Raw genomic sequence first — 56,009 nt, 5'->3', positions numbered from 1 at the left:
CAGCGACCGCACATGGATGTCATCGAGATGAGGGCCAGGCCCGAGGTGCACCTGGGTCGACCCGCCGTAGAAGCTCGGCACGCCGAGGTTCCAGAGCAGGTTGTGCAGGTTCGTGTTGTCGCTGTAGCCCAGGAACGGCTTCGGGTTCGCCGCGAGCACCCCGGCGTCGATATGCGGGATGACGGTCACCTGATCGTCGCCGCCGATCGTGACCAGCACGGCGCGGATGCTCGGGTCTGCGAAAGCTTCGGTGACGTCGGCGGCACGGGCCTCCGCACTTGCGCCGAGTTGCCGGGTGGTTGGGTATTCGACCGGGATCAGTCCTGTCGCCTCGGTCAGCCGGCGCATTGCCTGCTCGTGCAGCGTGGGCGAGATCGCGGGAGCGGCGAATGCCGGCGAGATCACGGCGACCCGATCACCCGGCAGAGCCTTCGGAGCAGCTCTCAATGACTTTGCGACCATCACCTGATTAGACCAGAAGCCCGAACCGTGCCGCGCCGCGCCGCGAGCCGATCCCAAACAGATTGCGGCATCTAGCCCCGCTAGCGTTCAATCCTCGCCAAGACCCATGCACGCGGCCCGAAATCGATCGGCTAATGCGCCGTGACGATGGTGCCTTGGTGGAAGCGGAGTTGCGGCTTTCCGTCAGTCATGACCCACACGGATGATTGGCGACTGACGCGGTCCGCGCCGTGGACGGTGTATCCAACGAGAGCGACGCCGGGCACCAATTCACTGAACTCCCAGTCCGACGTGGCGACGGGGGCACGCTCGATCTCGACGGCCATCGCCGCAACGATCTCCTCTCGCGACCATCGCCTGCCCCAACGGCCGATCTCGATGAACTCGGGATGGAGAAGTTCGCGTACCCGATCCGGATCGCGCCGAGTCGCTGATGTGAGCAACTCCTCCTCAGCCACACGGAGGGCGGAACTGTCCATAACTCTTAGCTTGTCATCGCATGGCTAACGTGCGCTGACGGATCCGGCGCGAGCGGTGCTCGTTGACGGGTGAACGCTGAGCCCATGAATGAAGTACAGATCGGATATGCCAGGGTCTCGACTGCGGACCAGGACCTCACCGCCCAAAGGGACGCGCTTCTGCGCCTGGGAGTGGAGGACGCGAATACCTACGTGGATCACGGGATGACCGGTGCGAACCGCGCCAGACCAGGACTCCGCGAAGCGCTCGCGGCTGTACGCGCGGGCGACACCCTTGTCGTGACCAAGCTCGACCGGCTCGCGCGCTCGATGCGTGACGCGCGCGACATCGCCGACGAACTCACGACGAAGGGCGTTGCGCTCAGCCTCGGAGGAAGCAGATAAGGCCCGACTGATCCCGTAGGGCGGCTGCTGTTCAACGTGCTCGCCATGGTTGCCGAGTTCGAGCGCGACCTGATCAGCATGCGCACTCGCGAGGGGATGGCGGTTGCCCGTGCGAAGGGACGACTCAAGGGCAAGCAGCCCAAGCTGTCGACAAGCCAGCGCAAGCTTCTCTTCGAGGTTCAGGATCGGGGAGAGTACACGCAGACCGAGGTCGCCGAACTGTTCAGCGTCTCCCGCGCAACCGTGTATCGCGAACTGAAGCGTCGCCGCGAAGCATTCCTCGCGCCCTGCGAAGCGCACATCTTCTGACCCTCAAGCCGGGCGTCGCCCGGCGCCGTGAGCCTTTCTCGGGACGGGGTCGCGAACACGGCCCTGCGACTCCGTTGGTCGTCGCGCGTATGCGGACCGGCGTCCGCGCGGCTACTTGTCTTCATCCCGGCACCAGGTGGTGCCGAACAGATCCACGCCGAGCAAAGCAAGCTGCTGTGCGAGGGCAGTGGGGATCACGAATCCGCCTTGATGTGAGTCGGAGTACGCGCTCCACCAGATGCGTGCTTCGCAGTCCGATGGCAGGGAAGCAAAGCGTCCTGCAGCGACTTGGCACCGGTTGAGCAGCTCTCGAAGGGCTCGAGTTCCGCTCTGATCGTCTTCAGTGTTGTCCAGCTGTCCGACGTCGAGTGTCCACACGTGACGCTCACGCACGCGTCCAGAGCGCAGCGACGCGCCTTTGAGATGTGTCTCGCTGGGAACCAATCCGAGCAGTTGGGATACGTCATCGGGCGCAGTTTCTGTCGCGAGTACCACGAGAGACGCTTGTCCGGACTGAATCATGAAGCCACCATATGGGCGGCCGCTGGAGCGACGGTGTTCGCAGACCTCGACGCGCGTAGGCGGACCGGTCAATGCGGTATCACTTCGACGGCCGGCAACGTCCAGCGTCGAGTTGACGCTCCCCGTCACGCCCAGGACGTTGCCCGTCGTCGGGCGAGGGTGAGCGGTTAGCCGATCCGAATTTCAGTGACGTGGTCAGTACCACGCCAGGGAACCGGGAACGGCGTAAGCAAGGCACCATCCGGGTAGCCCGGGGCGACCGCCTCTTGATAGGCATACGCTTCATCCTCGTCATCGAAGACGCCGAGGATGTTGTTGTCGGGCGAACTGTCGTGGTAGACGATCCAGACCTGTTTCACCTACGTACCGTACATCGATCTTCAATGCCGATCGGGCGTCCGTTGAGCCACCGGCGTGCGTGCCATCGTCGTAGACTCGGCGCGTGCCGTCGGTCCACGCTGAGATCAACTTGCTGGAGACGCGTGCGGGCGGGCGAGAGCGCGGAATAGATGCCAGCGGGGGCTATCGACCGCATGTACGTGTTGATGGCGGCGAGTTGCTCGGGGTAGAAGTTGTGGGTGGGGATCGATGGATCGAACCCGGAGAATCCGCGGTGGTCGATCTAGAGCTGCTTTACGACGTCGACTATTCGTTGTTACGGCCAGGCACCACGTTCTCGATCGTCGAGGGTCCACGACGAGTCGGAACTGGGGTCGTCCTGTAGCCCCCGGTGGGGCTGTAACCACCAACCTCTGTACGGTCAGGGACCGGCGATCGCACCGTTCCACCTCGCCACACCGCTAGACGCTCGGTACCTCGATGATGGATGCTTGCGGCATGGCCGATCACGATCGCTCCCTGGTTTGGCGGGTAGCCGCAGTGATCGGTAACACGTTGGTGAAGGCGCTTGGCTTCTTCCTCTCGGTGATGAAACCTCCCGAGCAGATGAACGCGCAGACGATGCTTCCGCCGGAGCCCCTCCCGCCTCGAAGGGACGAATACCGACCCTAACTCCGACGAGGTGATTTCCGCTCGGTGAGGCACGGTCGTGCGGGCAGGTACGGCCCGGATGGAATGACGCGCGCCGCGTGCGCGGGGAATGCACACAGTGCACCGCCCGATCGCACGCTAGGTTGCACGGATGGACGACTTCCCCTTTAACGCGGAGTCCATCGCGCAGATGCGTTCGCCAGCGCTGTTCGAGACTCTTTCAGATCTGTCAATGATCTGGTCCGTCGGCACCGGCGCAATCCTCTACGACCGCCGTTTCGATCGCGACTCGAAGCTCTCCGAGAGCTTGCGCGCTGTCGCAATCGCTAGCTCGCTCGGGAGAAAGAGCATCGACTCCGTGCGGAGCGAATACGCCGACCACGAGTTCGATGACAACACGGACCCGGCGAGGATCAAGTATGTGGAGGCTTATCGGCATGCGCGAGCGTATGTCGACCGCTCGCTGAAGTCGCTGAAGACCGACCCGGATCACGAGCTAACTGTCGGAATGTACGCAGGGGCGGTTGCACTTCAGCGGCTTCAGTGGTCGATGTTCGCCGCTCACCTGCTCTACCAGCTCCGGCTAACATTCGAGGCGGACTCGGTTGCACGACACGTGCTTGAGCAGGTCGCCTGGGCGGTCGCCGTCGCAGAGCTAGATAAGGACGATGACATCGACGCGGTCCAGCCGCAGAAAACCATTGGCCGCTTACGATCACTTGTTCCCGAGGCTGGACCACTGTACGGCGAGTTGAGTCGCACTACCCACGCAGGAGTCGCTACTCACCTTTCGATCTTCGAAGTCAACGACGAAGATCAAGGGATCGTTCGTCACGGGGTCACCGACTGGTTCCGCTCAGCAACGGTGATGCTGGCTCTCGCGGACTTTTGGGTTATCGCCCACGAACATACTCAACGTGCGCACGTCCGAGAGATCGTGGCGTGCGAGCCGGCCAACGACTACCGGCCCGTCGAGGACCGTGCATTCCTGACGGAGCTCAGGACGGCGCTTCAACATATCCGGACGACAGAGCACGACCGACCGTCAGAGCGACGGGACACGCGCAAGCCGCGATAACGCCGCAGCCTCCGCGCGTGCGAAGGGGCGCACGCTTGCCGACCCTCAAGGAGCTGCACTGCCGCCATTACGGCCAGTCCCCTCAACTGCCGTACCAGCAACCAGACGCAACGCCAGCAAGTGAACCAAGAATGAACCACCAGCCGAGCGGGCACGACGTTGGCGACTACTCCCTGGCGTCGGTGTGGACTAGGTCGCCGTCAACTGACCATCTTTGGGATGCCGACAGCCGAGCGCCGCGTGATTCCCAGGGTGATGTCGCGGACGATCAGCCACGCAAACGGCACGGCAGCCATCTGGAATACCTCGCCTGCCAGGCTCAGAGACATTCCGAGCCGGAACAGTTCTAGGTCCTCGGCGACCGCGAAGATGCGGGTTGCTATCTGGAACAGGACGCTGCTGACGATCCAGCACGCCCACCACACAATCTGCCACGCGGGTCGAGAGCGGCCCGTTGCGCGCCAGAGGTCGGAAATGTTCTGGTACGGGAACCAGAGGCAGATGATCGGCACAACCCAGGAGCCGACATGCCAGCCGGGCGATCGCCGCGTCTGGCCGGCGGCGTGCTTGGCGGCGCGGTACTGCCAAAGCACCCACAGCACGCCAGTGGCGAGAATTGCGATCGCCGCCAGGATCGTGACGATCAGAGTGACGCGGTCGTAGGTGTTGATCAGATCGATAGCGGAGGTGTAGCCATCGAGGTAGGCGGTGGCCGAGGTGATCCCGAAGGTTTCGACTCCGATGGTGACAATAGACATGACACCGCAGACAATGAGGAGCACCTGGGTAGCGACCGCCAGCGTCATGAGGCGCTTGGCGGTGGGCGGTTGCGGGCTTGTCTGTTGTCCCGGCGAAGACCACGTGGCGCCGTCCCACCACCACGGTGACGATGATCCGTCAGGTGCTGGATACCACCCGGCGACAGATGACGTTGGGGCGATACTCACCGCGAGACCTCCTGGGACCGGATCCGACGCCGCGCCGTGCGACATGAACGCCTTCGCTGGCTGGATCGAGTGATCACTCTAGCGATCCGCGCAACGCGTCAGCGCCACCTGTTCAAACTCGGCGCGACGGGCGTGCCGCTCCGCAATACTTTCATCAGACAGCGGCACGCTTACTCGCTATGCCAGAGGCTGACGTGCCATCGCCTTCGCCCGTCGAGCGACCGGCCTGCGGGCCTCGCTTTTTCTGGCAGGCTTCAACCCGTGGATGAGTTCATGGTGGCGTTCGGGCTTGTCGCAAACGTCATCACCGTGGTCGCAGGGCTCGTCGCGATCTTCGGCGTTGTATGGGCAATACTCGGTCGCGCGAAGCTGACTGTGAACACCGACGTGAACCCGGGACTCACACCGAGCCTGGTCGTGAGGGTCTCCTCTACTGGGTCGAATCCCGTCCACGACGTCGAACTTGCAGTCGGCGCTCTCGATGACAACGGATTCGCCCTTTGGGGTGACGGTGCTGGCAGAAGATCCGCACTCAATCGTGGGGAAGCTCTCACGGTCACCGCCTTCGACGACGGGCCCACGTCGTTCGGCTTCCCGCCATTCGAGGGCGAGCATCGCCACCCAATGAAGCCCGGCGAAGGCTTCTACGTAACTGTGCAGTGGCGCTCGCCTCTGTTCCCATGGCGCCGCAAGTCGCGCACCTATGCCTGGCCACCCGCACTTCGCTTCGCGAGCCGGCAACCAAAGCTACTCAGGTGGCGAGCCGAATCGAGATTCTTCGAGCGAGCGCACGACCCCAGGAATTATTCTGCACGACCGGGGTTCACGCGGCCGAAGTGGGCTCCATCACCGGCCACTGTGGCAACCGATGCGACTTTCAACGCTCTCGTTGCGGAGCACAAGGGGCCCGTGCTGGTGGGGTTTGGGCCAGCATTGCAAGGACAGTTCTGGCTGGAGGTACAGCGGATGCTGCATGCCTTTGCCGCGAACTACGCCCCTCGCGTCAGGGTGCTCATCGTGACGATCGAAGACTGCCCGAGCGCAGCGTCCAAGTACACGACGGGGACGTTCCCTCACTTCAAAGTGTTCCGAAACGGACAGGTCCTAGCCTCACACGATGGCGCCGGCTCGATGCTGGACGTTGAAGCTGGACTCTCGCCGCACTTGAGTTAGCTTCGGAGCGTAGCCGCCCCCACGCTCTCGTCGGGGCTCAGCGGGCAGACATCCGGGCGGTCAACCACCGGCTTTCGCGGCAAGGGCTACTACTGGTTTGCGCTTTGCCAGCCGGAGTCGAGTTGCGCGAACTCGGACGCGTAGCACTGGCCCTCGACCCCCGACTGCACTGATGCGTCGCTGTTCACGTAGCGCACGACCTTCTGGGTGGTGTCGATCACATCGACCGGGTGGCCGCCGTCGCTCATGCACTTCGCGTAGCGCTCGAATCCGGCACGGTATTCGGCCTCCGTGACGGTGCCGTCGGCTATGGCGGCGCTCTGCTCCGAGGACGGTCCTGGTGGCAGCGCGGGTGCGGACCAGGAGGCCCACAGCATGTAGCTGCCGGAGCCGGAAACACTGAGGCTGTGAGGCCCAGGTCCGGTGACGGTCTCGCCGCCAGCTGATCCGCCGCCGGTGCCGTCGCAATAGCTCGTGCCGATAACGTCCCCGTCGATGCTGATGACCTCCACTCCCGCACCCAGGCACCGGAACGCGACGTAGAGTTCGGTAGCGCCCTCCGGGGCGACGCCGACATCCAGGGTCGTCGGCCCGACCGCCCGCTCGATGAAGAAGGGATCGCCGAGCAGTTGCGTGTCGCCAGGTACCGTCGCGGCGAGCTGCGCGGGCGAGGGTGGCACATGGGTGACGTTGGAACCGGCACGGGACTCCGCCGTCAATGCCACGGCAGCCGACGTCGCCGCGCCTGCCAGCACCCCCGAGACAGCAAAGACAGTCAGCGCAACGAGCGTGCGCGGTGCTCGACGGTTCAACGGTGCCGACTCAGCCAGAGCGACGAACATCCGCCGCTGCGCTTCATCTCGGGTTGTCATGACATCAGGCATTGGAAGCACCTTCCGATGGGAATCCGAGGGGGCGCAGATGGTGGGCCTCGTCCCGCAGGCGAGCCCGCGCTCGGGACAGCCGCGCACGTGCTGAGGAGGCGCGCACACCCAGCAGTCGGGCCGCGTCCTCGGTAGAGAGATCCTCGAGCAGGCAGAGCGTGATGATCTCCTGATCACGGAGCGACAAGCGTCGCATCACACGAAACACCTCACCGTCACCGACGACGTCGGCCGGGTCGGGCGACGGATCGGCGACCGGGATCCGGGCGAGGGCCGCGCGATAACGCCTCTCGGCCCGTGCAAGGTTCATGCACGTGTACGTAGCCGTGCGCAGGAGCCAGGGAAGCATCGACGCATCGACGAAGCGCACGCTCTCGCGCTTGCGCCACGCCTCCAGGAACGTGATCGATACAACGTCCTCCGCCTCCGTCGGCGACGGAGCCAGCCCCCGAGCGTGGCGCCGGACGCGGTCACGGTGACGGTCGAACACACGCCCAAACGCCTCACCCTCGCCGGCAACAGCGCGAGCCCAGTCTTGCTCGTCAGAAACGGTCACACTATGTAGTGTCCGCGACCACCCGAAGTGCTGCACAGTTCCCGGAATACATGACGTGACGCTGACATCGAGGTTTGGTTCGCCTCCGGCCGCCAGCGAGTCCGCGTACCGCCGGTCGTGAAGCCACTGCAAGATCGACGCAATGGCCCTGCTCCGTGGCTGCGGCCAGACCGGTGCGTCCAGGGACCGGCTTGCGGGCCGCCGACGAGGCGCACAGACATGCCCCGCACAGCAGACCGCACGTTGCGCAGCATCGGAGGCACCTCAATGGACAATGGAGCGATGCCAACTGATCCAGTACCGATGCAACGAGGCACCTTCGAGCGCACCCAGAACCATTGGTGGTGGCGGAAGGGATGGGGCCCAGGCACCCGCTACCTGACCTGGCATCTCACGTTCGAAGGTGCGACCGCTCTCCACGAGGCGGCGGAACGTGCCGGCGCGGCTCTTCGCACCGTACCTGGCATCGATGTTGTCCCCGTCGAGTGGTTACACCTCACAATGTCCGGCCTAGGACATTCAGACGAGTTCGATCCATCGACGCTGAAAAGGCACGTCGACTCTGTTCTCAGCGCCGCGTCCCGCACGTCCGTCATACCGCTGGTCTTCGATCGTCTCTTCATCTATCAAGAAGGCGTTTGCCTCTCAGCGACGTCACCAGGGTTGCAGGCGCTGAGAACGCTCCAAAGCGAACTCATCTCCGCGGTCGGTGGCCCTGGTCACGACCCGGACGAGGTCTTCCATCCTCACGTGAGTCTCGGCTACTTCTCTCGCGAGATCAGCGAAGAGGCCTTGAGCGACGCGCTGGACCTCGCGGACCTCGGTCCGGTCGTCGTTGCCTCCCCGCGCCTGTCGCTCATCGAGCTCAGTCGTGGCGATCGCGTCTACACCTGGCGGGTAGTGGCGCAGCAAGAGATCAATCGATGAACAGCTCAGCCAGGCGGGCATGGACTATCGCGCTGGCGGGCTTCTTCGGCGCTATTGCGCTCGGGCTCGCGGCCGCAGTTCTCTCAGCGATCGCGATCAACGCCAGTGAGCCTGCACAAGCCTCGGTGACGTCGAGCGACACGAGTTACCCATAGGTATCGCGCGAGATGCTCGCTCTCCTGAGAGACCGGCCCGCGTGCGCTCAAAGATCGCTCATCGTTCTGCTCGCGGTCAGCTAATGTTCGACTCATGCAGGAAGTAGCGACGCTTTCGACGATGGTTTCAGCCATGTGGCTCACGATGGCAATCCTCGCCGGAGGCTTGGCCCGCACCAGGAACCGCTCGCCTTGGTACTGGTTTCTGTTGACCCTTTTCCTCGGGCCCCTTGCTGCGTTCCTGCTGATTGTGTGGCCGCCGCTCCCCGCACGCGCGGCGGTCGATCCTGTACCTCAGCGTTGACTCCCGGACCCCGGCGCCCGCGCCCGTGGCTTGACTGATCGCGCCGCCGATGATGACACCGGGCCTAACGAAGATGGCACTATCGCCTCATGTCTGAGTCGCAACCCACGGTAGAAGTCCTCGAGTCGTTGAATGCCCAGGACACTCGCGCGCTCTCTCGTCTGCTGGCGCAACTGTCCGCGACGGCAACGTTCGACGAGGCAAGGATCCGAGCCGTTGTCGACAACGAAGCAACTGAAATCTTCGTCGCGCGAGTCGCTGGCGTGATCGTGGGCATGGCCACGCTCGTCGTGGTGCCTCTGCCGTCAGGTCGACGCGGCCATGTCGAGGACGTGGTCGTCGACGAGTCGATGCGTGGACGGGGCATCGCCAGGAACCTGTTGGAAACGATGACGACGATCGCGTCCAAACGCGGACTGCGAACGCTCGATCTCACTTCCCGTCCCACTAGGGAGTCGGCGCTTCGTCTGTACGAATCCGTTGGCTTCGTTCGCAGAGACACGGCCACGCTCCGCTTCGAGCCTTAGCGCTCGATAACCGACGCACGCACGAGCCCCCGCAGTGTGATTACGCCGTCGCGATGACCCGCCCAGACTTCCTCCATTGGCAGATGGCGGTGCGGGCGGCGGGGAAGCAACACGTGGAAGCGACGGCGTGATCTCCTCTGGCCGGAGCCTAAGCAGGGCGAGCCCGACTGGGTGACATCTTTGGCTCTACGATGGCTTGCTGATCGCGGGGGCAGTTGGCGTCGTCGTTTGGGCTACCAGACAGCCCGTTTCTCGCCATAGCTGGACAACCGCGCGACCATCGCTCCTAGCCTCGCGGCCCAACCCAGCACCGCCACTACCGGGCAAGTGGCCTCGTGCTGACATCGCACGAATGGGGACCGACTTGCGGACGGATCGGGGGGTCGTGGACCGAGGTTATCCACAGCAGTCGTCGCTGCTCTCGTGAGCGCAATACTGTGCCTTCATGGGCGCGTGGAGTGCAGAACCTTTCGGCAATGACACCGCGGCCGACTGGGCGTGGGGGCTCGCTGAGGCAGATAACTGGGACCTCGTTCTTGACGCGCTCATCGCAGTTCTAGGTGAGGATCCGGCAAACGTCGATGCCGACCTCGCGAGTCTTGCGATAGCGGCTGCGGAGGTGGTCGCGCACGCGTTCGGAAGGCCGACGCAGGTGGATGCCTACACGGAGGGTGTGAGCGAATTCATCGCGCGCGTGCCGAGCCCGCCCGACGGGATCGTCCCGGTCGCGTTGACCGCTCTGGGGATCGCAGCGTCCCCACGCGGCGAGCTCGCTGAACTTTGGCGCGAAAGCGGCGACGACGAGTGGGCTATCGCGACGGGTCGAGTCCGCGACAGCCTGCTGGCCGTCGATGGCGCTGTCGCTGTCGACCATGCCGCAGAGGTCGGTTCGGCGAGCGAAGGAGGCCTGCCGCCGCGCGGGGGCACTCTCGTCGTGCTGGCTGTCGTCCAGTTCTTCGTGGGCGGTCTGGTGCTGTTTGTCGCCGCTGTGATGCTGATCTTCGGTGCGGCGACGTATTACGACGGGATGCTCTCGCTGATCGGATGGGTCGTCGCGGCCGTCTTTGTCGCGGTTGTGTCGATGATCGGTGCATTCGTGATCGGCCTGCCTGTTCGGCTGGTTCCCGCCGTCAGATCGCGGTGGCTTGCGCACGGCGAGCTGACTGTCGCCGGCGTCGTCCTCGGATTTGTCGGGTGCGTCATCATCATCGCCGTCGCGCCGATGAGTACCGCTACCGATGAACTCGGCACCTACGAGGTGCGCGACACGAACGGTTGGGTGCTACTGGCAGCGTGGTCGCTGTTCGCGATCTCCGTCGCGCATTTCGTCTTGCCACTGCGCTGGACCCGGCGAGCTGCACGCTGACCTACCGCCCTGCGGTCGCGTGCGAGAGATGGCTCAGCCGCGAAGGACGGCGTCCTTTATCGAGACTCGGTCGCTGACCACCACCTGAAGCGAACCCTGCAAGTCTTCTGACCGTGAGCGGATTTGAAAGCCCCAGTCCCTGTAGTCCGGCCTCGTCGGAATGGCCGACACGGGACGTGTCGGCGCTGCCATGAATGTATCGAAAGAGTTGCCTGCGGACGCATCCGTCTCGCGCGACGACGTGCTGCAACCCCGCTGGCAGCGGACAATCCGACACGGTGCTGTGCCCGCTTCGCGACCGGTCCCCGCACAGGTCGCTTCCGTTTAGGAGGGTTCGCTGAGGGACTTCAGCAGGTGCGCGTTTCGCTGCGCGATCAACTGCCGCAGGTACGGGACCAGCACCAGTCGTTCGACGAGCCGACCGAACACCGGAGACCCGACCGTCAACGTATCGGTCATCCGGGTGCGGCCACCGACCTCCGCGAAGCGGTGCTCGTGACGAAACACTCGAAACGGACCATGGACCTGCTCGTCGACGAACCGCCGCGGCGCATCCGCTTCGGAGATCCGAGAGGTCATCGTGAACCAGATCCCGAAGTGGCGCGCTCTCCAGGTGACCGTCTCACCAAGACCGATGGCACCGCTCGTAACGCCGGCCACCGCCCCCTCACCAGAGTCAGCCATCGAGGCCAGATGAGCATCGATGTTGAGCGAGACATCAAACAGCTCGGCAGCAGAGTGGTCCGAGTACGTCACGATCGTGAATGTCGAGGCCACGCTCAATCATCCCAGCACGCGCACGTGCCCGATCACGGACCGGCTTGCGGACCGTGGCGCCGAGGTTTCTATGGCTTGCGAAGTCGCCTCTTCCGAAGGGCGACGACCGTGGCGACCACGACGGCAGCGCTCGATATTGTCCAGAGCCAGATATTCGTATCGATTCCTATGAGCGAGCGCTGGATTGAACCGCAGACCGACGCGCCTTCAATCGGCGCATCAGCACACCATCCACCGCTGATCACCGGCGCGAACAGGATGGAGATTCCGACCAATCCCGCCGCGCCGAGATACGCGATCGAGGCGGACGATCGCTCGCGGTGCTTCATGGCGCCATCCAAGCAGAAGGGGTGCCGCGGCGGCCGAGCCGAGACCGACTCGTGATCGAGATACCGCTTCAACGCGAACCGCACCTCATCTATCGCACCCGAGAAGACGCCCGCCGAGGGACCCTGTAAGAAACGCGACCAATGTCACCGCGGTGAAATCGAAGCTCATGTGCTCCAGCCACCGAAGCGTGGGGTGCTAGGACGCGTTCAGATTCACCAAGAACACGACGAGCACACCAGCAAAGGGCAGTAGCGCAACCACGATCGTGACAATCGGCAGCGCCTTCCGAGCGCCACGCACCAGATGCACGATCGACACCACGATGGCCGCAACAGCGATGACCAACCCCAAGATGAAGACCACCTGGAAGACGGCTGACCCGGAACCGCTCCCGTCGAGCGCGGCTCTGATGCCGAATACGAAGCTCACGGGTACGGCAATCGCTGAGGCGATCGCGGCGACGAGCGCCGGAACCCCGCGGACGGGACGTGAGGTGGTGCGGCTCCCGATCATGCCGCCACCGTAGCGGACCCGTCGATGACCATGTACCGAGGTGATGGGCGCAGACGTCACGGCCACCCGCTGACGGATCCAGATCCGTACCTATGCTCCCCGGGAGGACCCCCGCCATCACTCAGTAGTCGAGTATGAGCGGTTGTCTGTTTCCGCGTGCTTGGCGGGCGAGGTGGAGAAGGACGGCGAGTCCGAAAACACCGGCGGCGTCGATCGCGAATTCGAGCCCCGTCGCAGCGAGACAAACAAGCAGCCTAAGCATGAGCACTAGGAACTCCCCGCCGGATTCGGCGGGGACTGAGGGGCACATCCCACCGATCGGACGGTGGGGTCACCAATACTCGCGGGCTTAGGGGCGGTTTCCCACAGCGTCGGGCACTACTCGCGCCGCAACGCGCGGATCATCACCGCGGCCCGGTGGGCACGCCGATAAGCCGGCCCGGCGCCGTAAGCAAGGAATTTGCCCGCGCGCGGGCAGATCGACGACGCTGACCTGACCTGAGACCTGGCGACGCGAACCTTTCGCCCCTATCGTGACCATTGCGTCGGGCATCTGGACGCATCCCCGCCCTTCTGGAAGCGTCGCCCCTTGCCGCGGCGCCACGTGATTGGAAGCCCGTAAATGCCACAGACCACTCCCACAATCGTCTTCGTCCACGGCGCTTGGGCCGACTCCTCGAGTTGGAACGCCGTCATCCCCACGCTTCAGTCCGAGGGTTTCACGGTGTTCGCCCCGCCCAACCAACTCCGCGGGCTCACGAGCGACTCCGCATACATCGCGTCGTTCCTCGCGCAGCGCACATCAGGTGCCGTCGTGCTCGTCGGTCACTCCTATGGCGGGGCGGTCATCACGAACGCAGGCCTTGCGGGGGACGTCCGCGCGCTGGTCTATGTAGACGCCTTCATTCCGGACGAGGGAGAAACGGTGCTGGGTATCCTCGAGGGCTCAGGGTCGGCGCTCGCAGTGGCCGACCCGACCACAGTGCTCGACCTCGCGGGATACCCCGGCGCACCCGAGGGCGCGGCTGACGCCTGGCTCAAGCCAGATGTCGTCCACACCTCGTTCGCACAGGACTTGCCGGAGGCCGACCGGTGGCTGATTGCTGCGACACAGCGTCCGGCATCCATCGTCGCGAACGTCACACCCTCGGGCCCGGCGGCGTGGAAGTCGATCCCCAGCTGGGCGGTGCTCGGCACGGAAGACAAAGTCATCCCGATCGAGACGAAGCGGCGCATGGCAGCGCGCGCCGGTTCGACCGTGACCGAGGTCAACGCCTCGCACGTCTCGATGATCTCGAACCCGCAGGCAACGCTCGACGCGATCCACGCGGCTGTGTCAGCGGTGAGCTGACCGTCTCGAGACGAACACACTTTGAGCGCATCCTGACCGTCCTACGCACGGGCATCGTCCCCGCCGCCCAACGCGCCGGTCCAACCTCGACGGCGAAACGGGCGTCGCAATCGATCGCACCGAGGCTCTCCGCGGTGCCACGGATCCGAAATCATCATCGACCCATCGACCGGCCCCGTCATCGGAGAACGCGAGGTCACCACTCACGCGATCTGGGGAGTTGGCTGCAACGACACCTTCACCCACCCCACCATCGAAACGAGCGTGCCCGAAGCTTCACGGGCGTCGCCCAGCCGATCAGCCTCAGCCGGCGAGGATCGCGGCTCGTGCAGCCGCGCGTTCGGCGTCGGAGATCACCCCTCGCGCGTGCAGGTCGTCCACGTCAGCGAGCCGCTGCTCGATCGATTGTGCCGGCGCATCGTCGCGCACGGCGGTGCCGGGCCGAAGCAAGTCGCTGTTCAGGAACTTCGCCGCCATCGCTGCATCGACCGTGAGCGGGTCGTGCCCTGATCGCTTGATGATCATGTATTTCCGCACGCCGATGTAGAGCGAGAGGCCGACGCCGATGACCCCGACCAGGACCACGAGAGCGAAGAAACCCGAGAACGCACCGTTCATCCCGGTATCAGCGAATCCAGGATCGACAGGAGGCGGGAAATCAGTGCGAAGCATGGCCACACATTAGCCGTGGTGACGGCGTCCGCAGGGAACCCTGTGGATGGGAAGTGCAACTGAGCAACGTGGGGCCTCGACGCACTTGATGGAGCCGCTCGTCCGCCGCGATCGCCGCGATCGTCGCGACACGGGTCGCCCTGCGACTAGCCGCTCGCTCGGGCCCCTATGACGTTCGGTCGCTGAGCGCGGAGCGGCCGCGGCTCGGTCAGTATGAGATCCGGTCCCCGAGGTGAATGACAGTGCACTGACGGCATGGCCGCGGCCCAGTCCCGGGACGGGCCGTCTGCTGAGGACCCCCGATCGGGACACCCGGCGTCAGCGTGCTGTCGTACCGAGCCCGGCGGACTCGGGGTCACCGCCGACCTGTGCTGCCGGGATTGCGGTCTCGGCGCGGGGCAGCCATACCAGTGCGACCATGCCGGCGAGGAGGTAGAGACACCCCTGGAGTTCGAGCAGCGGCGTGACACCGATGGGGCCGTCGGCGAGGCCGCTAAGAAGAATGCCGGTGGCCTGGCCGAGGGCGCTGAGAAGGCCGACCGCGGCGAACACGGCGCCTCGCTGCCGTGGCGTGGTTTCATCCTGCAGCACGGTCATGAGCCCTGCGATCATGATCACCCCGGGGGCGCCGACTGCGGCGAACAGCATGAGGTAGAACCCGATCCCGGTGGTGAGGGCGGGCAGGTTCCAGGTGATGAGCGACAGGGCGCCGAAGGCGAAAAGGCTGGCGACGGCAAGGATGCGTGGTGTTGTGCCGCGCACGAAGATGCCGAGTGTGATGCCCGCCGCGATAGCCCCGATCGCCTGGACGCCGCGGAGGATTCCGACTTCGGCCTCGGTCGCGCCCAGCGGGCCGAGAACGAAGAGGACGAACAGCACGAGGAACATGCCCTGGGCGATGCTGGATACGAAGATGACTGTGTACGCGCCGCGGAGCCGGGGAATCCTGAGGGCCGCGAGCAGTCCTTCGGGCTTCTCCTCAGGGGACTTCTGCTGCGGCGAGCCGGGGGCCCGTTTCGTGGAGGCGGGTGCGGGTGCCGGCAGCGACGCGATGAGGATTGCTGACAGCAGATAGCTCGCGGCATCCACGACGACGACGAGTCCCAGATCCCCGGCCAGCAGCAGGATGCCGCCCAGTGGCCCTCCGATCAGTCGGCCCAGGCTCTGATTCAGACCGTTCAGCGCGTTGGCCGAGACCAGGCGCTCGGAGTCGACGAGTTCGGGGAGCAGGGTGTTCTTCGCGGGCTCGAACAACGTGCTCAGCGACGCGTGCGCGAGGATCACGGCGTACGCCAGCGGCAGCTCGCCGGCACCGTGCACGAAGAGCAACGGGAGGAGGGCGAGCGCCTGGCCGATGTTGACCACCACCATGAGCCATCGGCGGTCGAAGCGCCCCACAAGTGTGGCGGCAAGCGGGGCGAGTACCACTGCCGGGACGAGCTCGAGGAGGAACGCGAACGCGGTGCCGACCGCCGAGCCGGTGAGTTGGAACACGACCAGCGGGAGCGCGATGAAGAGCATCCAGTCGCCGGTGTCGGAGATCAGTCCCGCGCTCCACAGTCGACGGAACGCCGGGATCGCGAAGGCAGTGCGGGAAGTCATTTCGAGCCCTTCTCGAAGGTCGGCCGCGGGAAGGCGACCAGTGAGATGTTGGCCGCGGCGGCGTCGGCGGGCGCCTCGGTGCGGGTCGCAGCGATGTAGGGGCGGATGATCGCGTCGACGCGCTCGACGATGGAGCGGAGTTCGTCGGGCGTGACCTGGAGGCCGTATTGGGCATGCGCGTCAACATCGCGCCAAGGTCCCTCGATCCGGTCGCGGCGGCGGACATGCTCACGGGCAAGTTGGTAGTCCAGAAGGAGCGACGCTTCGAGCATCGCGGTCGCACTGGCAGCCGCGTCGGGGTCATCCCCGCCGAATTCGAGGCTCAGGCCAGTGATGGTGGCGCGCCAAGGCCGCTCCCGGCCGTCCTCCGAGGCGGTGTGCTCGACGAGACCATACTTCGCGAGCACGCGGAGGTGATAACTGCAGTTCGACGGGGCATCGTCGACCGCGCGTGCACACTCCGAGGCGGTCGCCGGGCCCCGCGACATCAGGAAGCTGAGCACGTCCAGCCGGACCGGGTGAGCGAGCGCCTCCAGCGCGCCGGCATCGGTGAGCGTGCGTCTGATCTCGGGCGTGTCCATAACAGTCCATTCTGAAAGAGGCTTTCAGATTAGATCCGCCTCGTGAGATTTGCAAGAGCCTTTCAGGTTTCCTGCGCGAGCGCGTGTCGATGTTGGTGGCTGAATCTCCGATCAGGGATCAGGACCGAGATCGAATACTCTGATGGCGCTGTCGCCGCCACGCGCACGATCGGCAACCAGAAAGCCCTCAGCCACAGCCCGCCGCAACCTTCGCTCGGCTTCTTCATCGGCGAAATGCGCCGACCCGAATTCGGCACTCGCCCAGGAGGTACACCGCCACGCCTGCGACGGAGTCGACCGCATCAAGTGCGATTCGATGACCCCCATACTCGAACTCCGGCGCATCCGCAGTTGAGAAACTCGTCACGCTCTCTAGCTTGGGTTGCCTGAGCTCAACGAATGTCGTTGTCCTGGTCTAGGAAGACTCCCACTCGGTCACCGTCGAGCACGAACTGCAGGGCGCTGCCCTTCGGGTAGCGGGCGCTGAGTTCTTCCGGTGCGTTGGCGTCGACAAGGAGCTCGATCGTCGCGGGGAAGTCGCCGACCCGGCAACCCGAGGAGACCAGGCCGGAAAGCGACCAGTTGTTCGGGTCACCCTCCTCTTCGTCGGGCACCTGCTCCGTAACAACGACGGTGAAGCAGTCGGTCCCTGGCCCGCTGAATCCCGTCGCGGTCTCGAAGAGGGTCAAGCCGTAATACTCGTAAACCACCGAGCTTGGCCCCGCACCGAACCAATTGCTCGGAACCTCGGCCGTCGCGGACGGCTCGAGGGTGGCGATCTGCACGGCACCGGAAGAGACCGATACCGGAGCCATCCATGTCAACGCGAACGTCGCCGCCGCTGCGAGTGCGGCTGCCGCCAGTACGGTCAACGCCCAGAGCCACTTCAGCCATCGGCTCAGTCTGCGGGGCACGGGCAGCCGCTCATCCAGCGCAAGCGGGTCAAGGTTTGCCTGCCGACGCTCGGCCTCCGGCGGCTGACCAGCCTCGAAGACTGGAGGTGGGTCGGAAGCGTGCTTGGACGGACCGGGCTCAGGCGTCCCGCGAACGCCGTCAGTGACATCCGCGCGAGCGGACATCGACGCCCTGTTCATCGAAACTTCCAGCTCATGAAGCCGCCGCAATGCATCGGGATCCTGATCGATGTCGGCCAAAGGGCCATACGCGCGCGCCCGAAGCGCCTGCAATTCGTCGAGAGCGGCCGTGTCCATCCGTTGCATCGTCTCACGGACCCCCAGGGCTGGTCATCCATGACCCGGGTCGCTCCCACCTTCGCGGTCACCTGCGACCTCACCGCGCGGGGACTCGGGCCGCTGTGCTATCCGACCGCCCTCAGGGCGGCTCGAGTGCGCGGCTGTCTGGCGCAGATCGCTCTCTGCTCGCTCTTGCTTGGCGACGCGCTCCCATCTGAGGTCTCGGCCGCCAGCGTGAGGCTGTGGCACAGTGACTGGGTGACCGAACCCGATCTGGCGACGCCTGCCGAGGCCGTCCGTGCTGCCGCAGAGGTCCGTGCGCGTCAGAGACGACTGTATGTCCAGCTTGAGACCACGGGGGCGCTCGTGGAGACGCGACGGGGCGAGCTGGCCGACCTACAGCGGGGGCTGCAGATGGAGCAGTCCGATGTCCGCCGGCTGGAGAAGCTGTCGCCGACGAAGATCTGGGCGACGCTGCGCGGAGACACGGCCGATCGCCTGGCCATCGAGCGCGCCGAGGCAGACGCTGCCCGGCTCGCCGTGGCCGGCGCACAGGCGCGACTCGACAGCGCCATCGCCGACGACGCCCGACTCCGCAGCGAACACGATGCCTTACGCGGAGCGGATCACGCGTACGGTCAGGCGCTGGCCGCCTACGAGGTCGCCCTGCACGCGGCCGGCGGTCGCGACGCGGCAGAACTGACGGAGATTGCAGACCAGTTAGGGGTGGCCGCGGCGCATCAACGCGAGATCACGGAGGCTCTCGATGCGTCGCGCGCCACGAGAGCAGCACTGGAGGAAGCACTCGTGAAGCTGGACAGCGCGGGCGGCTGGTCGACGTACGACACCTTCTTCGGGGGCGGCTTTGTCGCCGATATGGTCAAGCACTCGAACATCAGCGAGGCAACCGACGCTTTCGCCGGGGTCAACCGGGCGCTCGAGCGACTTTCCACCGAGCTCGCCGACCTCGGAGCCTCGGCTATCGATGGCGTCGAGATCTCCGACACTGTGGCGGTCTTCGATGTGCTGTTCGACAACATCCTCAGCGATTGGATGGTGATGGACCGCATCTCCGAAGCCCGGGCGAGCGCCGAGAAACTTGACGACCGCCTCACTCAGCTCGCAGAACAGCTCGCCACCAGCGCCATAGAGACCTCAACGCGGATCGGCACTCTGCTGGAGCGGCGCGAGGCGATCCTCACGGCAGCCTAGACACCTGGTCCAGAAGATCGCCTTGTCATTCGGGTTGGACCGGGGCGAAAGACACCGCATCGCCACACGGCCTGCGTGGTCAACGCCGATGCGTTGGCTTCAGGACCGCCTGCGGTACACGTTCGTTAGATTCGCCTGGTGGGTACTCTTCGTGGCTCGGTGTTGACGCTTGTCGCGCTCGTGCTGTCAGCCGCGCTGACCGGCTGTTCTGTCGATTCGGTGATCTGGGGGCAGGACGGCGCTCGCGTGATCCAGACAACCGAGGAACTGGTCGACGCCATGGCCGACGGCACTCCGACTGATCTCATCTGTGAGGACTCGGCAGCGGAGCTCGGAGAACCGAGCGATTGGCTCGGCCTGTCGGCGGGCGAGCCCGAGCGCTTCGTTGCAGAGTATTGGGAGGAGCAGGTCCCGCTCGATCCTCAGTGGAACATCAACCTCGAGGGCCTACCCGAGGGTCTGACACCCGGCTCCAGGTTCCCTGGTGACGTCTTCTACCGAGAGACGGACGAGGGCGTTTGCGTGATCGACATCGCATGGTCAACCCTCGTAGCGGAGGGCTGACTCTCCGTCCGTTGTCGCAATGTGAGAGCGCCTCCTTCGGAGCTCATGCTTATCGACCGGCGCGCCCGCTGATGGCCCCTCGTCCTAGCCACAGCGATGGACTCTTCGGATGGCCGGAAGGTCTCGCACATTGCCTGCGAGACCACGGCGTGCGGTTGCCGAACGGTTCGTTGCGCATGCACGTCCGGTCATCGAGCGGCTTGAACCAGCTCAGCGGAACGACTCGTGGTGGCGGGATCAATCCCCGGACTCATAGCGCCCGCGCTCAGAGAGACCGACAGCCGCGCGGGATCTCAGGCCTCCCATTTACGACGCGGCCAGAGCAGCAGTACGCCGGTTGCTGCTCCGATCGCAACGAGCACAGCGATCCAGAGCCCGAGGTGAGCTTGGAGGCCCACAAGCGTCTGCGCGGGTAAGTCGGTGCAGTAGGTCTGATCGGGCTCAGTTGAGTCGACGCACATGCCGGGAAAGACCATCGGCGCGAGAATCAGTGAGGCGATGAGCGCTAAGACCGCAGCGCACCCGACAACGAGAGCCGCCCGCCCAGCTTTGCGCTTCAGCACCACGGCGTCAGCATACGGCGGCAGGACCAGATCGAACGCGATCTAGGTGCGCTCGGCGACCCCTTTACGGCGGACGGAGGAGTCCGATGAACTGGGTGGATGCGCTCCGATGAACCGATGCCGAGCAACCCGTGGCCGCACGATATGACGCTCACTATCGAAGACCGTCCAAATCAGTTGCTCGAGATGCTCTGGGTACGTGAGGCTCACGAGCTGCAGCTCGACGGTGACGACCTCCCACCGATGCTGAGCCAGACTCCGGAACGCGCCGCCGCCGGCATGAGCAGAGAATCCCGCGTCGAGTGGGAGCGCGCTTGGCCCCGGATCTGGCGTGAGACCGTTGCGCATACTGGTCGGGAGCTCGAACCCTCGCGCTTCGCACAGCTCGAAGATCTGGCCCACGGTTCGGAAGAGCGCAAGGCTGCCCTCCACCAGATGCTCGGTCCGAACTGGAGCGACGAGTTCGGCCACCATGTCTTCCAGGATCCATCCTGGAAGAACTGGGAGCGCCACGGCATGGACGCGTTCATCGCGTCCATGCCCGACGCGCACCGGAACAGCCCGAAACGCCGGGATCTCGAGGCGCTGATTCCGGCGTGGCGCGCAGGGCTCACCAAGATCGTCACGATCCCCTGCCGTGGTGAGTACACCCGCAAGCTGGGCACGAATGCCCTGATCGTCACCGACGTCACGCGAGCGGACAGCGGGCTGTATCGAGCTGCGCTTGGTACGTTCCGGTTGTAAGGCGCCGCCCACGCTGCACGTGCGACGACCTGCAGCCGACGTGGACCGAGCGGCTCTCGACAGCCAGGGTGGCGCTATCCCTGTCCCGGTGCTCCGTAGGTCGCGCCGTCAGGGAGGGGTGGGCAGAATGCGGAATCCGTCTGAGCCGCGACCTCGGCTCTCACCGCAACCCCATCCCTGGTCTTTCCGACCGTGTAGACGATTCCTTCCTGAGAGTCCAGCTCAGGGATATATCCGACGATCGCAGAATCGATGGCCGGGTCGTCGGGTACAGGCGCAACGGCCGTCGTGATGAGGTCTGCGGTTGGGTGCTTCATGAGCCAATTGGCAGTGTCACGGACGGTCGCGCCGGGGATCGTCCAGAATGCTTCGATCTCCTCGACCGGCCCGCACGGCCACCCGGTGTATGAGTAGAAGCCGCCGATGCGCCTTTCCGAGCGGACGGCTCCCGGCGGGAGGGTGGCCGCCTCGAGCCACGCTTGGGCCTGCTCGCGCGCTGCGGCAACCTCGCTATCCGAAGCGGAGGTGGGCTCACTCGTCGCGGTGGGTTTGGTCACAACGGCAGGTGTCGCGATCTCCCCGCCGACCGCGGCAGTGGCGCAGCCTGTAAGCGATGTGGCGAGGAGGAACGAACTGACCACCAACGCTGATCGGCATCGCATACCAACCACCGTAGCGGCCGGACATGTGCCCACCCGGGGGCGACACAGGGACGTCCAACCGCCGCGCTTCGGCTGGCCACGGCGTTACAACGCCCCCAATCAACGCGGCTGCGCGGATGACCGCCTCCGCTCCCATATTGGCGATTCGCGAGGCGCGCCGCCGCACGCAAGCCGAGCCCTGCCGCCCGCCCACCCGCCGACCGCACACCAGTCCAGGGCGGCCTCAACCCGGAAGCTGGCCCGCTCCGGTCGAGCTGACGACCGTTTGGCTCGCTGGGCTCGCTCAACGACTGCCCAGGCTCCCGCGCAAGCAACGACCCATGAGACCGGCAACGAGCGGCATCCGGACACGCATTTCAGCATGTATGCCCTGATGGTTTGTGGGCGATATGGTTCGGGCGATGTCGCCGGCAACGAACAAAGGCCCCGAAACCCGCGTGATTACGCGGTTCTCAGGGCCTTGTTCCGTGACAGCGGGTGGTGGAGATGGGGGGAATCGAACCCCCGTCCATCGCTGGGATACTGCGTCTTCTCCGGGCGCAGTCTGTAGAGACGTTCTGCTCGGCTCCGACCTTTGTCACAGACACCTAAGTCGACGAGCCCAGCCTGGGAAGAGTCCCACGTGACGTCCAGACGCCATCACGCAGCAAGTCCCCTAGATGACGCGAGGGTCCGTAGCGGGAACGCCTACGGTCTCACGGAGTTCAGGCTCGCTTAGGCAGCGAGGGCGAACTCATTGCGATTTGCATCGGCAATTATGTTTTTGCAGAGGTCGTTTACGAGATAACCCTGCATCCTCGGCCCGCTTCCCGCAGATTCACAGGCGATGTCGAAACCGATCATCCCCATGAGCCTTCGTGCGAAGGGCCGCTGTCACGCTGTTGAGTTTCTGAACACTCGATGTGCCGAAGCATCCGAGCACACCAGAATACAACGGATGCTGCGCCCCCGCCATTCCTGTCACGCGAAGCCGAGTTCGCCCCGCACGATGGAGTCGCCCGAGTGGGCGGGATCGCCGTCCTCCGGCTCCTGCGAGATGTCCACCAGCACGTAGTCGGCCAGGTCGACGTCGTCGGGGATGGCGAAGACTCCCTCGCTCCCGTCGAGGACTCCGAGACTGACGAGCGCCGAGGCATCGGCGTTGATGAGCCACACCTCGCGGAACCCGGCATCGGTCTCTGACCCGTCGAGCTCGACCCTGACCTGTCGCTCGCCGTCGGCGGCCTGGACGACCACCGCCTCGCCGTGCGCGCCGGGATGATCCGGGAAGGCGTCGAGCGACGCGGACGCCACCTCCACCGGATCGGCTGGACGCACCAGCATCCAGGTGCCGAAGCCCGCCACGATCAGCGCGACGCTCGCCGCGAGCGCGAACAGCACGCGCGACACGCGGCCTCGGCGAGCAGGGGCGCTGTGCACCGAACGGACCGCCCCGAGCGATCCCGGGTCCGCCGCGGTGTGCGTGCCGGAAGAGGGTGACAGGCGCAGTTCGTCGGCGATGCGATCCCACACCCGGTCGGGGGGTGCTTCGACACCACCCAGCGCGACGGTCGAGCGTCCGACGGCGACGGTGTACTCCAGTTCGGCGAGCTCGAGCGAGCACTCGTCGCACTGCTCGAGGTGGGCGCGCTCCTCCGCGGTCGCGGGGTCGCCGATGGCGATCAGTGAGAGCCGCTCGGGATCAAGATGCGACATGACCCACCTCCAATCGGCTGCGCAGGCGGACGAGACTTCTCCTGATATGGCTCTTCACGGTACCCAGCGGCATCTGAAGACGGTCTGAGATCTGCTCGTGCGTGAGATCGTCGTAGAACGCGAGGCGGACGACCCGTCTGGCGTCCGGCTCGAGCTGATCGAGCTCGTTCGCCAGCAGCAGGCGGTCGCCCAGGTCGATCTCCGGGGTGGCGAGCTCCTCAGGGGTTACGAAGCGCTGGAGGTGCTCCTGCAAAGCGCGCACGCGCGTGCGCGCTTCAAGCGTGTCGGCGATCCGCCGGCGCGTGATGGCGACGAGCCAGGTCGAGATGCGGCCCTTGGCCGGGTCGTACGACGCGCGCGAGGTCCATGCCGACACGAACGCCTTCTGCGTCACGTCCTCGGCGTCCCCTCGGTCGCCCAGATAGCGCAGGGCCAGCGTGAAGACGATCGGGGACCAGCGACGGTAGATCTCCTCGAGCGCGCGCTCGTCGCCGCTCCGGAACCGCTCGCACAGATCGCGATCCTGTGTTTCGTCCACCGTCGTTCCTTCCCTGTCGGCCGGCACCATCGCCGGCTCATGACGTCGGGGTCGCGATGACAACCACGTTGTCGTCGTACCGGCCGGTGCCGGGGTCGAACCGTCCGCCACAGGTGATCAGCACCAGATTGCGAGTGCCCTCGCGGGCGAACAGCCCGGCGACCGGCAGGTCGGCCTTCGGGTAGTAGGTCACGCTCTCCGCGGCATAGCGATGCACCGCGGCCGCGGCATCCGTCACCTCGATCACTTCGCCCACCCGAACCTCGCGCAGCCTGCTGAAGGGGCCGATCGGGTAGTCCGGCGCATCGACGTGAGCCGAGATCACGGTGTTGCCGTCGTCGCTCGACGGGTCTGCGCCGAATCGATACCAGCCGGCGACGGCGGGGTCGACCGGCAGCTCCATGAATCCGCCCGATTCGACTCCGACGGGGATCACGGGGACATCCGCCCCGATGGACGCGGCGACCACCCGCACCGGTGGCGCAGACCGCCGCGCCGGCATCGGGGTGGCCGCCGCGATCGGCACCTCGACGGCGGGGGTCGGGCGTGCCGTCGCCGTCGGTGTCGGTGCCGGCACCGACGGGGAAGCCCCTGGGGGTGAGCTGCATCCCGTCAGCGCGACGACGACCGCGAGCACCGTCAGCGCGCCCGCGGTCGTCCTCGTCATGCTGTCCGTCCTCAGCGCTGCGCCCGTGCTCGCGCCACGACCACGACGGATGTCGCGACCGCGGCCGCGACGGCGATGCCACCGACGATGAACAAGACCTGCAGCATCAGATCGCGCTGGGCGAGCTGGCCGCCGGTGCCCGAGTTGACGCCGTCCGGTGCCGAGTGCAGGCCGGTGATCGTCTGGACGGCGATGTCGAGGTTCTCGTCCTCGAGGCTCCCCCACGCGTACACGATGGTGAGCACACCTTCCTGGACCTCTACCGGAGCCGGGCCGATGACGGGGTCGGTCGTGCCCGCGGCGGCGACGGACGCCTCGATCGTGCCGGCCGGCAGATCCAGCGACGACTCGTCGGGATTCGCCAGCCCCTCGATCACCGGCATTCCGCCGGCGAGGACGTCGACGGCCGGCGCCGCGGCATCGTGGCGCACGGTGAGCCGACCCTCGCCCGCCGCTGTAGACGACGTGTCGTTGACGTACGGAGTGACGGTCGGCCCCCCGGACTCGTCGAGATGCGCGACGGCGGTGTAGTTCGTGTCGGCCTCGAGCGTCAGGGTCACCGGGCCGAGCACCGGCGCGCTGTCGTCGGTCGCGTCCGGCGCGGTGAGAGCGACCTCGTAGTCGCCCGCCGGAAGGTCGAGCGGTCCGGCCAGGTCGCCGGGCTGGAAGTCGTCGAGCGTGAGTTCGCCGTTGACGTACACGTCGACCGGTGTGTCGGGGATGCCGTGCAGCACCGAGAGGACGGCGTTGCCGGCGGTGGCCGCACTGGCGGGGGTGAGCAGTCCGAGTGCGGCGATGGTGCCTACGGCTATGCCCGCGATGATCTTCGTTCGCACGGTGGTCCTCCTTCAAGGGGGCGACCCTTCGTCGCCCGTTGACAAGTCCTTCCGCGCTCGAGGACTGCTTGGATGCACCTGAATGGAAGTTTCCCTATGCCCGACATATTCGAGAACGATGTCGGCGTAGGCTCGCCCGCATGAGCGAAGTCGTCATCACCGTCCGTGGCGAGCACGAGACCCGCATCGCCCCAGAGCGCGCGGTCGCGCACCTCACGATCCGCGCCGAAGGGTCAGAGCGCGGCGCGGTCGTCGAGCGCATGGCCGCGTTCAGCGAGCCGGTGCGCGACGACCTGGCCTCCCGCAAGGCCGCCGGCACGGTGATCGAATGGACGAGCCAGCGCGTGTCGGTCTGGTCGGAGCGCCCGTGGAACCCCGATGGCAAGCGCCTCGCACCGGTGCATTACGCCACCGTCGACTTCAGCGCGACGTTCACCGACTTCGCGGTGCTGTCGTGGTGGGCCGGAGAGGTCGTCGAGCGCGAGGGGGTCCAGCTCGGCTGGATCGACTGGCAGCTCACTCCCGAGACGCGGGCCTCGACGGAGCGGGATGTCGCGGCCGGCGCCGTCGACGTGGCCGTCGCCCGCGCCACCGCCTACGCAGGCGCCATCGGACTGAGCACCGTCTCGCCGCTCGAGATCGCCGATCTCGGGCTGCTGACGCGCAACGACACCCCCGAGGCGGGTCCCGCGCCGCGCATGCTGATGGCCAAGGCCTCGTTCGCCGCCGACTCCGGCGGGAGCGGACCCTCGGTGCAGCTCCAGCCGGAGGACATCGTGATCACTGCGGCCGTCGAAGCGAGGTTCAGCGCGAGCTGAATCGGGGCTAGTCCCCCAGGCGGTTGCGCGAGCGCATGGCGCGCTCAGCCTCGCGCTTGTCTTCGCGCTCGCGGATCGTCTGGCGCTTCTCGTACTCGCGCTTGCCCTTCGCGACGGCGATCTCGACCTTGGCGCGGCCGTCCGAGAAGTAGAGCTTCAGCGGCACGAGCGTGTACCCGCCCGCTGAGACGGCATGCGAGAGCTTGATGATCTCGTCCTTGTGCAGGAGCAGCTTGCGGACGCGCTTCGAGGCGTGATTGGTCCAATGCCCCTGCGAGTACTCCGGAATGTGCACGGCGTCGAGGAACGCCTCTCCCCCGTTGATGTATGCGTAGCCGTCGGAGATGTTGGCGCGCCCCTCACGCAGGGACTTCACCTCGGTACCGGTGAGCACGAGGCCGGCCTCGTACGTCTTCTCGATCGTGTACTCGTGGCGTGCGCGACGATTGGTCGCGACGACCTTCTCCCCGCGTTCCCTGGGCATGCTGACTCCTCGATCGATCGCCGCGCGATCGCACGGCAGCCGTTCAGTCTACCCCCAGCCGGGGTCGACTCAGGTGCGGAGCCACCGCCGGATCGCGAAGCTTGCCGACAGCGCCGCCAGCACGACTCCGATGACGATCAGCACCGGCACCACCAGCCAGGCATCGGCCAGCCCGACCCACGTCGTCACGAACTCGACCCTGCCGCGGAGGTACTGATCGACGCCGAAGTGCACACCTGCGATGACGGCGGCACTGGCGAGGATCGACCCGATGAGCGCGGCGAACACGCCCTCCAGCACGAACGGCGTCTGGATGAACCGATTGGATGCCCCGACCAGCCGCATGATGCCGAGCTCGCGTCTTCGGGCATAGGCCGACAGCCGGATCGTCGTGGCGATCAGCAGCACGGCAGCGATCAGCATGAGTGCGGCGATGCCGACCGCGATGTAGGTCGCGACGGTGAGCGCCGAGAAGAGCGGCTCGAGGTACTGCAGCTGGTCCTGCACCTCCTCTACACCCTCGGTGCCGCGGAACGCCTCGAGGATCACGTCGGACTGCCGCTGGTCGACGAGGTTGATCCAGTACGTCTCGTTGAGCTGGTCGGGCGTGATGACGCTCGCGTAGTCCTCGCCGAGCAGGTCGAGGACGTTCTGGTACGCCTCTTCGCTGTCCTCGAACCGCACGTCACGGATCAAGGGAGCCAGCGCCGGCCCGTCGAGCTTCTCCTGCACGGCGGCGAGCTGCTCCTCGGTCGCGACGCCGCCCGTGCAGGTCGGCGCCTGCGAGATCGCGGTGCACATGTAGATCGCGACCTGGGCGCGGTCGACCCAGAAGTCCTTCATCGTGGCGATCTGCATCTGCATGAGGATCGCCGCGCCCACGAACGTGAGCGACACGAACGTGACGAGGACGACCGAGATGACCATCGAGGCGTTGCGGCGCAGGCCGGTGAACGCCTCGGAGAGGATGAGTCCGACCCTCACGACGTGGGCCCCACTTCGTCATCGGGGTCGCTCTCGCCGAGCCCGAGACGGTCGGCGAGACCGAGCTCCGCCACATCGATCTCGGGGATGTCGGCGACCGGGATCGGCTGCGTCTGCGGTGCCGCAGGCGCCTTTGTGACGGGAAGCTTCGGCTCCGCTTCCTCCACGGACTCGGCCGGTTCGGGCGCGGGCTCGGGCTCCACGGCGCGCTCCTCGAGGGTCGAGGGCTTCGCCGCCGTTTCGGGCTCACGGTGCGGCGTCGGTGCCGGTGGGGGCGCAGCATCCGCCGCCTCTTCCTCATCGAGGTCGGCGAGGGTCGGATCGAGACCGGCTTCGGCTGCTGCGGCCGCTTCGCGCTGCACCTCGAGCACCGCGGTGAGCGCGGCGACGGCGGCGGCGCCGCGCTCCTGCTCGGGTGCGAGGCTCGGGAGGCCGGACGTGTCGCCGTACCCGCCGTGCCTCTCGTCGCGCACCATCTCGCCGTAGGCGAGCTCGATCACGCGACGCTGCATCTGGTCGACGAAGCCGGCTTCATGGGTTGCCATGACGACCGTGGTGCCCCCGGCGTTGATGCGCGCCAGCAGCTGCATGATGTCGACGGATGTCGCGGGGTCGAGGTTTCCGGTCGGCTCGTCCGCGAGGAGAACCTGGGGGCGGTTGACCAATGCGCGCGCGATGGCGACGCGCTGCTGCTCACCGCCGGAGAGTTCGTGCGGGAACCGCTTCTCCTTGCCCTCGAGCCCGACGAGGGCGAGCACCTCGGGGACCGTCTGCTGGATGAATCCGCGCGACGACCCGATCACCTGCAGCGTGAACGCGACGTTCTGGAAGACCGTCTTGGTCGGCAGCAGGCGGAAGTCCTGGAAGACCGCGCCGATGTGGCGGCGGAAGTACGGCACCTTGCGGTTGGACAGGGTGCGGAGATCGCGGCCGAGCACGACCACACGGCCGTCGCTCGGTGTCTCCTCCCGCAGGATCATGCGCAGACACGACGACTTGCCCGAGCCGGAGGCGCCGACGAGGAACACGAACTCCCCCCGCAGCACCTCGAAATCGACGTTGTTCAGGGCCGGCTTCGACGTGCCCTTGTAGCGCTTCGTGACATTCTCGAACCGGATCATGGCCTAACGAGCCTAAGCGCGGCGGCCCGGGTGGGTCAGAGCGACACCCGGCGGGGGGCATCCGATCGTGCGCGCCGGGGCGCATCCGGGGCCACGGCGGGTCACGGGCGGGGCGGGCGACGCCGATGTCGTAGATATGTTCTAATGTCTGGGTATGGCAGCAGAGCAGGAGCGAGACCCGGATGCCGTGCCCGACCCGGGTGCGGAGTGGCTCGCCGACGTTCTCCACGCGCCCGACGATGTGAGCCTCGTCACCGAGGTCGCCGACATGATGTCGGTCTTCGCCGCGCAGCGACTGGTCCGCATCCATGCGATGCGCCGCAATGCGCTCGACGAGGCGCGGATGTACGGCGGCGCGGTCGCCGCGGTGGTCGAGCGCTCGGTGCGTCTCGAACTCGCCGCAGCTCTGCGGGTCACCGAGAATGCGGCCGCGGGGCTCGTGGCCATGGCCGAATCCCTCGTCCATCGCTACCCCGCCGCGCTCGAGTCGCTCGGGCGCGCGCGGATGACCGAGCGCCACGCCGAGATCCTCGTCGATGCCCTCGACCCGATCGAACCCGAGGTGCGCGCCCGCGTGACCGACCGTGCCATCGCGCTCGCGGAAGAGCTCGCGATCGGAGCTTTCCGACGGGCGCTGCGGGCGCTGATCGACGTCGAACGCTCTGCGACGCTCGCCGAGCGGCACGAGCGGGCTCTGGGGCAGCGGCGCGTGGTCGTCGAGCCCGCGGACGACGGGATGGCATGGATCCATGCGCTGCTTCCTGCCGTCGAGGCACGGGCGATCCACGGTCGGCTGACCGCGATCGCGAAGGCCCTCGGAGACGGTGACGACGACCGCACGCTCGACCAGCGGCGGGCGGACGTGTTCGGCGATCTCCTCGTCGACGGTGAGACGACCGCGCTGGCGCCCGAAGCGCGTGGCATCCGCGCGACCGTTGCGGTGACGGTTCCCGTCATGAGCCTGCTCGATCACGCCGGGGGCCCGGGAAGGTCTGCCGGAGGTGTCGACGCGTCGACGGCGTGCGGGCCGGCGGTCGTCGAGGGCGTCGGGCCCATCCCTGCCGCTCGTGCCCGCGAGCTGTGCGGCGGAGCGGACGGCTGGATGCGCATCCTCACCCACCCCGAGACGGGCGTGGTGCTCTCGGTCGGGCGTGATCAGTACCGACCACCGCCCCCGCTGCGTCGCCTGGTGCGATGGCGGGCCGACCGCTGTATGGCTCCGGGGTGCGGCATTCCGGCAGCGCGATGCGAGATCGACCATACGTTCGCGTGGGAGCACGGCGGTGAGACCTCGCTCGACAACCTCGCACCGCTCTGCAAGGGGCATCACACGATCAAGCACCATGGCGGCTGGCGTGTCTCGCAGATCGCGGGCTCAGGTGGCGCGCTGGAGTGGACGTCGCCATCCGGGCGCCGCTACCGGGTGGAGCCGGAGCGGCGAGTGCCGGTCTTCCGATCGTCGGACGATCTCGTGAGCGCACCGTTCTGAGCCCGCTCCCGCTTCCTGCCGCGATGCGGACCGCGGCATCCGCTGACGGGCACTGGACTCCGGCGCGCGTCTCGGGTCACGATGGAGGGATGACCGCTTCACCCATCCCCGCATCAGAGCTCCTGGTGGGCGCCTCGCGCACGATGCGCTTCGAGGGCCGGCAGCACGACTCGGGCGTCTCGTTCTTCTACGTCGACAACGACCCCGGCATGGGGCCGGGCCTGCACCGGCATCCCTATACCGAGACGTGGCTCGTTATCGAAGGAGAGGCGACCATCCGCATGGGCGACGACACCGTGGTCGCGCACGCCGGAGACACCGCGGTCGTCGCCGCCGACACGTGGCACGGCTTCACCAACACCGGTCAGGGACGCCTGCGGATCATGTGCATCCATGCGTCGCCCGTGATGATCCAGGAGAACCTGGACCAGGCCTGACCATCAGGTCAGGGCTGCGACGTCAGTCGTCGACGTCCTTGCGCTTGCGCCACCGGATGCCCGCCGAGATGAACCCGTCGAGGTCGCCGTCGAAGACGATGGCCGGGTTGCCGACCTCGTGCCCCGTGCGGAGGTCCTTGACGAGCTGCTGGCCGTAGAGGAAGTACGACCGCATCTGGTCGCCCCAGCTCGCGGTGATCACACCGGCGAGCTCCTTCTTCTTGGCAGCCTCCTTCTCCTTCTGCAGAAGGAGAAGGCGCGTCTGAAGCACGCGCATGGCCGCGGCGCGGTTCTGGATCTGCGACTTCTCGTTCTGCATGGAGACGACGAGCCCGGTCGGAAGGTGCGTCAGGCGCACGGCCGAGTCCGTCGTGTTGACCGACTGACCGCCCGGGCCGGACGAACGGAAGACGTCGACGCGGATGTCGCCCTCGGGGATGTCGACCTCGACGGCCTCCTCCATCACAGGGATGACCTCGACGGCGGCGAAGCTCGTCTGACGCTTGTCGGCCGAGCCGAACGGGCTGATGCGTGCGAGACGGTGCGTGCCCGCCTCGACCGAGAGCGTGCCGTACGCGTACGGCGCGTCGACCTCGAACGTCGCGGACTTGATCCCGGCGCCCTCGGCGTACGAGGTGTCCATGACCTTCACCGGGTACTTGTGGCGCTCGGCCCAGCGCAGGTACATGCGAAGCAGCATCTCGGCGAAGTCCGTGGCGTCGTCGCCCCCGGCGCCGGAGCGGATGGTCACGACGGCCGACCGGTCGTCGTACTCGCCGTCGAGGAGTGTCTGCACCTCGAGCTGGCCGACGATGTCCTCGAGCTCGGCGATCTCGCGACGCGCCTCTTCGGCCGAGTCCTCGTCGTCCATCTCGTTCGCGAGCTCGACGAGCACCTCGAGGTCGTCGAGACGCGACTCGACATCTGTGACGCGCTTGAGCTCGGACTGACGGTGGCTGAGGGCACTGGTGACCTTCTGCGCCTTCTCGACGTCGTCCCACAGGTCGGGTGCGCCGGCCTCCTCGCTCAGCCGCGCGATCTCTGCGGTGAGTCCCTCGACGTCGACCACGGACTTGATGTCGGAGAACGTGGAACGCAGGGCCTGGATATCGGCGGAGGGATCGAAGTCGAGCATGACAGTCCAGACTAACGTGGATGCCCGTGAGCGATCGCCCCGAACACGAACCCGTGCCCGCGCGGGACGTGCTCTGGCGGTTCGCTCCGATGATCTACGGCCCGACCGTCCTCTTCGCCCTGGGCGAGGGTGCCGTCATCCCGCTGATCCCGGTCATCGCCGCACAGCTGGGAGCGGATGTCGCGACCGCCGCGCTCGTCGCGTCGGCGCTGGTCGTCGGCCAGCTGTGCGGCAACATCCCCGCGGGCTGGGCCGTCGCCCGGATCGGCGAGCGTCTCACCATGGCCATCGCAGGCCTGCTCTCGCTCGGCGCGGTGGTGGGCCTCGCCCTCGCACCGTCGCTCGGGGTGTTCGCCCTCGCCATCTTCCTCATCGGGTTCTGCGCCGCCGCGTTCGGCCTCGCACGTCACTCGTTCATGACCACTCGGGTGCCGCTCGCCTTCCGAGCACGCGCGCTCTCGCTCCTCGGCGGCACGTTCCGTCTCGGCATGTTCATCGGCCCGTTCGTCGCGGCCGGTCTGCTGGTGCTCTTCGGCGACGAGCACGCCGCGATCTGGTTCTTCGCGGGATGCCTCGTCGCCACGGTGCTCCTCGTGCTCCTCGGGCCCGACCCGGAGAAGCAGCTCACGCCGTCGAAGGACGACTCGAGGCTGGCCGAGGACACCGGCGAGCCTGTGACCGGATCCATCCCCACCTCCGAGCGCGCCGGCGTGTTCCGCACGATGTGGCAGTACCGACGCGTGCTGTCGCGTCTCGGGCTGGCCGCGGCATCCCTCTCCGCCGTCCGCTCGGCACGGCAGGTCGTGCTCCCCCTGTGGGGCGTGTCGATCGGACTCGACGCGCAGACGATCGCGCTCGTGGTCGGCATCTCGGGTGCGATCGACTTCGCCCTCTTCTACGCGAGCGGCCAGGTGATGGACCGGTTCGGACGGCTCTGGGCCGCGCTCCCCGCCATGCTCCTCATGGGGCTCGGCTTCATCGCGCTGTCGTTCACGCACGACCTCGACCAGTCCGCGATGTGGTTCGCGATGTTCGCGGCCGTGCTCGGCGTCGGCAACGGCCTGTCGAGCGGCATCCTCCTCACCCTCGGCGCCGATGTCGCACCGCGGAGCGATCCTGCTCCCTTCCTGGGCTCGTGGCGGACGCTGACCGACGCGGGCGGCGCGGTCTCGCCGTTGGTCGTCTCGGCCATCGCCGCGGTGACGAGCCTCGCCGTCGCCACCGGAGCCGTCGGCCTCATCGGCCTCATCGGCGCTCTCGCCTTCGTGCGATGGGTGCCGCGATTCGTGCCGCGGGTCCGGCCGTGAGCGAGCCTCGTCGGGGGGACCGTTCGGCGACGGTCGGCTGACGCGGCCGGAAGGCCTCACCGCGAGATCAGACCCACGACCTCCGCACCGCTTCGGCCCCGAGCTGCATTCGGGTGGTGACCCCCGCGATCTCCATGAGCTCGGACACGCGACGCTGGACCGTGCGCAGGGAGATTCCGAGCTGCGCGGCGGCCGCGGCATCCGTCACCCCCAGCAGAAGCAGGCGGAGGAGATCACGGTCGACGTCCTCGGTGGTGGGCGTCGCGGCGAACGGGAGGAACTCGGTCGCCGAGCGCCAGTACTCCTCGAAGATCGACGTCACGAGGTCGAGCAGGCCGCTGGGGTGGATGAGGAGGGCACCGAAGCCCTGGTCCGCGTCGTGCGAATGCATCGGGACGAGCGCCATCTGGTCGTCGGCGATGAACATGCGCGTCGGGAGGGTCGGGAGGACCCGGATCTCCTCGCCGATCTGGGCCATCTCCCGAGCGGCGGTGAGGAACCCCGGGCGCTCCAGGACGGCGCTCTCGACGATCACCCGATAGCGGACGCCGCGGGCGAGGGCGCGGTCCTCCTCGATGTTCTCCTCACCGCTGACGAGCGCGATCTGGTGCAGCACGAGCACCCGGACCTGCTCGGTCGACGCCGCCTGCAGCTGCGCGACGCGCTGGCGCACGGCATCGTCGCCGATCACGACGTCGACGACGTCGGCGACGCTGCGCTGCTCGGCGGATCGCCGATACAGGTCGCTCAGCTCGGCGAGGGCCTCGTGGGCGCGGGTGAGCCCTCGCTCGCGCTCCAGCAGCAGCGGGCGCAGCGCCATGGACGGCGGGGATGCCACGAACCTGTCGCTGCTCGAGGCCTGACGCGCGAGAAGCCCGAGGCTCTCCAATTCGGCGACCATCGGGCGCACGCGGGGCAGCGACATGCTCAGCGCCGCGGCGACCTCGGCCGTCGACGCAGAGGGCTGCTGGAGGACGCACCGATAGACGGCGGTGTGCGCCTCGTCGAGTCCGAGCGCATCCAGCACGGTGACCTTCCCCATCGCTCCATCGTCACCCGCCGGGCCTGGCGGATGGTGGACATGGCATTTCTCCGCCACCACTTTAGGCGAGCCTCCAGGGATGCTTCTTAAAGATCCCCTACCCCCGAGAGGTTCACGCATGTCACGACCCCAGCCCATCGGCCGCCGCCTGCGCCCGATCGTCGCCGCCACAAGCGGTCTGGCGATCGGCATCGCAGGCATCGGCCTCTGCACTCTGCCGGCGTCCGCAAACGCCACCGTCGACGGTCCCCCCACCACTGACGCGGTCGCCGGCGGCTCCACCACGGTCACGCTGATCACGGGCGACCGTGTCACCGTCACCGACCTGAGCGACGGCACCCACACCGTCGACATCGACACCGCCGTCGAAGGCGCCGGTGTGCGCACGTACGAGGTCGGCGGCGAATACCACGTCCTCCCCGACGCGGCGCTCCCCTACCTGGCCTCGGGCGCGCTCGACCAGGACCTGTTCAATGTGTCGATGCTCATCGAGTACGGCTACGACGACGCCTCCGTCGACGCGACCCCGGTGATCGTCGAGACCGACGGCGCCGCCGCGCGCACCTACGCTGCTCCCGTCCCCGGCCTCGAGGTGCAGGCGGAGCTCGCCAGCATCGGCGGCGCCGCCGCGACGCTCGGCCACGCCGACGCCGCCTCCGCATGGGGCGCTCTCACCGACTCGGCCGGCGCCTCCGCACGCTCGTTCTCGACCGGTGCCACCCTCGCGGGCGGCATCGAGGCCATCCACCTCGACGGCAAGGTGCAGGCAACGCTCGACTCGAGCGTGCCGTTCATCGACGCCCCCGAGGCGTGGGCCCAGGGCTACACCGGTGAAGGCGTGACCGTCGCGGTGCTCGACACCGGCATCGACGACGAGCACCCCGACGTCGCCGGCCGTGTGCTCAGCACGTCGAAGAGCTTCGTGCCCGGGGAGGAAGTCGCGACCGACTTCCACGGCCACGGCACCCACGTCGCCTCGACCATCGCCGGAACCGGCGCGGCCAGCGACGGCACCCACCGCGGCGTCGCCGACGGCGCCGACCTGCTGATCGGCAAGGTGCTCGGCGCCGACGGCTACGGTCAGGACTCGTGGATCATCGAGGCGATGGAGTGGGCCGGCCAGAACGCCCCGATCGTGTCGATGAGCCTCGGCTCCATGTCGCCGTCCGACGGCAAGGACCTCATGGCCGAGTCGCTCAACCAGATCGCCGAGCAGACCGGCGCCCTGTTCGTGGTCGCGGCCGGTAACGCCGGCGCACCGGAGACGATCGGCGCACCGGGATCGGCCGAGCAGGCCTTCACGGTCGGCTCGGTCGACGACCCGTCCGGCGACATGTCGTACTTCTCGAGCCAGGGGCCGCTGTCGCGCTCCGGCGCGCTGAAGCCCAACGTCAGCGGTCCCGGAAACGACGTGACCGCGGCCCGTTCGGCGGACAGCCCCGGTGAGGGCTCGTACATCGGCATGAGCGGCACCTCGATGGCCACGCCTCACGTGGCCGGCGCCGCAGCCATCCTGCTGAGCGCGAACCCCGACCTCACGACGGACGAGCTCAAGGCGGCCCTGGCGAGCACGGCCACCGACTACGGCTTCACGTCGTACGCGGGCGGCTCCGGCGTCGTCAACGTCGCCGCCGCGCTCAACGCTCCCGTCGTCGCAGCGGGATCCGGCGACTTCGGCATGCTCATGTGGGGCGAGGAGCCGACTCCGGTCGAGCGCACCGTCGAGTACACGAACCGCACGGATGCCGAGATCACCGTCGCCCTCGAGGCGACGCTGACCGACACGACGCCCGGTGGCGTCGAGGGCCCCGGCCCGCTGTCGGACGGGATCGCTTTCGACGCGCTCACGACGGACGTCGACTCGCTCATCATTCCGGCAGGCGAGACCAAGTCCGTCACGATGACGGTCGACCCGTCGAAGGTCCCCGCGGGCACTCAGCTCTCCGGCGCCCTCGTCGGCTCGGTCGACGGCGAGCCCGTGACGCGCACCGCGATCGGCACGATCGCCGAGGCCGAGCGCTACGACCTCACCCTCACCGCGACCGACTTCGAGGGCCAGCCCATCTCCGCGTACGCGGTGGTGTGGGATGCGGCATCGGATTGGATGGAACCCGTCCTCGTCGAGGGAGAGACCACGCTGCGCCTGATGAAGGGCGACTACTCGGTCACCTCGTTCATGGAGGTCAACCGCACGCCCGACACCATCGCGAGCGTTCTCGTGGGCGACCCCATGCTGACGCTTGACCGCGACATGGCGGTCGCGTTCGACGCGCGCACCGCGACGGAGGCCACGGTCGACGTCGGTCGGGACGATCTGGAGCAGGTCTTCGGCCGGATGGACTTCCGCGCCGACGACTTCGCGACGGGCGCCATCATGCCGGTCTACATCGATGAGATGTGGGCGCAGCCGATGAAGGTCGACGACGCCGAGTTCGACTTCACCACGCGCTGGCGCCTGTGGGAGCCGATGCTCACGGTGAAGGCCGGAAAGCAGCCGCTCGACGTCATCGTGCAGGTGGGCTCGACGTTCCTCAACGGCGAGATCAAGGCCACCGCGGTGAACGCCGGGAAGGGCACTCCGGACGAGATCGCCGCGGCCGGCGTCAAGGGCAAGGTCGCGATCGTCACCCGCTCGAACGACCTCACGCCCGGACAGGCCGTCGCGAACGCGGCCGCCGCCGGCGCGAAGATGGTCATCCTCGCGAACGACTCCGACCGCGAACTGAGCACGTGGGTGGGATCGGACGACTACGAGTCGGACGCGCCGATCACCGTCGCCGCCGTCAGCGGCGTCGAGGGGCGCAAGCTCATCGCGGACGCGGCGAAGAAGAAGGTCACCATCACTGCTGTCGGCGATGAGTACGCGGATGTCGTGTACGACGTCGCCCGCTACAGCGATGGCGAGATCCCGGCCGACCTCGCGTATGCGCCGAAGGATCTGACGCGCATCGACACGACCTATCACGGTCAGAAGGAGCTGATGGGCGAGTTCCGGTACGACTTCGTGCCGGGAGCGCGCTATGGCTCGGGCTTCTTCCTTCGCGCGGAGCGCGGCGTCATCCGCGAGGAATGGGTGAGCACCGAGGACCTGCGCTGGAATCAGGGCGTCGGAGTCGAGTCGGTCCGCTGGGAGATGCGCGACACGATGCGCTCCTACCCGGCCGGCAAGGAGCTCGAGGTCGAGTACTTCGGCGGAATCGTGCGTCCGAACATCGGCGTCGGCTACTGGGTGCCCTACCGCGTGTCGGACTACGCGCAGGTCAACGTCCCCAGCTGGGCTGACGGCGGCGATCCCATGCGCACCGGCTCGTTCGACACGTGGATGGAGCCGGCCACCGTCACGCAGCTGACCGACATCTACCTCGACGGCGAGCTCGTCAAGCAGGCCCAGTACCAGGGTGCGAACATCTACGAGCTGCCCGACGGCGAGCAGGACTGGCGTGTCGTCAGCACGGCGACGCACGACGGCTCGCACCTGAAGGGCTCGACCAAGACGGTCAGCGAGTGGACCTTCCGCTCGGAGGGCAAGCTCGGCGACTGGACCCAGCGGCTTCTGCCGATGATGTCCGCCTACTACGACGTCGACGTGAACGTCGAGAACCTCGTGGGCGAGGGGCGCCGCAAGGGCTCCAGCATCCCGCTCGGTCTCGAACTCGGCCATGTCGCCGGCACCGCGCCGGCCGGCAAGATCACCGAGGCGAAGCTCGAGGCCCGCACCGCGGGCGGCGAGTGGAAGAAGGTCTCCCTGAAGCCCGCGAAGACGGATGCCCCGACCGGCGCGGTCGAGGGCGACGGCGACGTCTTCGTGAAGTCGCGCGCCTGGGTCAGCGGGTATGCCGCGCAGATTCCGGTGTCCGACAAGGGCGGCTGGGTCGACCTGCGGGTGACGGCGAAGGATGCCGCGGGCAACACGTTCTCGCAGGAGATCGAGAAGGCCTTCGAGACGACGCCCGTCAAGGGCTCGGGCGGCGGCCACGGCGGCGGCGACCACGGCGGCCCCGGCAACGGCGGCCCCGGCAACGGCGGCGGTGACCACGGCGGCCCCGGCCACGGCGGCGGCGGTGACCACGGCGGCCCCGGCCACGGTCCGGGTCACGGCGGCGGCGGCGGTCGCGTCCCCTGCTGACACGACAGCACTGAGCAGCGAGTTCAGGGTCCCATCCGCTTCGGCGGGTGGGACCCTGTCCCGTTATCGGGATCGAGCGCCGCGCCCGACGTGGTCAGCGCAGCGCCGTGCGACTCGTGGCCGTCGCCTCCAGGCCGACACCCTCGGACACGAAGAGCGTGAGGACCGGCGGATGCCACGCAGCGGCGACGGTCACGCGTGCCGACACGCCATCCGGAGTGGCCGCCGACACGAGCGTCGCGCCTCCCCCGACCTCGTCGACCATCAGCTGCGCCTGAGCCCGCACGCCGGCCGAGGTGAGCACGGCGACCGGCTCATCGTCGACGATGGTCAGCTCGAAGCCGTCCGCGGCGGCGAGGGCCGCAGCATCCGCCAGCGAATCGAGGCGCTTCTGGGCCAGGTACAGACTCGTCGCATCGACGCACACCAGGACGGCGACGAGCGCGAGCGCCGCGTAGCCGATGGTCAGGAGGAGGACGCTGCCCTCGTCATCTGGCTCGCGCGCGGGGGCGCCGTGCCGATGGAGTCTCACTCCGACCCCCAGAACCGAGAGACCTTGTGCGCGGCGAATGCCTCGATCGGCACGCTCGCCAGCCGGTCCAGGCCGAGGACCGACGGCACGAGCGGGAGCGCGACGGCCGCGCGGAGCGTCACGACGAGTGTCGCACCGGCACGCGGGCATTCTGCGCCGGCCGGGCGGCAGCTCAGCGAGAGCGCCACCCCGTCCGCGTCGAGGCCGTACTCCTGGACGATCGATTCGAGGACGAGATCGGCACGCTCTTCGGCATCCTCGGCATCGCCGGCCGTGGCGATCGCGCGGGCGATGTGGCGAGCTCCCGCTTCCGCGCCGAGCGACTGCTCCTGGATCAGGCCGAGCGCGACGACGAGGTAGACGAGCGGCACAAGCAGGACGAGTCCGACGAGGATGAACTCCAGCGCCGCCGAGCCGCGCTCGGCGTCGTCGGCCGCATCGCCGGGATCAGTCGAGGGACTCGATCGGAGCACGCGCGGTCACCTCCATCGTGCGCGGAGCGCCGAGCAATCCGACGAGCGGCAGCACCGCGCGCACGGTCACCTCGACCGTGGGGTGTCCGAGCGCGGCGCTCTCGCGCACGGCGACATCGGCCGAGTACTCGGCCCCGACCGTGCGGGTGACGATCTCGCGCGTGCGCTCCGCCCCGTCGTCGAGCGACGTATCGGCGAGAGCCGCGTGGTAGGCGCCTTCCACCGCCGCGTCGTGCACCACGTTGCGCACGTACAGGGCGAGGCCGAATTGGAGGACGGCGAGGGTCATCACGGTCAGCACAGCGCCGACCAGGACGAACTCGACGGGGCTGGAGCCCTCGTCTCCCTCGGCTGCCGCTCGCAGGCGGGCGCGGACGTGCACGGGCTAGAAGCCGGACACCCGCGAGATCGCCTGTTCGAACAGACCCGCGAGGGCGGGGCCGGCGAGCGCCCAGATCACGACGACGAGCCCGGCGGTCATGAGGGTGATGAGGACCCATCCGGGCACGTCGCCTCGCTCGTCCTCGCCGATGTCGAGCGCGGCTGCGCGGAGCCGGGCGATCAGTCGCTGCGTGTGGATGCGGATCATTTCTCTCCTTTGGACGTCGTGCTCAGCCGATGCCGAGCCGAAGCATGAAGACTCCCGGGAACACCGCGAACAGCACGCTGAGCGGGAGGATGAGGAAGACGAGCGGGACGAGCATGTAGATTTCTTTGCGCCCCGCCCGCTCGATGAGGTCGCGCTTGGCGTCCTCCCGGGCGTCGAGCGCCTGGGCATGGAGCACCTGCGCGAGCGGCGCCCCCCGGTCGATCGCGGCGACGAGCTGGTCGACCGCTCGCGTGAGTGCGGGTATCTGCAGTCGATCGGAGAGCTTGGCGAGCGCTTCGGAGAGCGGCGATCCGGTGCCGACGGCCACCACGACGCCGCGCAGCTCCGCGGTGAGCTCCCCGGCGCCGACGTCGCTGACGCGTCGCAGCGAGTCGAAGATGCCCTCGCCGGCCGACAGGCACAGCGCCACGAACTCGAGCACCGTCGGCAGCTCTTCCCGCACGCGCGCCGCGCGCGCCCGGGCGGCGCGGGTCAGCCGGGCGTCGCAGGCGAACGCGGCAGTGACGGCGGTGAGCGGGGGCAGGAGCGCGAGCGAGGGAGACCCTCGCCCGAGCAGCACCGCACCGACCACGAGCAACCCGCCCGCGGCGAGACCGACGAGCGCCCAGGCCAGCTGTCGACCCCGGAAGGCAGCAGGATCGCCCGGCGAGCCGGCCTGCCGCAGGCGCCGCGCGACGGACTCGTCGCCACCGACGACGCGCGCGAACCGGCGCTGCATCGTCTGCCACGCCAGCGCAGCGCTGTCGGCCGGTGCGATGGGGGCGATCCCGACGCCGCGGGGATCGATGACGTCGCGGATGTACGGGGCGATGCGACGGGCGAGGCTGGGCGCTCCCCACCGCGGGGCGAGCGAGAGCAGCAGGCAGATCCCCGCACCGAGCGCGGAGCCGAGCACGATCGAGAACGCGAGGTCGTCGATGCCGAGAAGGCTCATCCGAACCACCTCCGCGGCTCGGGCAGGCGGCCGAGTCGCACCATCACGCGGAACGCCACGAAGGACACCGCTGCCCCGACGAGGATCAGCACGATGCCCTCGGGGCTGCCGTACGCCTCCGCGCCTTCGGGCCGCATCGCCAGCAGCGCGAGGATGACCCACGGCGCGGCGACGCCGAGCACCGCCGCCCCGCGGATCCACGACTGCCGCGACTCGACCTCGGCTCGCAGCGCGGTGTCGGCGCGCACCGAACCGGCGAGCGCTCGCAGCACCGGTGTGAGGTCGGTGCCGCCGACCTGCCGGGCCATTCGAAGCGTCTCGACGATCCGGTCGGCCACAGGGTCGGCGAGGGCCGCTTTGAGTCGCTGCGCGCTGGAGTCGAAGTGCCCGGACGCCGCGACGTCGCGCGAGAACCCCGCGAACGCGGGACGAAGCTCGGCCGGTGCGGAATCCGCAAGGCTCGCCACCGCGTCGGGGAGGGACATCCCGGCCCTGACAGAGGCGATGAGCAGATCGCACACGTCGGGCCACAGTCCCCGCCGGGAGCGGACGAGTCGCGCACGTCGCGCGCGCAGCCACGCGAACGGCGCGAACGCACCGGCGACGGCGGCGACGAGGCTGAGCGCGGCGACCTGTGCGACCAGCCAGGCCGCCGCGGCGCCGACCACGGCGCCGCAGACCGCGACGACGACCACCGCACCGGGAGACACCCGTGCGAGGCCGGCGGACTCGAGAAGGCGTGCGAGGCGCCCGCTCGCGGGGCCCGTCGGACGCTCCGCCTTCACCGGCCACAGCCACGGCGACAGCACGAGGAGGATCCCGGCGGCGAGCACGGCACCCCAGACGAAGGTCATGCGGTCGCCTCGTAGATCGTCCGGGCCGCGACGACCCCGGCTTCCACTCCGGTCGGCTCAGCGATCTCGACCACCCGGCGCCGACCCGAGGCATCCCGTTCGCAGTGGACGACGAGATCGACGGATGCCGCGACCGCCGGCAGCACGAATGCCGCGTCGATGTTCCGCCCCGCGAGGAGCGGGAGTGCGGCGAGCTTGCCGAGCGCCTCGCGCGCGGAGTTGGCGTGGATGGTCGCCGCGCCCGGCACGCCGGTGTTCAGCGCGAGGAGGAGGTCGAGCGCCTCGGCGTCGCGCACCTCGCCGACGACGAGCCGGTCCGGCCGCATGCGCAGCGCCTCCTTCACGAGGCGCCGCAAGGTGACCTCGCCCGTTCCCTCCAGGCTCGGCTGACGCCCCTGGAGCGCGACGATGTCGGTGGCGGCCACGGCGAGCTCGAAGGTCTCCTCGACCGTGACGATGCGATGGCCCGGCGGGCACGCGGCGATCAAGGCTCCGAGCACGGTCGTCTTGCCTGCGTGCGTCGCACCGGAGACGAGGACGGAGGCGCCGCGCGCCATCGCCGAGCGCAGCAGCTCTGCCGCGTCGGCGGCGATCGAGCCCGCCGACACGAGACGGTCGAGGTCGCGGAAGGCGGGGAGGAACTTCCGGACGTTGACCGCCCAGTGGCGGTGAGTGATGTCGGGGATGACGACATGGAGACGCGAGCCGTCGGGCAGCGAGGCGTCGACGAACGGCTGGCTCAGGTCGACCCGACGGCCGGTGGACTGCAGCATCCGCTCGACGAGGTCGCGGACGGCGGAGTCGGTCAGGGCGAGCGGCGTGCGCTCCGACACGCCGCCGCGCGCGATGAAGATGCGATCCGGGGCGTTGATCCAGAGCTCTTCGACGGTGGGGTCGTCGAGATACGGCTGGAGGGGTCCGAACCCCGCCACGCTGGCGAGCACCTCGCGGACGCATGCCGACTCGTCGTCGACCGGCGCGAGCCCCCTCGCGAGTGCGAAGTCGTTGTGACGGCGCACCTCGGCGCGCGCGACGTGCGCGGCGAACTCGGGATCGCGCGACGGATCGGTGCGCTCCGCCCTCAGCCGTTCGCGCACCCGCTCGGCCACGACCGCCGCCGCAGACCCACCGGATGCCGCGGACGCCGCGACCGATGAGGGGGGCAGGACGGTGGGCGAAGGCACCATTGCATCCTCCCAAGACCGGAAAGCGACATCCCGAAGTTATCCACAGATGCGGAAGACGGCGGCGGGGGGCAGGATGGTGTGGAGCGGAAGGGGCCGACATGACGAAGCCGAAGAAGGAGCTGTCTCCCGGGCAGCAGGCCGTGTTCGGGGTGCTGGGGCTCGTGCAGGCGGCGTTCGCGTTCCTCGCGTTCTGGGACCTCGCCCATCGCGATGCCGACGAGGTGCGCGGCCCGAAGCCGGCGTGGATCCCCGCGATCCTCGTCAACTGGATCGGCCCGGCGAGCTACTTCCTCTTCGGCATCAAGCGCTGATCCGGCGTCGAGCAAGCGCCGACCGGCCACCCGCCGGACCGGGGGTCTGCCCCACAGCCGCCGTCCAGGCGCCTCAGTAGACTGAACCCACTCGCGGGAGTGGTGGAATTGGCAGACACGCAGGATTTAGGTTCCTGTGCCTCCGGGCGTGTGGGTTCAAGTCCCACCTTCCGCACGCAGCCGCATTCGCGGTGACCTCCGCCGACCTACCGACCGACGGGAACGACCTTGCACGACATCGCCCTCATCCCCTGGCTCGACCCCGCCGCGATCATCGCGTGGGCCGGGCCGTGGGCCCTTCTCGTGGTCTGCTTCATCGTCTTCGCCGAGACCGGTCTGCTTGTGGGCTTCCTCCTCCCCGGAGACACCCTGCTCGTGATCTCGGGGCTGCTGTCGCACCCGCAGACGGGCGCACCGAACGGCATCTTCGGCATCAGCGTGTGGTGGGTGGCGCTGCTGATCGGGCTCTCCGCGTTCATCGGCGGTGAGGTCGGCTACCTCATCGGCCACAAGGGCGGACCGGCGGTCTTCGAGAAGAAGGAGTCGGGCCTGTTCAGCGTCAAGAACGTCGAACGCACGAATGCCTTCTTCGAGCGCTTCGGCGGCCTCACGATCATCCTCGCCCGCTTCGTGCCGATCGTGCGCACGTTCGCGCCCGTCGCTGCGGGCGTGGGGCACATGCACAAGGGCAAGTACACGCTCTACAACTTCATCGGCGCGGTCCTCTGGGGCTTCGGCCTGACGATGTTCGGATATGCGATCGGGTTCATCCCGTGGGTCGCGCACTTCGTCGAAGAGTACATCGACGTCATCCTGCTGGTCGCCGTCGGCGGCACCGCCCTCATCACGCTGTGGCACTACTTCCGCGAGCGCAGCAAGGCCAAGAAGGCAGCGGCCGCGGGCGAGGACATCGTTACCGACCACGAGGAGGCCGAGGCGCTCGTGCTCGACCCCGAGGTCTTCGATCGCGGCCCCGAGCACCACGACCAGGCCGAAGGCGACGCCCCCAAGTCGTAGCGGCGGCGGCGCCCGGCGCTACGACGCCTTCGCGGTCTTCTTCTTCGTCGCGGGCTTCTTCGCTGCGGCGGACTTCGCGGCCGTGGTCTTGCCGGCGGGCTTGGCCGCGGCATCCTTCTTCGGCGCAGCCTTCGACGCACCGCCCTCGCGGGCGGCGCGGGACTTCTCGACGCTCGCGCGCAGGGCTTCCATGAGGTCGATGACCTCTCCCCCGGTGTCCTCCTCCTCGTGGTCGCCGAACGTCTCGGACGTGTCCAGCGCGTCGCCCTGCTCGAGCTTCGCGTCGATGAGGGTGCGCAGCTCGTCCTGGTACTCGTCGGCGAACTCCGACGGATCGAAGTCGCTCGCGAAGCTCTCGACGAGGGATGCCGAGAGCTCGAGCTCCTTCGCCGAGATGCGCACGGTCTCGTCCAATGCCGGGAACGCCGCCTCACGCACCTCGTCGGCCCACAGGAGCGTCTGCAGCACCAGCACGTCGCCGCGCACGCGCAGAGCGGCGAGGCGCGTCTTCTGACGCAGCGAGAACCGGACGATCGCCGTGCGGTCGGTCTGCTCGAGCGTCCGGCGCAGCAGCACGTACGCCTTGGGCGACGCACTGTCGGGCTCGAGGTAGTACGCCTTGTCGAGGGTGAGCAGGTCGACCTGGTCGCTCGGAACGAACTCGACGACGTCGATCTCGCGGCTCTTCTCCGCCGGCAGCGACGCCAAGTCGTCCTTCGTGAGCACGACGGTCTTCTCGCCGTCGTCGTACGCCTTGTCGATGTCCTGGTACGGCACGACCTCGCCGTCGATCTCGCAGACGCGCTGGTAGCGGATGCGCCCGCCGTCCTTGTTGTGCACCTGGTGCAGCGACACGTCGTGGTCCTCGGTCGCCGAATACACCTTGACCGGCACGTTGACCAGACCGAAGGTCAGCGCGCCCTTCCAGATCGCCCTCATCACACCAGTGAACACCGGTCACACCCGTCACGGCTAGTCCGGGCTGCTTCCCCTCGCCCGACACGGCAGGATGGGCCCATGGCGCAGGCGTGGGCGAAGGGGTCGGCCGAGCAGCTCGTGAGCATCGGCGGGCGGCGCCTGCGCGTCACCAACCTCGCCAAGGTCCTCTACCCCGAGACCGGCACGACCAAGGGGGAGGTGATCGACTACTACACGCGCATAGCCCCGCTGCTGATCCCCCACGTGATCGGCCGGCCCGTCACCCGCAAGCGCTGGCCCGAAGGCGTCGGCACCGATGACGAACCCGGCATGGTGTTCTTCGCGAAGGACCTCGAGCGCGGCGCCCCGTCATGGGTGAAGCGGATGCCGATCCCCCACTCGACAGGGACCAAGCACTATCCGCTGATCGGCGACATCCCGACGCTCGTCTACCTCGCCCAGGTCGCGAGCCTGGAGCTGCATGTGCCGCAATGGCGGTTCACACCCGAGGGCGAGCGCGGCTTCGCCGACCGGCTCGTGCTCGACCTCGATCCCGGCCCCGGCGCCGGGCTGCCGGAATGTGCGCTCGTCGCCGGCTGGGCACGAGGCATCCTGTCGGACATGGGTCTGGAGCCCTACCCGGTGACCAGCGGCAGCAAGGGCATCCACCTGTACACGGCGCTCCCGCCAGGTCAGTCCACCGAGCAGGCGTCGATGATCGCGAAGGAGCTGGCACGCTCCATCGAGGCCGACCACCCCGACCTGGTCGTGAGCTCGATGAAGAAGACGGAGCGGCACGGCAAGGTGCTGATCGACTGGAGCCAGAACAACGGCGCCAAGACGACGATCGCCCCCTACTCGCTGCGCGGCCGTGCGCATCCCACCGTCGCCGCGCCGCGCACGTGGGACGAGCTCGACGATCCCGGCCTGCGGCATCTGCTGTTCGACGAGGTGCTCGACCGCATGGACGAGATCGGCGACCCGATGGAGGCGCTCGGCTTCCACGCCGGGGGTCGCGAGGCGGAGACGGGCCCGCTGTCGGCCTACATCTCGAAGCGGAGCGCCTCGCGCACCCCGGAGCCGGTGCCCGAGAACCCGCTCGGCGCGACGCCGCACCGCGAGATGCCGATCTTCGTCATCCAGGAGCATCACGCCACCGCTCTGCACTGGGACTTCCGGCTCGAGCGCGACGGCGTGCTCGTCAGCTGGGCGGTGCCCCGCGGCGTACCGCACTCCTACAAGCGGAACAACCTGGCGATCATGACCGAGGACCACCCCATGGACTATGCGTCGTTCGAGGGCACCATCCCCGCCGGCGAGTACGGAGGCGGCTCGGTCACGATCTGGGACGACGGCAGGTACGAGCTGGAGAAGTGGCGCGACGACGAGGTCATCGCGACCCTCGAGGGTCGGCCAGGCGGTCCTCTGGGTCGGGTCCGCCTCGCGCTCATCCGCACCGAGGGCGAAGGCGAGAAGTCGAGCTGGCTGCTGCACCGGATGAAGACGGATGCCGCCGGCAGGCCGCAGCCGGACGGAATGCCCGTCGAGCCGAGCCCGCAGGCCGACGAGCCGCGCCGCTCCGTCACCTCGCGCTCGACGCTGCCTCGCGCGGAGCTCCTCCGCCCGATGCTCTCGACCTCGGCCACCCCCGGCCTCGCACGCCAGGCGGCCCAGCGCTGGGGCGACCCCGCGTGGGTCGAGGCGAAGTGGGACGGCATCCGTGCCGTGGGAGTGTGGGACGGCTCCCGCCTGCGCCTGTTCGCCCGCAGCGGCAACGAGCTCACACACCGCTATCCCGAGCTGACCGATCTCGACGCCGGGCTCGGCGAGGCACCCGCCGTCGTCGACGGCGAGCTCGTCGCACTCGAGCCCGACGGTCGTCCGAGCTTTCCGCTCCTGCAGACCCGCATGAACCTCGAGCGGCCCGGCGAGATCGCTCGCGAGGCCCGGCGCACCCCGGTGCGCTACTACCTCTTCGACGTCCTCTCGGACGACGGCCGCGACGTCGCCGGCCTGCGGCTGAGCGAGCGGCGAAGCATCCTGGAGAAGCGAGCCGCCCGCGCCATCCCCGCGATCGTCGTCCCGCCGGTGTTCGACGACGTCGACGCGGCCCTCGACGCCAGCGCGCGGCTGCGGCTCGAGGGGATCGTCGTGAAGGACCCGGGCTCGCGCTACGTGCGGGGCGGTCGCTCGGAGTCGTGGCTGAAGGTCAAGCACACCCGCACGCAGGAGGTCGTGATCGCCGGGATCCGTCCCGGCAAGGGCGGGCGCAGCGGCACGTTCGGCTCGCTGCTCCTCGGCATCCCCGGCCCCGACGGCCTGCAGTACGCCGGTCGCGTGGGCAGCGGGTTCAGCGATTCGACGCTCGCGACGCTGCTGAGGAAGCTCACGCCGCTGCGCACCGACGACAACCCCATGGTCGGCGTGCCGGCACTCGACGCGAGCGACGCGCTGTGGGTGCGACCAGAGCTCGTCGGCGAGGTCGAGTACGGCGAGTTCACTCCCGGCGGCATCCTCCGCCACTCCCGCTGGCGGGGGCTGCGACCCGACAAGAGCCCCGACGCCGTCCGTCGTGAGGACTGAGCCGGCGGGTCAGGCGTGGGCGTCGTGCTCGACGTGCCCCGCGGGCTCGAGCTGGAACGTCGAGTGCTCGACGTCGAAGTGCTCGGAGAGGCACGACTGGAGCGTGCTCAGAATGCCCGAGGCGCTCCCGTCGCGCATCGCGGCGTCGTCGACCACCACGTGGGCGGTGAAGACGGGCGCGCCGCGGGTGAGCTGCCATACGTGCACGTCGTGGACGTCGACCACGCCGGGAGTCGAGAGGATGTGCTCACGGATGTCGCGCACGTGCGTGCCCTGTGGTGCGGATTCGGCGAGCACCGACACGACCTCGCGCAGCAGGCCGATCGCGCGCGGGATGATCATGGCGGCGATCACGAGCGATGCGATCGCGTCGGCCTGCACCCACCCCGTCGTGACGATCACGATCGCAGCGACGATGACCATCGCAGAGCCGATCAGATCGCCCAGCACCTCGAGGTACGCGCCGCGCACGTTGATGCTGCGCCGCTGGGCCGAGCTCAGCAGCCACATCGCGACCCCGTTCGCGATCAGCCCGACGACGGCCACCGCCAGCATGAGTCCGCCGGCGACCTCGACCTCGCCCGGATCGAGGAGGCGCTGCACTCCCTCCACCGCGACCCACACGGACAGCACGATGAGGATCACGCCGTTCACGAGCGCCCCGAAGACCTCGGCGCGCTGATACCCGAACGTTCGGCGGTCGTTCGCCGGCCGCGCCGCCACGGACGTGGCCACCAGCGCGATGACGAGGGCCGCGGCATCCGTGAACATGTGCGCGGCGTCGGCGAGCAGCGCGAGCGATCCCGAGAGTGCGGCGCCGACGACCTGGACGATCATGACGACCGTCGTGATCGCGAGCGAGAGCGCGAGCAGCCGGCGATTGCTCGCCCCGCGGATGCCGCCCTCGGAGGCGTTCGCGTGATCGTGCATGTGCCCAGGCTAAGCCCGCGGCTCGGCCGGGGCGCGCCGATCGCGCTAGTCGGGAATGATCGTGATTCTCACTCCCGGAATGAGGTCAGAGCCCGGCGAGCAGCGGAGCGAGCTCCGCGAACGCGCGGGCGCGGTGAGACGCCGCGTTCTTCTCCGCCGCGGACCATTCACCGACCGATCGCTCGGCGCCGGCGGGCTGCCCGTCGGGGACGAACACCGGGTCGTATCCGAACCCGCCCTCGCCCGAGGCCGCGGCGGCGAGGCGGCCGGGCCAGCGCCCCTCGACGACCTCCTCGCGGGATGCGTCGCCGGGCACGACGAGCGCGATCGTCGACACGAACTGGGCCGTGCGGTGTGGATCGCAGATGTCGGACAGCTGGTCGAGCAGCAGGTTCAGGTTGGCGGAGGCATCCTTCGCATGGCCCGCCCAGTACGCGGAGAACACCCCGGGGGCGCCGCCGAGAACGTCGACGCAGATGCCCGAGTCATCGGCAAGCGCAGGGAGCCCGGTGTGCGCCGCAGCGGCACGCGCCTTGATCAGCGCGTTCTCGGCGAACGTCACGCCGTCTTCCACGGGCTCGGGGCCGTCGTAGGCGATGACCTGCAGGTCGGGCCTCGTCGCGGCGACGATGGCCTGGAACTCCTCGACCTTGTGACGATTGTGCGTCGCGAGCACCACCTGGCGCAGCTGCGCCGGACCGGCCGCCGATTCCGCGACGACCGCGGCCACCGCGTCCGCCGCGTCGGCGGGATGCGCCATCACTCCGCGCTCTCGGCGGGCTGCAGTGCCGCGAGCTGGTGCACCCGCAGGTCCGCGCAGCCGGCGACGCCGAGGTCGAGCAGCGCGTCGAGCTCGCGCTTGTCGAACGGCGCCCCCTCTGCGGTCCCCTGCACCTCGACGAAGAGGCCACGACCGGTGACGACGACGTTCATGTCGGTCTCGGCGCGCACGTCCTCGACGTAGGCGAGGTCGAGCATCGGCTCGCCGTCGATGATCCCCACCGAGACCGCCGCCACCGAGTCGATGAGCGGCACGGCCTTCTGCCCGATGAACTTCTTGGCCCGGCCCCACTCGATGGCGTCGGCCAGGGCGACGTACGCGCCGGTGATCGCCGCGGTGCGTGTGCCGCCGTCGGCCTGCAGCACGTCGCAGTCGATGACGATCGTGTTCTCACCGAGGGCCTTGGTGTCGACGACGGCGCGCAGCGCGCGGCCGATCAGCCGCGAGATCTCGTGGGTTCGTCCGCCGATCCTGCCTTTGACGCTCTCGCGATCGTTGCGGCTGTTGGTCGCTCGCGGGAGCATCGAGTACTCGGCCGTGATCCAGCCCTTGCCCTTGCCCGTCAGCCAGCGTGGAACGCCGTTCGTGAACGACGCCGTGCAGAGCACCTTCGTGCCGCCGAATGAGATGAGCGCCGATCCCTCGGCGTGGCTGCTCCAGCCCCGCTCGATGGTGATGGGGCGAAGCTGGTCGACGGAGCGGCCGTCGGCGCGGGTGATTTCAGTCATTGGGGCTCCTGATCGGACCGTACATGTCCCGAATTCTGCCGGTATCGATGGTTCACACCGACCGAATCTGGGACATGTAAGCGAGATGTTGGGACATGGATGCCGTCAGCGCGGCGGGATGGTGGGGATGGCGCCGGTCTGCACGAGCTGCACCTCGCGCACCTCGCGGCCCATGAGCCGGTGGGCGAGGCGCAGGAAGTCGTCGGCCGACGCACCCGTCGCCTCGTAGACGTGGGTGGGCGAGGCATCCGGGCCCGCGAGGAGGTCGCGGGAGACCAGTTGGCGGTAGACGTCCTTGGCGGTCTCGGTGTCGCTCGACACCAACGACACGTCGGGGCCCATCACGTAGCTGATCGCGCCTTCGAGGAACGGGTAGTGGGTGCAGCCGAGCACGAGGGTGTCGACGCCCGCGTGGCGCAACGGCGCGAGGTACTGCTCGGCGGTGGCGAGCACCTCGGGCGAGTCGGTGACCCCGGCCTCGACGAACTCGACGAAACGCGGGCACGCCTGTGCGGAGACCGTCAGTCGCTCGTTGACCTCGAGCATGTCCTGGTAGGCCCCGGAGCCGATCGTGCCCGCGGTGCCGATCACACCGATCCTGCCGTTGCGGGTCGTCGACATCGCGGTGCGCACGGCAGGCCCGATCACTTCGACCACCGGCACGTCGTATCGCTCGCGCGCGTCGCGCAGCATCGCGGCGGACGCGGTGTTGCAGGCGATGACGAGCATCTTGACGCCCTGATCGACCAGCGTGTCGAGGATCTCGAGGGAGTAGCGGCGGACGTCGGCGATCGGCTTGGGTCCGTACGGCGAATGCGCGGTGTCGCCGATGTAGAGGATCGACTCGCGCGGCAGCTGCGCCGATACGGCGCGGGCCACGGTGAGACCGCCGACACCGGAGTCGAAGATTCCGATGGGTGCGTCCTTCACGATGATCCAGCCTACGCCAGTACCTCACTAGGCTGACCGACATGCAGCCTTCGAGCGCCCTGCACACCGATCGCTATGAGCTCACGATGCTCGACGCCGCTCTGCGCGACGGCACAGCCGACAGACGCTGCGTGTTCGAGCTCTTCGGCCGCAGGCTGTCGGGCGGCCGCCGCTTCGGCGTGGTCGCGGGGACGGGGCGGCTGCTGTCCCTCGTCCGCGACTTCCGCTTCGGCGACGACGAGCTGCGGTTCCTCCGCGACGAGCGGGTGGTGGATGCCGCGACCCTCGACTTCCTCGAGGGCTACCGCTTCACCGGCTCGATCACCGGCTACCGCGAGGGCGAGCTGTACTTCCCCGGCTCCCCCATCCTGACCGTCGAGGGGACCTTCGCCGAGGCCGTCGTGCTCGAGACGCTGGCGCTCAGCGTGCTCAACCACGACTCGGCCGTGGCCACCGCTGCGGCGCGCATGGTCGTCGCCGCCGGCGACCGTCCGCTCGCCGAGATGGGCTCGCGCCGCGCCGGCGAGTCCTCGGCCGTCGCCGCCGCCCGCGCCGCGTACATCGCCGGGTTCGGCGCCACGTCGAACCTCGAGGCCGGCCGTACATGGGGCATCCCGACGATGGGCACGGCCGCCCACGCGTGGACGCTGCTGCACGACACCGAGGAGGGCGCCTTCCGCTCGCAGATCGACGCGCTCGGCGTCGACACCACCCTGCTCGTCGACACGTACGACACCCGCGAGGGCGTCGCCACGGCGATCCGGGTCGCCGGCACAGGATTGGGCGGCGTGCGCATCGACTCGGGAGACCTGCCGCTCGTCGCCGCCGAGGTGCGCGCCCAGCTCGACGAGCTCGGAGCGACCGGCACGCGGATCACCGTGACGAGCGACCTCGACGAATACGCGATCGCGGCGCTCGCGGCATCCCCGGTCGACGCGTACGGCGTCGGCACGTCCGTCGTCACCGGATCGGGCACCCCGACGGCCGGCATGGTCTACAAGCTCGTCGCGCGACAGGATGCCGCGGGAGGCTGGATCGCCGTCGCGAAGGCCTCCACCGACAAGGGGTCCAAGGGCGGCCGCAAGGCCGCGTTCCGCACTCTCGACCGCGGCACCGCGACGAGCGAGCTGATCGTCGTGTCCGACGGGTTCGAGGACGTCTCGACCGCGGCATCCCACCCCGACGCGCGGGCTCTGCAGGTCACGCTGATGACGGCCGGCGAGGCGGATGCCGCGCACGAGGGCCGCGACGGGGTCGAGGCGGCTCGCGCCCACCACGCGTTCGCGCGCGAGGAGCTGCCGGTTCGTGCCCTCGCGCTCAGCCGTGCGGACCCGGCCATTCCGACGGTCTACACCGACGCGGAATGATGCCGGGCGGGCCCCGCGGGCCTCACTTGGCGAGCGACTCGTAGATCTCTTTGCACGTCGGGCAGACCGGGAACTTCTCGGGGTCACGCCCCGGTGTCCACTTCTTGCCGCACAGCGCGCGCACCGGCTTGCCGGTGATGGCCGACTCGAGGATCTTGTCCTTCTTCACGTAGTGCGAGAAGCGCTCGTGGTCTCCGGGTTCGATGTTCTCTTCGCGGATGAGCTCTTCGAGCTCTCGGTCGAGGGTGGCCAGACCGCCCTGGTCCGGGCCTTCGAGAGGGGTGCTCATGGTCAGTCAGTTTAGCCCGCCGACGGGTCGGCGGCGCGGCCGATCAGGTCGACTCCGCGAACTCCATCAGCCGGCCGCCGCGACGGGAGAAGAGCATCGACCCGGCCGTGACGCCGATGAGCAGCACACCCAGTCCGGCTGCCAGCCCGGCCCACAGCGCGAGCATGGCCGAGTCGATGTCGCGCGTCAGCGCGATCCACGCGCACCACAGCGCCGGAACGCTCACGAGGATCGCCCCCACCATGACCACGCCCTGAGAGATCGCGCCGTTCGCGCCGGTGCGCTGCGGCTGCTGGAACGGACTCTCGCCGGGACGCGACACGGCGTACGGCGCGATGACGGACGACACGCTGGAGAGTCCGAGCCCTGCGAAGAAGAGCGCGACGCAGACGCCGACCATCGCGGGAAGCATCGCCCACCGACCGTGCAGCGAGATCGCCACCGGGATGGCGACCGCGAGGAGAGGGATGCCGATCAGCAGGACGGGGACGAGACGCCCGACGCGATCCGATACGCCGCGCGTGCCGCTCGCGATGTGCATCCACACCGCCGTCGAGTCGTACGCGATGTCGTTGTGCGGCAGCCACCCGAGCAGCAGAGCGGCGAACGGCACGGGCACGAGGATCGCCGATTCGAGAGGCACCCCCGCGATGAGCAGCGGCACGACGGTCGCGGCCGCCGCGACGGGGATCACCAGCACGTTGACGATGTACCGGCGGTCGCGGAACCAGTACACGAGGCTGCGCGCGGCCACCGCGCCGCCGGGCGTGCCCGGTGCGACACCGAACCAGCCCAGTCCCCCGCGCTCGCGGCCCGAGGTCGGGCGCTCCGTCGTGGTGAGAAGGCGCTTGACGACCCACGCCCAGAGCACGACGAGCAGGACGAGCGTCGCAACGGCGACGAGGACCGACGGCCAGGCCCGCTCCGCGCCGACGGCGAACAGGCCGGGGAATGCCCACGCGGCCCCGATCGGGGTCACCGCGAGCGACTCGACGGCCTGCGAGAGCTGCGACGGGACAGTCCCCTCCCACTCGAGTGAGGCGAGGAACACGCCGACCGGGACGACCACGATGACGATCACCAGCAGGAACAGCCCCGACAGCTCGCGCGAGCGGCGGTCTCGGAGGAAGAGTGACGCGACGGCCATGCACACGCGCGCGAGCATGGCGCAGGTGAGCACCCCGACGACGACTCCCCCGACGGCGGCCGGCACGCTCGCTCCGCTCTCGTTCCACACCACGGCGGCGCAGATCGCGATCGCGAGCAGGGCGAGGACGGGAACGCTGATCAGACCCGCGGCCGCGAGGACCACGGCAAGCCGGCGCCGGTCGAGCGGGAGCAGCGAGAAGCGCCGCGGGTCGAGCGGGTCGTCGACGGCGCCGAGCAGCGGCGCGAGTGCGAAGCCGAGGGTGACTGCGGACCCGCCGAGCACGGTGACGGCGAGCACGACGTCGATGCCGGCATCCCGGAGCGTGAGCAGCGCCACGCAGGCGGCGACCGTGGCGCCCACGAGCAGGACGAGCCCGAGGACGACCCGGAACACGTGGCCGCCGTCGCCGCGGAGGGCGCCGAACAGCAGCGCGAGCCTCAGTCGGAGAACGTGTGCAGCCACTCGAGACCCTCCACGTCGCTGAGCCCGCCCGCGAGCTCGACGAAGCGCTGCTCGAGGCTGAGCTCGCCGCGTACCTCGTCGATCGTGCCCTCTGCGAGGACCTGCCCGGCGACGATGACCGCCACTCGGGAGCAGACGCGCTCCACGAGCTCCATGCCGTGGCTCGAGAGGATCACCGTGCCCCCGTGGGCGACGTAGGCGGAGAGGATGTCGAGGATGATGGCGCTCGACACCGGATCGACGGCCTCGAACGGCTCGTCGAGCACGAGCAGCCGCGGGGAGTGGATGAGAGCACCGGCGAGCATGACCTTCTTCGCCATGCCGGCGGAGTAGTCCGAGACCACGCGACCGAGCGCGTCGGTGAGGTCGAACGCCCGCGCGAGGTCGGCCGTGCGGCTCTCGACGACGGCGGGCGCGAGGCCGCGCAGCACCCCGTAGTAGTAGAGGAGCTGACGCCCGGTCAGCCGGTCGAACGTGCGCAGCCGGTCGGGCAGCACGCCCATGACGCGCTTCGCGCCGAGGGGATCGGATGCCGCATCCACGCCTCCGACGCTGATCGAGCCCCGGTCGGGCTCGAGGAGCCCGGCGATCATCGAGAGGGTCGTCGTCTTGCCCGCGCCGTTCGGACCGACCAGCCCGTAGAACGTCCCCGCGGGGACGGTGAGGTCGATGCCGTCGACGGCGTGGGTGTCGCCGAAGCGCTTGGACACCCCGCGCAGGACCAGGACGTCGCCCGCTCCGGCCGGCGCGGTCAGCACCTCGGGAACGTCGACGTGCGCCTCGGCCTCGGGCTCGGCCTCCGGCGCGCGTTCGGGCTCCGCCTCGATGGGCAGGGCGACGGGTGTCTCGGCCATCGCGGGTTCGGGCTCCGCCTCGACCTCCGGCGCAGGCTCCGCCTCGACCTCCGGCGCAGGCTCCGCCTCGACCTCCGGCGCAGGCTCCGCCTCGACCTCCGGCGCAGGCTCGGCCTCGGTCTCCGGCGCGGGCTCGGCCTCGGCCTCGGCCTCCGGCGCAGGGTCGGCCTCGGTCTCCGGGGCTTGCGCGGGCTCGCGGTCGGGAAGCGGCGGCTTGGGCGGAACGACGATGTCGGCGGCGGCGAGGCCGGCGACGTCGAGGTCGGCCGGGAGGGGCGGCGGCGGACCGGGATCGGCGGGCTTCGCGGCCGGGCTCCTGCCCTTGCCGGCGCCCTTCTTGCGCGGGGGCTTGCGCGGTCCGACACGCTCGACGGACGCCGCCTTCGGGCCCGACGGCAGCGACACGATCGGCGCGCTGTCGTGACCGTCCGGCTCTTCCGGATCGATGTCGTTCGGCACCGGGAGGGAGGCTGTCACCGATCCAAGGTATCAAGTGGCCCTGGAAGAGGGGCAACGCGTGACGCCGAGTCTCGGGAACGTCGTTATGTCACGAATCGGCAACGGCGGCGCACCATTCTGCACGTTCCCAGGTG

The 56,009-nt window shown here is 68.4% G+C and carries 59 protein-coding genes, 1 tRNA gene, 1 other RNA gene and 1 pseudogene (1 of these 62 only partly in view); 21 read left to right on the top strand and 41 right to left on the bottom strand.

Translation table 11 applies throughout. The features are described 5' to 3' along the window. On the bottom strand, positions 1 to 462 hold the 5' portion of the coding sequence (locus EER34_RS10010) for a S66 family peptidase (RefSeq protein WP_127474463.1). It extends 588 nt beyond the left edge of the window; only the first 462 of its 1,050 coding nucleotides appear in the window; the start codon lies at positions 460 to 462; the stop codon falls past the left edge of the window. Between the two features lie 131 nt (positions 463 to 593). Then, positions 594 to 920 carry a nuclear transport factor 2 family protein gene (locus EER34_RS10005; protein ID WP_164743536.1) on the bottom strand — a complete coding sequence of 109 codons (327 nt, stop codon included), beginning with the start codon at positions 918 to 920 and terminating at the stop codon, positions 594 to 596. A 105-nt stretch (positions 921 to 1,025) separates the two neighbouring features. On the opposite strand from EER34_RS10005, the pseudogene EER34_RS10000 reads away from it, so the two are divergent. Beyond that, positions 1,026 to 1,634: pseudogene (locus EER34_RS10000) on the top strand (recombinase family protein). A 111-nt stretch (positions 1,635 to 1,745) separates the two neighbouring features. Here the strand turns inward: EER34_RS10000 and EER34_RS09995 are convergent. Further along, positions 1,746 to 2,156 (bottom strand): DUF4279 domain-containing protein, encoded by a 411-nt coding sequence (locus tag EER34_RS09995; RefSeq protein WP_127474461.1) that lies wholly within the window; start codon positions 2,154 to 2,156, stop codon positions 1,746 to 1,748. A 167-nt stretch (positions 2,157 to 2,323) separates the two neighbouring features. Next, entirely contained in the window at positions 2,324 to 2,515 is a 192-nt protein-coding gene (locus EER34_RS09990) for a hypothetical protein (protein WP_127474460.1), read from the bottom strand. A 782-nt stretch (positions 2,516 to 3,297) separates the two neighbouring features. Here EER34_RS09990 and EER34_RS09985 point away from each other — a divergent pair. Further along, entirely contained in the window at positions 3,298 to 4,224 is a 927-nt protein-coding gene (locus EER34_RS09985) for a hypothetical protein (RefSeq protein ID WP_127474459.1), read from the top strand. A gap of 200 nt (positions 4,225 to 4,424) precedes the next feature. Here EER34_RS09985 and EER34_RS09980 read toward each other — a convergent pair whose 3' ends face one another. Continuing rightward, positions 4,425 to 5,030 carry a DUF4328 domain-containing protein gene (locus EER34_RS09980; protein ID WP_164743535.1) on the bottom strand — a complete coding sequence of 202 codons (606 nt, stop codon included), beginning with the start codon at positions 5,028 to 5,030 and terminating at the stop codon, positions 4,425 to 4,427. A 402-nt stretch (positions 5,031 to 5,432) separates the two neighbouring features. On the opposite strand from EER34_RS09980, the gene EER34_RS09975 reads away from it, so the two are divergent. Next, on the top strand, positions 5,433 to 6,344 hold the full coding sequence (locus tag EER34_RS09975; protein ID WP_127474457.1) for a thioredoxin family protein: 912 nt from the start codon (positions 5,433 to 5,435) through the stop codon (positions 6,342 to 6,344). 89 nt (positions 6,345 to 6,433) lie between these two features. Here EER34_RS09975 and EER34_RS09970 read toward each other — a convergent pair whose 3' ends face one another. Together EER34_RS09970 and EER34_RS09965 are read right to left on the bottom strand one after the other, a co-directional pair. Beyond that, entirely contained in the window at positions 6,434 to 7,228 is a 795-nt protein-coding gene (locus EER34_RS09970) for a hypothetical protein (RefSeq protein ID WP_127474456.1), read from the bottom strand. Next, positions 7,221 to 7,784, bottom strand: coding sequence for an RNA polymerase sigma factor (locus EER34_RS09965; RefSeq protein WP_164743534.1), 564 nt, complete (start codon positions 7,782 to 7,784; stop codon positions 7,221 to 7,223). The genes EER34_RS09970 and EER34_RS09965 overlap by 8 nt, the downstream gene beginning before the upstream one ends. Positions 7,785 to 8,003: 219 nt before the next feature. Here EER34_RS09965 and EER34_RS09960 point away from each other — a divergent pair, with 219 nt between their 5' ends. Next, positions 8,004 to 8,711, top strand: a complete 708-nt coding sequence (locus EER34_RS09960) for a 2'-5' RNA ligase family protein (protein ID WP_127474454.1) — start codon at positions 8,004 to 8,006, stop codon at positions 8,709 to 8,711. Here EER34_RS09960 and EER34_RS17485 read toward each other — a convergent pair. After that, a complete protein-coding gene (locus tag EER34_RS17485; protein ID WP_164743533.1) occupies positions 8,701 to 8,853 on the bottom strand; it encodes a hypothetical protein in 153 nt (50 codons plus the stop codon). The two genes, EER34_RS09960 and EER34_RS17485, sit on opposite strands and share 11 nt — an antisense overlap. A gap of 406 nt (positions 8,854 to 9,259) precedes the next feature. Here EER34_RS17485 and EER34_RS09950 point away from each other — a divergent pair, with 406 nt between their 5' ends. Together EER34_RS09950 and EER34_RS17640 are read left to right on the top strand one after the other, a co-directional pair. After that, a complete protein-coding gene (locus EER34_RS09950; RefSeq protein WP_127474452.1) occupies positions 9,260 to 9,697 on the top strand; it encodes a GNAT family N-acetyltransferase in 438 nt (145 codons plus the stop codon). Positions 9,698 to 10,142: 445 nt separating this feature from the next. Beyond that, entirely contained in the window at positions 10,143 to 11,063 is a 921-nt protein-coding gene (locus EER34_RS17640) for a DUF4259 domain-containing protein (protein ID WP_205791559.1), read from the top strand. Positions 11,064 to 11,387: 324 nt separating this feature from the next. Here the strand turns inward: EER34_RS17640 and EER34_RS09940 are convergent, their stop codons facing one another. After that, positions 11,388 to 11,840 carry an SRPBCC family protein gene (locus EER34_RS09940; RefSeq protein WP_127474451.1) on the bottom strand — a complete coding sequence of 151 codons (453 nt, stop codon included), beginning with the start codon at positions 11,838 to 11,840 and terminating at the stop codon, positions 11,388 to 11,390. A 108-nt stretch (positions 11,841 to 11,948) separates the two neighbouring features. Between EER34_RS09940 and EER34_RS09935 the strand changes: the two genes are divergently transcribed. Then, complete coding sequence (locus EER34_RS09935; RefSeq protein WP_127474450.1) at positions 11,949 to 12,224, top strand: hypothetical protein; 276 nt, start codon at positions 11,949 to 11,951, stop codon at positions 12,222 to 12,224. 141 nt (positions 12,225 to 12,365) lie between these two features. On the opposite strand, the gene EER34_RS09930 is transcribed toward EER34_RS09935, so the two are convergent. Further along, positions 12,366 to 12,683, bottom strand: a complete 318-nt coding sequence (locus EER34_RS09930) for a hypothetical protein (protein WP_127474449.1) — start codon at positions 12,681 to 12,683, stop codon at positions 12,366 to 12,368. A gap of 622 nt (positions 12,684 to 13,305) precedes the next feature. Here EER34_RS09930 and EER34_RS09925 point away from each other — a divergent pair. After that, complete coding sequence (locus EER34_RS09925) at positions 13,306 to 14,034, top strand: alpha/beta fold hydrolase (protein ID WP_127474448.1); 729 nt, start codon at positions 13,306 to 13,308, stop codon at positions 14,032 to 14,034. A 303-nt stretch (positions 14,035 to 14,337) separates the two neighbouring features. Here EER34_RS09925 and EER34_RS09920 read toward each other — a convergent pair whose 3' ends face one another. The 4 genes from EER34_RS09920 to EER34_RS09905 form a co-directional block, all read right to left on the bottom strand. Next, on the bottom strand, positions 14,338 to 14,712 hold the full coding sequence (locus EER34_RS09920) for an SHOCT domain-containing protein (protein WP_127474447.1): 375 nt from the start codon (positions 14,710 to 14,712) through the stop codon (positions 14,338 to 14,340). Positions 14,713 to 15,024: 312 nt separating this feature from the next. After that, positions 15,025 to 16,308 (bottom strand): MFS transporter, encoded by a 1,284-nt coding sequence (locus tag EER34_RS09915; RefSeq protein WP_127474446.1) that lies wholly within the window; start codon positions 16,306 to 16,308, stop codon positions 15,025 to 15,027. Further along, entirely contained in the window at positions 16,305 to 16,889 is a 585-nt protein-coding gene (locus EER34_RS09910) for a winged helix-turn-helix domain-containing protein (protein ID WP_127474445.1), read from the bottom strand. Before EER34_RS09910 ends, EER34_RS09915 begins: the two co-directional genes overlap by 4 nt. A gap of 392 nt (positions 16,890 to 17,281) precedes the next feature. Beyond that, positions 17,282 to 18,100, bottom strand: a complete 819-nt coding sequence (locus EER34_RS09905) for a hypothetical protein (protein WP_127474444.1) — start codon at positions 18,098 to 18,100, stop codon at positions 17,282 to 17,284. A gap of 240 nt (positions 18,101 to 18,340) precedes the next feature. Here EER34_RS09905 and EER34_RS09900 point away from each other — a divergent pair, with 240 nt between their 5' ends. Together EER34_RS09900 and EER34_RS09895 are read left to right on the top strand one after the other, a co-directional pair. Further along, the gene (locus tag EER34_RS09900; RefSeq protein WP_127474443.1) at positions 18,341 to 19,294 is read left to right on the top strand and encodes a coiled-coil domain-containing protein; all 954 of its coding nucleotides are present in this window, start codon (positions 18,341 to 18,343) and stop codon (positions 19,292 to 19,294) included. A 138-nt stretch (positions 19,295 to 19,432) separates the two neighbouring features. Beyond that, positions 19,433 to 19,858 carry a YgdI/YgdR family lipoprotein gene (locus EER34_RS09895; RefSeq protein WP_240642275.1) on the top strand — a complete coding sequence of 142 codons (426 nt, stop codon included), beginning with the start codon at positions 19,433 to 19,435 and terminating at the stop codon, positions 19,856 to 19,858. Positions 19,859 to 20,151: 293 nt separating this feature from the next. Here the strand turns inward: EER34_RS09895 and EER34_RS09890 are convergent, their stop codons facing one another. Continuing rightward, positions 20,152 to 20,424, bottom strand: coding sequence for a hypothetical protein (locus EER34_RS09890; RefSeq protein ID WP_127474442.1), 273 nt, complete (start codon positions 20,422 to 20,424; stop codon positions 20,152 to 20,154). Between the two features lie 96 nt (positions 20,425 to 20,520). On the opposite strand from EER34_RS09890, the gene EER34_RS09885 reads away from it, so the two are divergent. Then, positions 20,521 to 21,165 (top strand): hypothetical protein, encoded by a 645-nt coding sequence (locus EER34_RS09885; protein WP_127474441.1) that lies wholly within the window; start codon positions 20,521 to 20,523, stop codon positions 21,163 to 21,165. A gap of 74 nt (positions 21,166 to 21,239) precedes the next feature. Here EER34_RS09885 and EER34_RS09880 read toward each other — a convergent pair whose 3' ends face one another. The 6 genes from EER34_RS09880 to EER34_RS09855 all read right to left on the bottom strand — a co-directional run bounded on the left by EER34_RS09880 (position 21,240) and on the right by EER34_RS09855 (position 25,563). Next, positions 21,240 to 21,722 (bottom strand): hypothetical protein, encoded by a 483-nt coding sequence (locus EER34_RS09880; protein ID WP_164743532.1) that lies wholly within the window; start codon positions 21,720 to 21,722, stop codon positions 21,240 to 21,242. Between the two features lie 583 nt (positions 21,723 to 22,305). Further along, positions 22,306 to 22,674, bottom strand: a transfer-messenger RNA (tmRNA) gene (gene ssrA / locus EER34_RS09875). Positions 22,675 to 22,787: 113 nt separating this feature from the next. After that, positions 22,788 to 23,522 carry an anti-sigma factor gene (locus EER34_RS09870; protein WP_127474439.1) on the bottom strand — a complete coding sequence of 245 codons (735 nt, stop codon included), beginning with the start codon at positions 23,520 to 23,522 and terminating at the stop codon, positions 22,788 to 22,790. Next, positions 23,509 to 24,090, bottom strand: coding sequence for an RNA polymerase sigma factor (locus tag EER34_RS09865; protein WP_127474438.1), 582 nt, complete (start codon positions 24,088 to 24,090; stop codon positions 23,509 to 23,511). Before EER34_RS09865 ends, EER34_RS09870 begins: the two co-directional genes overlap by 14 nt. A gap of 7 nt (positions 24,091 to 24,097) precedes the next feature. After that, complete coding sequence (locus tag EER34_RS09860) at positions 24,098 to 24,727, bottom strand: class F sortase (RefSeq protein ID WP_127474437.1); 630 nt, start codon at positions 24,725 to 24,727, stop codon at positions 24,098 to 24,100. 11 nt (positions 24,728 to 24,738) lie between these two features. Further along, the gene (locus tag EER34_RS09855; RefSeq protein WP_127474436.1) at positions 24,739 to 25,563 is read right to left on the bottom strand and encodes a DUF4397 domain-containing protein; all 825 of its coding nucleotides are present in this window, start codon (positions 25,561 to 25,563) and stop codon (positions 24,739 to 24,741) included. Between the two features lie 140 nt (positions 25,564 to 25,703). On the opposite strand from EER34_RS09855, the gene EER34_RS09850 reads away from it, so the two are divergent. Next, complete coding sequence (locus tag EER34_RS09850) at positions 25,704 to 26,381, top strand: SIMPL domain-containing protein (protein ID WP_127474435.1); 678 nt, start codon at positions 25,704 to 25,706, stop codon at positions 26,379 to 26,381. Between the two features lie 7 nt (positions 26,382 to 26,388). Here the strand turns inward: EER34_RS09850 and smpB are convergent, their stop codons facing one another. From smpB to ftsE, 3 genes are all read right to left on the bottom strand, one after another. Next, on the bottom strand, positions 26,389 to 26,865 hold the full coding sequence (gene smpB, locus EER34_RS09845; protein ID WP_127474434.1) for an SsrA-binding protein SmpB: 477 nt from the start codon (positions 26,863 to 26,865) through the stop codon (positions 26,389 to 26,391). Positions 26,866 to 26,934: 69 nt separating this feature from the next. Further along, the gene (gene ftsX, locus EER34_RS09840) at positions 26,935 to 27,849 is read right to left on the bottom strand and encodes a permease-like cell division protein FtsX (protein ID WP_127474433.1); all 915 of its coding nucleotides are present in this window, start codon (positions 27,847 to 27,849) and stop codon (positions 26,935 to 26,937) included. After that, on the bottom strand, positions 27,846 to 28,970 hold the full coding sequence (ftsE, locus tag EER34_RS09835; protein WP_127474432.1) for a cell division ATP-binding protein FtsE: 1,125 nt from the start codon (positions 28,968 to 28,970) through the stop codon (positions 27,846 to 27,848). Before ftsE ends, ftsX begins: the two co-directional genes overlap by 4 nt. A 154-nt stretch (positions 28,971 to 29,124) precedes the next feature. Here ftsE and EER34_RS09830 point away from each other — a divergent pair, with 154 nt between their 5' ends. Continuing rightward, positions 29,125 to 30,459, top strand: a complete 1,335-nt coding sequence (locus EER34_RS09830; protein WP_240642274.1) for an HNH endonuclease signature motif containing protein — start codon at positions 29,125 to 29,127, stop codon at positions 30,457 to 30,459. Positions 30,460 to 30,548: 89 nt separating this feature from the next. Continuing rightward, entirely contained in the window at positions 30,549 to 30,896 is a 348-nt protein-coding gene (locus EER34_RS09825) for a cupin domain-containing protein (RefSeq protein WP_127474431.1), read from the top strand. Positions 30,897 to 30,918: 22 nt separating this feature from the next. Here EER34_RS09825 and prfB read toward each other — a convergent pair whose 3' ends face one another. Beyond that, a complete protein-coding gene (gene prfB / locus EER34_RS09820; RefSeq protein WP_127474430.1) occupies positions 30,919 to 32,031 on the bottom strand; it encodes a peptide chain release factor 2 in 1,113 nt (370 codons plus the stop codon). A 20-nt stretch (positions 32,032 to 32,051) separates the two neighbouring features. Between prfB and EER34_RS09815 the strand changes: the two genes are divergently transcribed. Next, positions 32,052 to 33,338 carry an MFS transporter gene (locus EER34_RS09815; RefSeq protein WP_205791557.1) on the top strand — a complete coding sequence of 429 codons (1,287 nt, stop codon included), beginning with the start codon at positions 32,052 to 32,054 and terminating at the stop codon, positions 33,336 to 33,338. A 67-nt stretch (positions 33,339 to 33,405) separates the two neighbouring features. Here the strand turns inward: EER34_RS09815 and EER34_RS09810 are convergent, their stop codons facing one another. Next, complete coding sequence (locus tag EER34_RS09810) at positions 33,406 to 34,380, bottom strand: transcriptional regulator TrmB (RefSeq protein ID WP_240642273.1); 975 nt, start codon at positions 34,378 to 34,380, stop codon at positions 33,406 to 33,408. A 118-nt stretch (positions 34,381 to 34,498) separates the two neighbouring features. On the opposite strand from EER34_RS09810, the gene EER34_RS09805 reads away from it, so the two are divergent. Further along, entirely contained in the window at positions 34,499 to 38,506 is a 4,008-nt protein-coding gene (locus EER34_RS09805) for a S8 family serine peptidase (protein ID WP_127474429.1), read from the top strand. Positions 38,507 to 38,600: 94 nt separating this feature from the next. On the opposite strand, the gene EER34_RS09800 is transcribed toward EER34_RS09805, so the two are convergent. The 7 genes from EER34_RS09800 to EER34_RS09770 are packed head-to-tail and all read right to left on the bottom strand — an operon-like array spanning position 38,601 to position 43,018. Next, positions 38,601 to 39,038 carry a pilus assembly protein TadG-related protein gene (locus tag EER34_RS09800; RefSeq protein WP_127474428.1) on the bottom strand — a complete coding sequence of 146 codons (438 nt, stop codon included), beginning with the start codon at positions 39,036 to 39,038 and terminating at the stop codon, positions 38,601 to 38,603. Then, positions 39,035 to 39,511, bottom strand: a complete 477-nt coding sequence (locus EER34_RS09795; protein ID WP_127474427.1) for a TadE family protein — start codon at positions 39,509 to 39,511, stop codon at positions 39,035 to 39,037. The genes EER34_RS09800 and EER34_RS09795 overlap by 4 nt, the downstream gene beginning before the upstream one ends. After that, positions 39,486 to 39,893 carry a TadE family protein gene (locus EER34_RS09790; RefSeq protein WP_205791554.1) on the bottom strand — a complete coding sequence of 136 codons (408 nt, stop codon included), beginning with the start codon at positions 39,891 to 39,893 and terminating at the stop codon, positions 39,486 to 39,488. The genes EER34_RS09795 and EER34_RS09790 overlap by 26 nt, the downstream gene beginning before the upstream one ends. 3 nt (positions 39,894 to 39,896) lie before the next feature. Continuing rightward, positions 39,897 to 40,100, bottom strand: coding sequence for a hypothetical protein (locus tag EER34_RS09785; protein ID WP_127474426.1), 204 nt, complete (start codon positions 40,098 to 40,100; stop codon positions 39,897 to 39,899). A gap of 22 nt (positions 40,101 to 40,122) precedes the next feature. After that, a complete protein-coding gene (locus EER34_RS09780) occupies positions 40,123 to 41,055 on the bottom strand; it encodes a type II secretion system F family protein (RefSeq protein ID WP_127474425.1) in 933 nt (310 codons plus the stop codon). Further along, positions 41,052 to 41,909 carry a type II secretion system F family protein gene (locus EER34_RS09775; RefSeq protein ID WP_127474424.1) on the bottom strand — a complete coding sequence of 286 codons (858 nt, stop codon included), beginning with the start codon at positions 41,907 to 41,909 and terminating at the stop codon, positions 41,052 to 41,054. The genes EER34_RS09780 and EER34_RS09775 overlap by 4 nt, the downstream gene beginning before the upstream one ends. Then, positions 41,906 to 43,018, bottom strand: coding sequence for a TadA family conjugal transfer-associated ATPase (locus EER34_RS09770; RefSeq protein WP_240642340.1), 1,113 nt, complete (start codon positions 43,016 to 43,018; stop codon positions 41,906 to 41,908). Before EER34_RS09770 ends, EER34_RS09775 begins: the two co-directional genes overlap by 4 nt. Positions 43,019 to 43,194: 176 nt before the next feature. On the opposite strand from EER34_RS09770, the gene EER34_RS09765 reads away from it, so the two are divergent. The 3 genes from EER34_RS09765 to EER34_RS09755 all read left to right on the top strand — a co-directional run bounded on the left by EER34_RS09765 (position 43,195) and on the right by EER34_RS09755 (position 44,424). After that, positions 43,195 to 43,407: a PLDc N-terminal domain-containing protein gene (locus EER34_RS09765; RefSeq protein ID WP_127474422.1), complete on the top strand. Its 213-nt coding sequence runs from the start codon at positions 43,195 to 43,197 to the stop codon at positions 43,405 to 43,407. A gap of 93 nt (positions 43,408 to 43,500) precedes the next feature. Continuing rightward, positions 43,501 to 43,582: transfer RNA gene (locus tag EER34_RS09760), tRNA-Leu, on the top strand. A gap of 53 nt (positions 43,583 to 43,635) precedes the next feature. After that, positions 43,636 to 44,424, top strand: coding sequence for a DedA family protein (locus EER34_RS09755; RefSeq protein ID WP_127474421.1), 789 nt, complete (start codon positions 43,636 to 43,638; stop codon positions 44,422 to 44,424). Between the two features lie 18 nt (positions 44,425 to 44,442). Here EER34_RS09755 and ku read toward each other — a convergent pair whose 3' ends face one another. Further along, a complete protein-coding gene (gene ku, locus EER34_RS09750; protein WP_127474420.1) occupies positions 44,443 to 45,363 on the bottom strand; it encodes a non-homologous end joining protein Ku in 921 nt (306 codons plus the stop codon). A 78-nt stretch (positions 45,364 to 45,441) separates the two neighbouring features. On the opposite strand from ku, the gene EER34_RS09745 reads away from it, so the two are divergent. Next, entirely contained in the window at positions 45,442 to 47,925 is a 2,484-nt protein-coding gene (locus EER34_RS09745; protein WP_127474419.1) for an ATP-dependent DNA ligase, read from the top strand. A gap of 9 nt (positions 47,926 to 47,934) precedes the next feature. On the opposite strand, the gene EER34_RS09740 is transcribed toward EER34_RS09745, so the two are convergent. The 4 genes from EER34_RS09740 to murI form a co-directional block, all read right to left on the bottom strand. Next, complete coding sequence (locus EER34_RS09740) at positions 47,935 to 48,855, bottom strand: cation diffusion facilitator family transporter (RefSeq protein ID WP_127474418.1); 921 nt, start codon at positions 48,853 to 48,855, stop codon at positions 47,935 to 47,937. Positions 48,856 to 48,940: 85 nt separating this feature from the next. Next, entirely contained in the window at positions 48,941 to 49,543 is a 603-nt protein-coding gene (gene rdgB, locus EER34_RS09735) for an RdgB/HAM1 family non-canonical purine NTP pyrophosphatase (RefSeq protein WP_240642338.1), read from the bottom strand. A 71-nt stretch (positions 49,544 to 49,614) separates the two neighbouring features. Further along, positions 49,615 to 50,364 (bottom strand): ribonuclease PH, encoded by a 750-nt coding sequence (gene rph / locus EER34_RS09730; RefSeq protein ID WP_127474416.1) that lies wholly within the window; start codon positions 50,362 to 50,364, stop codon positions 49,615 to 49,617. Between the two features lie 105 nt (positions 50,365 to 50,469). Next, positions 50,470 to 51,294, bottom strand: coding sequence for a glutamate racemase (murI, locus tag EER34_RS09725; RefSeq protein ID WP_127474415.1), 825 nt, complete (start codon positions 51,292 to 51,294; stop codon positions 50,470 to 50,472). Between the two features lie 41 nt (positions 51,295 to 51,335). Between murI and EER34_RS09720 the strand changes: the two genes are divergently transcribed. Then, positions 51,336 to 52,661, top strand: coding sequence for a nicotinate phosphoribosyltransferase (locus EER34_RS09720; RefSeq protein WP_127474414.1), 1,326 nt, complete (start codon positions 51,336 to 51,338; stop codon positions 52,659 to 52,661). A gap of 22 nt (positions 52,662 to 52,683) precedes the next feature. On the opposite strand, the gene EER34_RS09715 is transcribed toward EER34_RS09720, so the two are convergent. Genes EER34_RS09715 through EER34_RS09705 form a run of 3 tightly spaced genes read right to left on the bottom strand, consistent with a single transcriptional unit; the run spans position 52,684 to position 55,893 of the window. Then, a complete protein-coding gene (locus tag EER34_RS09715) occupies positions 52,684 to 52,950 on the bottom strand; it encodes a DUF3039 domain-containing protein (RefSeq protein ID WP_127474413.1) in 267 nt (88 codons plus the stop codon). A gap of 43 nt (positions 52,951 to 52,993) precedes the next feature. Beyond that, positions 52,994 to 54,562, bottom strand: coding sequence for a hypothetical protein (locus EER34_RS09710; RefSeq protein ID WP_127474412.1), 1,569 nt, complete (start codon positions 54,560 to 54,562; stop codon positions 52,994 to 52,996). Continuing rightward, a complete protein-coding gene (locus EER34_RS09705; protein WP_240642271.1) occupies positions 54,538 to 55,893 on the bottom strand; it encodes an ABC transporter ATP-binding protein in 1,356 nt (451 codons plus the stop codon). The genes EER34_RS09710 and EER34_RS09705 overlap by 25 nt, the downstream gene beginning before the upstream one ends. Positions 55,894 to 56,009 lie beyond the last annotated feature (116 nt).

The sequence above is a fragment of the Microbacterium sulfonylureivorans genome, from assembly GCF_003999995.1.
In the GTDB taxonomy this organism is placed as follows: Bacteria; Actinomycetota; Actinomycetes; order Actinomycetales; family Microbacteriaceae; genus Microbacterium; species Microbacterium sulfonylureivorans.
This window is presented reverse-complemented; position numbering and strand designations above follow the sequence as displayed.

Coding starts and splice junctions, on each gene's coding strand:
- EER34_RS09995 (WP_127474461.1), bottom strand. CDS start 2,156: ATGATTCAGTCCGGACAAGCGTCTCTCGTGGTACTCGCGACAGAAACT.
- EER34_RS09985 (WP_127474459.1), top strand. CDS start 3,298: ATGGACGACTTCCCCTTTAACGCGGAGTCCATCGCGCAGATGCGTTCG.
- EER34_RS09980 (WP_164743535.1), bottom strand. CDS start 5,030: ATGACGCTGGCGGTCGCTACCCAGGTGCTCCTCATTGTCTGCGGTGTC.
- EER34_RS09970 (WP_127474456.1), bottom strand. CDS start 7,228: ATGCCTGATGTCATGACAACCCGAGATGAAGCGCAGCGGCGGATGTTC.
- EER34_RS09960 (WP_127474454.1), top strand. CDS start 8,004: ATGCCCCGCACAGCAGACCGCACGTTGCGCAGCATCGGAGGCACCTCA.
- EER34_RS09950 (WP_127474452.1), top strand. CDS start 9,260: ATGTCTGAGTCGCAACCCACGGTAGAAGTCCTCGAGTCGTTGAATGCC.
- EER34_RS17640 (WP_205791559.1), top strand. CDS start 10,143: ATGGGCGCGTGGAGTGCAGAACCTTTCGGCAATGACACCGCGGCCGAC.
- EER34_RS09930 (WP_127474449.1), bottom strand. CDS start 12,683: ATGATCGGGAGCCGCACCACCTCACGTCCCGTCCGCGGGGTTCCGGCG.
- EER34_RS09925 (WP_127474448.1), top strand. CDS start 13,306: ATGCCACAGACCACTCCCACAATCGTCTTCGTCCACGGCGCTTGGGCC.
- EER34_RS09915 (WP_127474446.1), bottom strand. CDS start 16,308: ATGACTTCCCGCACTGCCTTCGCGATCCCGGCGTTCCGTCGACTGTGG.
- EER34_RS09910 (WP_127474445.1), bottom strand. CDS start 16,889: ATGGACACGCCCGAGATCAGACGCACGCTCACCGATGCCGGCGCGCTG.
- EER34_RS09905 (WP_127474444.1), bottom strand. CDS start 18,100: ATGGACACGGCCGCTCTCGACGAATTGCAGGCGCTTCGGGCGCGCGCG.
- EER34_RS09885 (WP_127474441.1), top strand. CDS start 20,521: ATGCGCTCCGATGAACCGATGCCGAGCAACCCGTGGCCGCACGATATG.
- EER34_RS09870 (WP_127474439.1), bottom strand. CDS start 23,522: ATGTCGCATCTTGATCCCGAGCGGCTCTCACTGATCGCCATCGGCGAC.
- EER34_RS09865 (WP_127474438.1), bottom strand. CDS start 24,090: ATGGTGCCGGCCGACAGGGAAGGAACGACGGTGGACGAAACACAGGAT.
- EER34_RS09860 (WP_127474437.1), bottom strand. CDS start 24,727: ATGACGAGGACGACCGCGGGCGCGCTGACGGTGCTCGCGGTCGTCGTC.
- EER34_RS09850 (WP_127474435.1), top strand. CDS start 25,704: ATGAGCGAAGTCGTCATCACCGTCCGTGGCGAGCACGAGACCCGCATC.
- smpB (WP_127474434.1), bottom strand. CDS start 26,865: ATGCCCAGGGAACGCGGGGAGAAGGTCGTCGCGACCAATCGTCGCGCA.
- ftsE (WP_127474432.1), bottom strand. CDS start 28,970: ATGATCCGGTTCGAGAATGTCACGAAGCGCTACAAGGGCACGTCGAAG.
- EER34_RS09830 (WP_240642274.1), top strand. CDS start 29,125: ATGGCAGCAGAGCAGGAGCGAGACCCGGATGCCGTGCCCGACCCGGGT.
- EER34_RS09825 (WP_127474431.1), top strand. CDS start 30,549: ATGACCGCTTCACCCATCCCCGCATCAGAGCTCCTGGTGGGCGCCTCG.
- prfB (WP_127474430.1), bottom strand. CDS start 32,031: ATGCTCGACTTCGATCCCTCCGCCGATATCCAGGCCCTGCGTTCCACG.
- EER34_RS09815 (WP_205791557.1), top strand. CDS start 32,052: ATGCCCGTGAGCGATCGCCCCGAACACGAACCCGTGCCCGCGCGGGAC.
- EER34_RS09810 (WP_240642273.1), bottom strand. CDS start 34,380: ATGGGGAAGGTCACCGTGCTGGATGCGCTCGGACTCGACGAGGCGCAC.
- EER34_RS09805 (WP_127474429.1), top strand. CDS start 34,499: ATGTCACGACCCCAGCCCATCGGCCGCCGCCTGCGCCCGATCGTCGCC.
- EER34_RS09785 (WP_127474426.1), bottom strand. CDS start 40,100: ATGATCCGCATCCACACGCAGCGACTGATCGCCCGGCTCCGCGCAGCC.
- EER34_RS09780 (WP_127474425.1), bottom strand. CDS start 41,055: ATGAGCCTTCTCGGCATCGACGACCTCGCGTTCTCGATCGTGCTCGGC.
- EER34_RS09775 (WP_127474424.1), bottom strand. CDS start 41,909: ATGACCTTCGTCTGGGGTGCCGTGCTCGCCGCCGGGATCCTCCTCGTG.
- EER34_RS09765 (WP_127474422.1), top strand. CDS start 43,195: ATGACGAAGCCGAAGAAGGAGCTGTCTCCCGGGCAGCAGGCCGTGTTC.
- ku (WP_127474420.1), bottom strand. CDS start 45,363: ATGAGGGCGATCTGGAAGGGCGCGCTGACCTTCGGTCTGGTCAACGTG.
- EER34_RS09745 (WP_127474419.1), top strand. CDS start 45,442: ATGGCGCAGGCGTGGGCGAAGGGGTCGGCCGAGCAGCTCGTGAGCATC.
- EER34_RS09740 (WP_127474418.1), bottom strand. CDS start 48,855: ATGCACGATCACGCGAACGCCTCCGAGGGCGGCATCCGCGGGGCGAGC.
- rph (WP_127474416.1), bottom strand. CDS start 50,364: ATGACTGAAATCACCCGCGCCGACGGCCGCTCCGTCGACCAGCTTCGC.
- EER34_RS09720 (WP_127474414.1), top strand. CDS start 51,336: ATGCAGCCTTCGAGCGCCCTGCACACCGATCGCTATGAGCTCACGATG.
- EER34_RS09715 (WP_127474413.1), bottom strand. CDS start 52,950: ATGAGCACCCCTCTCGAAGGCCCGGACCAGGGCGGTCTGGCCACCCTC.